The sequence below is a fragment of the Photobacterium sp. genome, assembly GCF_057456235.1.
In genome coordinates this window covers 459,150-516,306 of sequence record NZ_JBVCPH010000001.1, presented here as the reverse complement: position 1 = coordinate 516,306, position 57,157 = coordinate 459,150, and the positions used below count along the sequence as shown (strand labels likewise).

General features: G+C 47.7%; 59 protein-coding genes (2 of these 59 only partly in view). 35 read left to right on the top strand and 24 right to left on the bottom strand.

The window, feature by feature from the left end:
- The 4 genes from AC2204_RS02260 to serS form a co-directional block, all read left to right on the top strand.
- Positions 1–484, top strand: the 3' end of a protein-coding gene (locus AC2204_RS02260; RefSeq protein ID WP_318923790.1) for a DNA translocase FtsK. The gene continues 2,615 nt to the left of window position 1, outside the view; only the last 484 of its 3,099 coding nucleotides appear in the window; its start codon lies beyond the left edge, outside the window; its stop codon occupies positions 482–484.
- Between the two features lie 34 nt (positions 485–518).
- The gene (lolA, locus tag AC2204_RS02255; protein ID WP_486766995.1) at positions 519–1,133 is read left to right on the top strand and encodes an outer membrane lipoprotein periplasmic chaperone LolA; all 615 of its coding nucleotides are present in this window, start codon (positions 519–521) and stop codon (positions 1,131–1,133) included.
- 129 nt (positions 1,134–1,262) lie between these two features.
- Entirely contained in the window at positions 1,263–2,603 is a 1,341-nt protein-coding gene (locus AC2204_RS02250) for a replication-associated recombination protein A (RefSeq protein WP_318923786.1), read from the top strand.
- 126 nt (positions 2,604–2,729) lie between these two features.
- A complete protein-coding gene (gene serS, locus AC2204_RS02245) occupies positions 2,730–4,022 on the top strand; it encodes a serine--tRNA ligase (protein ID WP_318923784.1) in 1,293 nt (430 codons plus the stop codon).
- Between the two features lie 91 nt (positions 4,023–4,113).
- Here serS and AC2204_RS02240 read toward each other — a convergent pair whose 3' ends face one another.
- The 3 genes from AC2204_RS02240 to metG form a co-directional block, all read right to left on the bottom strand.
- Positions 4,114–5,019, bottom strand: coding sequence for a hypothetical protein (locus AC2204_RS02240; protein ID WP_318923782.1), 906 nt, complete (start codon positions 5,017–5,019; stop codon positions 4,114–4,116).
- Between the two features lie 261 nt (positions 5,020–5,280).
- Complete coding sequence (locus AC2204_RS02235) at positions 5,281–6,594, bottom strand: dicarboxylate/amino acid:cation symporter (protein ID WP_318923781.1); 1,314 nt, start codon at positions 6,592–6,594, stop codon at positions 5,281–5,283.
- 546 nt (positions 6,595–7,140) lie between these two features.
- Complete coding sequence (metG, locus tag AC2204_RS02230; protein WP_318923779.1) at positions 7,141–9,186, bottom strand: methionine--tRNA ligase; 2,046 nt, start codon at positions 9,184–9,186, stop codon at positions 7,141–7,143.
- A 432-nt stretch (positions 9,187–9,618) separates the two neighbouring features.
- Between metG and apbC the strand changes: the two genes are divergently transcribed.
- From apbC to AC2204_RS02215, 3 genes are all read left to right on the top strand, one after another.
- The gene (apbC, locus tag AC2204_RS02225) at positions 9,619–10,710 is read left to right on the top strand and encodes an iron-sulfur cluster carrier protein ApbC (protein WP_318923777.1); all 1,092 of its coding nucleotides are present in this window, start codon (positions 9,619–9,621) and stop codon (positions 10,708–10,710) included.
- A 142-nt stretch (positions 10,711–10,852) separates the two neighbouring features.
- Positions 10,853–11,497, top strand: coding sequence for a uridine kinase (gene udk, locus AC2204_RS02220; RefSeq protein ID WP_318923775.1), 645 nt, complete (start codon positions 10,853–10,855; stop codon positions 11,495–11,497).
- 388 nt (positions 11,498–11,885) lie between these two features.
- Positions 11,886–14,036, top strand: a complete 2,151-nt coding sequence (locus tag AC2204_RS02215; RefSeq protein WP_318923773.1) for an AsmA family protein — start codon at positions 11,886–11,888, stop codon at positions 14,034–14,036.
- Positions 14,037–14,136: 100 nt separating this feature from the next.
- Here AC2204_RS02215 and AC2204_RS02210 read toward each other — a convergent pair whose 3' ends face one another.
- Entirely contained in the window at positions 14,137–14,589 is a 453-nt protein-coding gene (locus AC2204_RS02210; RefSeq protein ID WP_318923771.1) for a CBS domain-containing protein, read from the bottom strand.
- Positions 14,590–14,800: 211 nt separating this feature from the next.
- Here AC2204_RS02210 and AC2204_RS02205 point away from each other — a divergent pair, with 211 nt between their 5' ends.
- Positions 14,801–15,841 carry a metal-dependent hydrolase gene (locus AC2204_RS02205; protein WP_318923770.1) on the top strand — a complete coding sequence of 347 codons (1,041 nt, stop codon included), beginning with the start codon at positions 14,801–14,803 and terminating at the stop codon, positions 15,839–15,841.
- 59 nt (positions 15,842–15,900) lie between these two features.
- Here AC2204_RS02205 and AC2204_RS02200 read toward each other — a convergent pair whose 3' ends face one another.
- The 6 genes from AC2204_RS02200 to rne all read right to left on the bottom strand — a co-directional run bounded on the left by AC2204_RS02200 (position 15,901) and on the right by rne (position 24,306).
- The gene (locus AC2204_RS02200; RefSeq protein WP_318923768.1) at positions 15,901–16,335 is read right to left on the bottom strand and encodes a phosphate-starvation-inducible protein PsiE; all 435 of its coding nucleotides are present in this window, start codon (positions 16,333–16,335) and stop codon (positions 15,901–15,903) included.
- Positions 16,336–16,458: 123 nt separating this feature from the next.
- Positions 16,459–17,064: a cob(I)yrinic acid a,c-diamide adenosyltransferase gene (gene cobO, locus AC2204_RS02195; RefSeq protein WP_318923767.1), complete on the bottom strand. Its 606-nt coding sequence runs from the start codon at positions 17,062–17,064 to the stop codon at positions 16,459–16,461.
- 34 nt (positions 17,065–17,098) lie between these two features.
- Complete coding sequence (locus tag AC2204_RS02190; protein WP_318923936.1) at positions 17,099–17,902, bottom strand: adenosylcobinamide-GDP ribazoletransferase; 804 nt, start codon at positions 17,900–17,902, stop codon at positions 17,099–17,101.
- 50 nt (positions 17,903–17,952) lie between these two features.
- Positions 17,953–18,981, bottom strand: coding sequence for a nicotinate-nucleotide--dimethylbenzimidazole phosphoribosyltransferase (gene cobT / locus AC2204_RS02185; protein WP_318923765.1), 1,029 nt, complete (start codon positions 18,979–18,981; stop codon positions 17,953–17,955).
- Positions 18,982–19,223: 242 nt separating this feature from the next.
- Entirely contained in the window at positions 19,224–20,783 is a 1,560-nt protein-coding gene (locus AC2204_RS02180; protein WP_318923763.1) for a SulP family inorganic anion transporter, read from the bottom strand.
- Between the two features lie 292 nt (positions 20,784–21,075).
- Positions 21,076–24,306 carry a ribonuclease E gene (gene rne / locus AC2204_RS02175; protein WP_318923761.1) on the bottom strand — a complete coding sequence of 1,077 codons (3,231 nt, stop codon included), beginning with the start codon at positions 24,304–24,306 and terminating at the stop codon, positions 21,076–21,078.
- Between the two features lie 439 nt (positions 24,307–24,745).
- Here rne and rluC point away from each other — a divergent pair, with 439 nt between their 5' ends.
- The gene (rluC, locus tag AC2204_RS02170) at positions 24,746–25,690 is read left to right on the top strand and encodes a 23S rRNA pseudouridine(955/2504/2580) synthase RluC (protein ID WP_318923760.1); all 945 of its coding nucleotides are present in this window, start codon (positions 24,746–24,748) and stop codon (positions 25,688–25,690) included.
- A 64-nt stretch (positions 25,691–25,754) separates the two neighbouring features.
- On the opposite strand, the gene AC2204_RS02165 is transcribed toward rluC, so the two are convergent.
- Positions 25,755–26,336, bottom strand: a complete 582-nt coding sequence (locus AC2204_RS02165) for a Maf family protein (protein WP_318923758.1) — start codon at positions 26,334–26,336, stop codon at positions 25,755–25,757.
- 422 nt (positions 26,337–26,758) lie between these two features.
- Here AC2204_RS02165 and yceD point away from each other — a divergent pair, with 422 nt between their 5' ends.
- From yceD to ptsG, 14 genes are all read left to right on the top strand, one after another.
- The gene (gene yceD, locus AC2204_RS02160) at positions 26,759–27,271 is read left to right on the top strand and encodes a 23S rRNA accumulation protein YceD (protein WP_318923756.1); all 513 of its coding nucleotides are present in this window, start codon (positions 26,759–26,761) and stop codon (positions 27,269–27,271) included.
- Between the two features lie 24 nt (positions 27,272–27,295).
- A complete protein-coding gene (gene rpmF, locus AC2204_RS02155) occupies positions 27,296–27,466 on the top strand; it encodes a 50S ribosomal protein L32 (RefSeq protein WP_006231206.1) in 171 nt (56 codons plus the stop codon).
- 9 nt (positions 27,467–27,475) lie between these two features.
- Positions 27,476–28,501 (top strand): phosphate acyltransferase PlsX, encoded by a 1,026-nt coding sequence (gene plsX, locus AC2204_RS02150; RefSeq protein ID WP_318923733.1) that lies wholly within the window; start codon positions 27,476–27,478, stop codon positions 28,499–28,501.
- 5 nt (positions 28,502–28,506) lie between these two features.
- Positions 28,507–29,463 carry a beta-ketoacyl-ACP synthase III gene (locus AC2204_RS02145; RefSeq protein ID WP_318923731.1) on the top strand — a complete coding sequence of 319 codons (957 nt, stop codon included), beginning with the start codon at positions 28,507–28,509 and terminating at the stop codon, positions 29,461–29,463.
- A gap of 25 nt (positions 29,464–29,488) precedes the next feature.
- Positions 29,489–30,424, top strand: a complete 936-nt coding sequence (gene fabD, locus AC2204_RS02140) for an ACP S-malonyltransferase (protein ID WP_318923729.1) — start codon at positions 29,489–29,491, stop codon at positions 30,422–30,424.
- Positions 30,425–30,436: 12 nt separating this feature from the next.
- Positions 30,437–31,171: a 3-oxoacyl-ACP reductase FabG gene (gene fabG / locus AC2204_RS02135; RefSeq protein ID WP_318923728.1), complete on the top strand. Its 735-nt coding sequence runs from the start codon at positions 30,437–30,439 to the stop codon at positions 31,169–31,171.
- Positions 31,172–31,330: 159 nt separating this feature from the next.
- The gene (gene acpP / locus AC2204_RS02130; RefSeq protein WP_107253049.1) at positions 31,331–31,567 is read left to right on the top strand and encodes an acyl carrier protein; all 237 of its coding nucleotides are present in this window, start codon (positions 31,331–31,333) and stop codon (positions 31,565–31,567) included.
- Positions 31,568–31,652: 85 nt separating this feature from the next.
- Entirely contained in the window at positions 31,653–32,891 is a 1,239-nt protein-coding gene (gene fabF, locus AC2204_RS02125) for a beta-ketoacyl-ACP synthase II (RefSeq protein WP_318923725.1), read from the top strand.
- Between the two features lie 80 nt (positions 32,892–32,971).
- The gene (gene pabC / locus AC2204_RS02120) at positions 32,972–33,781 is read left to right on the top strand and encodes an aminodeoxychorismate lyase (protein WP_318923723.1); all 810 of its coding nucleotides are present in this window, start codon (positions 32,972–32,974) and stop codon (positions 33,779–33,781) included.
- Complete coding sequence (gene mltG, locus AC2204_RS02115) at positions 33,775–34,785, top strand: endolytic transglycosylase MltG (protein WP_318923721.1); 1,011 nt, start codon at positions 33,775–33,777, stop codon at positions 34,783–34,785. Before pabC ends, mltG begins: the two co-directional genes overlap by 7 nt.
- Positions 34,785–35,414, top strand: coding sequence for a dTMP kinase (gene tmk / locus AC2204_RS02110; protein WP_318923719.1), 630 nt, complete (start codon positions 34,785–34,787; stop codon positions 35,412–35,414). The genes mltG and tmk overlap by 1 nt, the downstream gene beginning before the upstream one ends.
- A gap of 1 nt (position 35,415) precedes the next feature.
- Entirely contained in the window at positions 35,416–36,393 is a 978-nt protein-coding gene (holB, locus tag AC2204_RS02105; RefSeq protein ID WP_318923718.1) for a DNA polymerase III subunit delta', read from the top strand.
- Positions 36,383–37,159: a TatD family hydrolase gene (locus tag AC2204_RS02100; protein ID WP_318923716.1), complete on the top strand. Its 777-nt coding sequence runs from the start codon at positions 36,383–36,385 to the stop codon at positions 37,157–37,159. Before holB ends, AC2204_RS02100 begins: the two co-directional genes overlap by 11 nt.
- Positions 37,160–37,621: 462 nt before the next feature.
- The gene (gene ptsG / locus AC2204_RS02095; protein WP_318923715.1) at positions 37,622–39,052 is read left to right on the top strand and encodes a PTS glucose transporter subunit IIBC; all 1,431 of its coding nucleotides are present in this window, start codon (positions 37,622–37,624) and stop codon (positions 39,050–39,052) included.
- A gap of 129 nt (positions 39,053–39,181) precedes the next feature.
- On the opposite strand, the gene AC2204_RS02090 is transcribed toward ptsG, so the two are convergent.
- The 4 genes from AC2204_RS02090 to flgA form a co-directional block, all read right to left on the bottom strand.
- A complete protein-coding gene (locus AC2204_RS02090) occupies positions 39,182–40,024 on the bottom strand; it encodes a lytic transglycosylase domain-containing protein (RefSeq protein WP_318923713.1) in 843 nt (280 codons plus the stop codon).
- 5 nt (positions 40,025–40,029) lie between these two features.
- Positions 40,030–40,464 (bottom strand): flagellar export chaperone FlgN, encoded by a 435-nt coding sequence (gene flgN, locus AC2204_RS02085; RefSeq protein WP_318923711.1) that lies wholly within the window; start codon positions 40,462–40,464, stop codon positions 40,030–40,032.
- A gap of 8 nt (positions 40,465–40,472) precedes the next feature.
- Positions 40,473–40,754 (bottom strand): flagellar biosynthesis anti-sigma factor FlgM, encoded by a 282-nt coding sequence (gene flgM / locus AC2204_RS02080; protein WP_318923710.1) that lies wholly within the window; start codon positions 40,752–40,754, stop codon positions 40,473–40,475.
- Positions 40,755–40,822: 68 nt separating this feature from the next.
- Entirely contained in the window at positions 40,823–41,473 is a 651-nt protein-coding gene (gene flgA / locus AC2204_RS02075; protein WP_318923708.1) for a flagellar basal body P-ring formation chaperone FlgA, read from the bottom strand.
- Between the two features lie 208 nt (positions 41,474–41,681).
- Here flgA and flgB point away from each other — a divergent pair, with 208 nt between their 5' ends.
- The 12 genes from flgB (at position 41,682) to AC2204_RS02015 (ending at position 51,700) form a co-directional block, all read left to right on the top strand.
- Positions 41,682–42,044: a flagellar basal body rod protein FlgB gene (gene flgB / locus AC2204_RS02070; RefSeq protein ID WP_318923707.1), complete on the top strand. Its 363-nt coding sequence runs from the start codon at positions 41,682–41,684 to the stop codon at positions 42,042–42,044.
- A 4-nt stretch (positions 42,045–42,048) separates the two neighbouring features.
- Complete coding sequence (gene flgC / locus AC2204_RS02065) at positions 42,049–42,483, top strand: flagellar basal body rod protein FlgC (protein WP_318923706.1); 435 nt, start codon at positions 42,049–42,051, stop codon at positions 42,481–42,483.
- The gene (gene flgD / locus AC2204_RS02060; RefSeq protein ID WP_318923705.1) at positions 42,480–43,172 is read left to right on the top strand and encodes a flagellar hook assembly protein FlgD; all 693 of its coding nucleotides are present in this window, start codon (positions 42,480–42,482) and stop codon (positions 43,170–43,172) included. Before flgC ends, flgD begins: the two co-directional genes overlap by 4 nt.
- Positions 43,173–43,198: 26 nt before the next feature.
- Positions 43,199–44,407 (top strand): flagellar hook protein FlgE, encoded by a 1,209-nt coding sequence (flgE, locus tag AC2204_RS02055; RefSeq protein ID WP_318923703.1) that lies wholly within the window; start codon positions 43,199–43,201, stop codon positions 44,405–44,407.
- A gap of 11 nt (positions 44,408–44,418) precedes the next feature.
- Entirely contained in the window at positions 44,419–45,150 is a 732-nt protein-coding gene (gene flgF / locus AC2204_RS02050; RefSeq protein ID WP_318923702.1) for a flagellar basal-body rod protein FlgF, read from the top strand.
- 14 nt (positions 45,151–45,164) lie between these two features.
- Positions 45,165–45,950, top strand: coding sequence for a flagellar basal-body rod protein FlgG (gene flgG / locus AC2204_RS02045; protein WP_318923701.1), 786 nt, complete (start codon positions 45,165–45,167; stop codon positions 45,948–45,950).
- 10 nt (positions 45,951–45,960) lie between these two features.
- Positions 45,961–46,635, top strand: coding sequence for a flagellar basal body L-ring protein FlgH (gene flgH, locus AC2204_RS02040; protein WP_318923699.1), 675 nt, complete (start codon positions 45,961–45,963; stop codon positions 46,633–46,635).
- A 65-nt stretch (positions 46,636–46,700) separates the two neighbouring features.
- Positions 46,701–47,786, top strand: coding sequence for a flagellar basal body P-ring protein FlgI (locus AC2204_RS02035; protein WP_318923934.1), 1,086 nt, complete (start codon positions 46,701–46,703; stop codon positions 47,784–47,786).
- Positions 47,787–47,795: 9 nt separating this feature from the next.
- Complete coding sequence (locus AC2204_RS02030; RefSeq protein WP_318923697.1) at positions 47,796–48,344, top strand: rod-binding protein; 549 nt, start codon at positions 47,796–47,798, stop codon at positions 48,342–48,344.
- A 5-nt stretch (positions 48,345–48,349) separates the two neighbouring features.
- On the top strand, positions 48,350–49,723 hold the full coding sequence (gene flgK / locus AC2204_RS02025; RefSeq protein ID WP_318923696.1) for a flagellar hook-associated protein FlgK: 1,374 nt from the start codon (positions 48,350–48,352) through the stop codon (positions 49,721–49,723).
- Between the two features lie 9 nt (positions 49,724–49,732).
- Complete coding sequence (gene flgL / locus AC2204_RS02020; protein WP_318923694.1) at positions 49,733–50,629, top strand: flagellar hook-associated protein FlgL; 897 nt, start codon at positions 49,733–49,735, stop codon at positions 50,627–50,629.
- Positions 50,630–50,644: 15 nt separating this feature from the next.
- Positions 50,645–51,700, top strand: coding sequence for a flagellin (locus AC2204_RS02015; protein ID WP_318923692.1), 1,056 nt, complete (start codon positions 50,645–50,647; stop codon positions 51,698–51,700).
- A 98-nt stretch (positions 51,701–51,798) separates the two neighbouring features.
- Here AC2204_RS02015 and AC2204_RS02010 read toward each other — a convergent pair whose 3' ends face one another.
- From AC2204_RS02010 to fliD, 9 genes are all read right to left on the bottom strand, one after another.
- The gene (locus AC2204_RS02010; protein WP_318923690.1) at positions 51,799–52,092 is read right to left on the bottom strand and encodes a hypothetical protein; all 294 of its coding nucleotides are present in this window, start codon (positions 52,090–52,092) and stop codon (positions 51,799–51,801) included.
- A gap of 117 nt (positions 52,093–52,209) precedes the next feature.
- On the bottom strand, positions 52,210–53,205 hold the full coding sequence (locus tag AC2204_RS02005; protein WP_318923689.1) for a flagellar motor protein MotB: 996 nt from the start codon (positions 53,203–53,205) through the stop codon (positions 52,210–52,212).
- The gene (gene motA, locus AC2204_RS02000; protein ID WP_318923688.1) at positions 53,205–54,062 is read right to left on the bottom strand and encodes a flagellar motor stator protein MotA; all 858 of its coding nucleotides are present in this window, start codon (positions 54,060–54,062) and stop codon (positions 53,205–53,207) included. The genes AC2204_RS02005 and motA overlap by 1 nt, the downstream gene beginning before the upstream one ends.
- A 9-nt stretch (positions 54,063–54,071) precedes the next feature.
- On the bottom strand, positions 54,072–54,800 hold the full coding sequence (locus AC2204_RS01995) for a FliA/WhiG family RNA polymerase sigma factor (RefSeq protein ID WP_318923687.1): 729 nt from the start codon (positions 54,798–54,800) through the stop codon (positions 54,072–54,074).
- Positions 54,801–54,811: 11 nt separating this feature from the next.
- Positions 54,812–55,294, bottom strand: a complete 483-nt coding sequence (locus AC2204_RS01990) for a flagellar basal body-associated FliL family protein (protein WP_318923686.1) — start codon at positions 55,292–55,294, stop codon at positions 54,812–54,814.
- A gap of 16 nt (positions 55,295–55,310) precedes the next feature.
- Positions 55,311–56,435 (bottom strand): flagellar hook-length control protein FliK, encoded by a 1,125-nt coding sequence (locus AC2204_RS01985; protein WP_318923684.1) that lies wholly within the window; start codon positions 56,433–56,435, stop codon positions 55,311–55,313.
- A gap of 3 nt (positions 56,436–56,438) precedes the next feature.
- Entirely contained in the window at positions 56,439–56,741 is a 303-nt protein-coding gene (locus AC2204_RS01980; protein ID WP_318923683.1) for a hypothetical protein, read from the bottom strand.
- Positions 56,734–57,123, bottom strand: a complete 390-nt coding sequence (gene fliS / locus AC2204_RS01975) for a flagellar export chaperone FliS (protein ID WP_318923681.1) — start codon at positions 57,121–57,123, stop codon at positions 56,734–56,736. The genes AC2204_RS01980 and fliS overlap by 8 nt, the downstream gene beginning before the upstream one ends.
- 11 nt (positions 57,124–57,134) lie before the next feature.
- Positions 57,135–57,157, bottom strand: the 3' end of a protein-coding gene (gene fliD / locus AC2204_RS01970) for a flagellar filament capping protein FliD (RefSeq protein ID WP_318923680.1). Its footprint extends 1,315 nt past the window's final position; only the last 23 of its 1,338 coding nucleotides appear in the window; its start codon lies beyond the right edge, outside the window — the gene reads right to left on this strand; its stop codon occupies positions 57,135–57,137.

The following is a 57,157-nucleotide window of genomic DNA, read 5'->3' as shown; positions in this document are numbered from 1 at the left end:
CCGTATGGCATTTACGGTATCGACCAAAACCGATTCCCGCACCATTCTTGATCAGGGCGGGGCAGAGTCGCTACTGGGAATGGGTGATATGCTGTATTTACCACCAGGTCAGAGCCATACCATACGTGTTCATGGTGCCTTTGCGTCAGATGATGATGTGCATAATGTTGTCAATGACTGGAAAGCCCGCGGACGGCCACAATACATCGACAGTATCTTAAATGCAGAGCAAGGTTCAGAAAGCTTATTACCGGGTGAATCTACATCCGCAGATGACGACCGAGATCAATTATTTGATGAGGTTGCCGCTTTTGTAGCAGAAACACGGCGGGGCTCAGTCTCCGGCGTACAACGCAAATTTAAAATTGGTTATAACCGCGCGGCGCGTATTGTGGAGCAACTGGAAGCACACGGGATTGTGAGCCCTCCGGGGCATAATGGTAACCGTGAAGTATTGGCTCCGCCACCGCCACCAAGGGATTAGCCAGAATGGTTAAAAATATAGGTTGTTGAAAATGATTAAAAAAATAGTAATGAGTTTGCTGGTTGCAGCGCCCATAATCGTTTCCACCGCTGCTTGGGCTGATCCGCAGCAAGAGCTAAGTGAGCGGTTAAATCTAGTGAATGCGTTCAGTGCACAGTTTGATCAACAAGTGCTGAGTCCCGAAGGTGATGTACTGGTGGAAGGTCAGGGCGATGTTGCCATTAAACGTCCGAATCTTTTTCGCTGGAATACCGTCACGCCTGACGAAAACATATTGATCTCAGATGGCAAAACGCTGTGGTACTACAGCCCGTTCATCGAACAGGTCACGGCAATGTGGCTGCAAGATGCCACAGAGCAGACCCCATTTGTGTTGCTGACTCGCAATAGTGACAGTGACTGGGCGCATTACAACGTGGCGCAAACGTCAGATACATTTACCCTGACGCCCAAAGACAACACATCCTCAATGGGCAAGTTTGTTGTTACTGTCGCTAAAAGCGGTGAAGTGCGTAATTTCTCTGTTGTTGAACAAGACGGGCAGCGTAGCAATTTTACCTTCCGCCAGTTCAGTAAGCAGATGCCTGAAGGCGGCATGTTTACCTTTTCGCCACCGAAAGGGGTTGAGCTAGATGATCAGCGCAATTAAGTGTTTCAGCGATGAGATGCGCGTATTCTAGTAGCGAGGATCTGGACCCTCGATCCTCGACCCTATCGCAATTGTTTAAATAGGTGGTACTGAGTACCGCCTTTTTCCGTATTAAAGAGAGTGGTTATTTTGAGTAACTTTAGCCTCGATTTTTCTTCTGACTTTCGCCCGCTCGCAGCGCGTATGCGTCCCCGTACTGTAGAAGAGTACATTGGTCAGCACCACATTCTGGGTGAAGGAAAACCGCTGCGTCGTGCGCTTGAGGCGGGTCATCTGCACTCGATGATCCTCTGGGGGCCGCCAGGTACAGGTAAAACGACGTTAGCAGAAGTTGCGGCAAATTATGCCAACGCCGAGGTCGAACGAGTCTCTGCCGTTACCTCTGGGGTCAAAGACATCCGTGCTGCGATAGATAAAGCCAGAGACAATAAGATGGCCGGTCGCCGTACTATCTTGTTTGTCGACGAGGTGCACCGCTTCAACAAAAGCCAGCAAGATGCTTTTTTGCCGCACATCGAAGACGGCACGGTGACGTTTATCGGCGCGACCACGGAAAATCCCTCTTTCGAGTTGAACAACGCATTGTTGTCACGTGCCCGGGTCTATAAATTGAAATCGCTGGAAACGGAAGAAATTCTGGCGGTCATCGAGCAGGCGTTGGCCGATAAGAGCCGCGGCATCAGCGATACTAATATGCGCTTCGTCGATGATGTAACAGAACGCTTGGCCGAGCTGGTTTGTGGTGATGCCCGTATGGCGCTGAACTATCTTGAGCAGCTCATCGATATGGCGGAAGAAGACGGCAGCGGCATTAAGCAGATCACCTTATCTTTGCTGGCTGAAGTGGCCGGAGAGAAGATTGGTCGTTTCGATAACAAAGGCGATCTGTGGTACGACATGATTTCCGCTCTACATAAATCGATCCGGGGCTCGAATCCTGATGCGGCACTGTATTGGTATGCCCGTATGCTGCAAGCGGGCTGTGATCCGCTGTACGTCGCTCGTCGTTTACTGGCAATTGCTTCGGAAGATGTCGGCAATGCCGATCCGCGCGGTATGCAGATTGCGGTTTCTGCCTGGGATTGCTTTACCCGGGTGGGGGCATATGAAGGTGAGCGGGCGATTGCTCAGGCAATCGTCTATCTGGCATGTGCACCGAAAAGCAATGCGGTCTACGTCGCCTTTGCGAATGCGAAAGAAGATGCCCGTAACCACCCTGATTATGAAGTACCACCTCATTTACGTAATGCACCAACCAAGTTAATGAAAGAATTAGGCTACGGGGCTGAGTATCGTTATGCCCATGACGAGCCTGGTGCCTATGCGGCCGGAGAGAACTATTTTCCACCGGAAATGAAAGAGACACGTTACTATCAGCCGACAAATCGAGGCTTAGAGACCAAAATTGCAGAAAAGTTGGATTATCTTGCTTCTTTAGATGCCAAAAGCTCATTAAAGCGCTACCAATAATAAGGCTTTTTGGGTATCGTTGAACAATTGACGTCAGACTTGCTGGCGTATGGAAAAATAAGATTATTTTGACATGAATTGTCTGAATAACATGCATTTCAGAATATTTAAGAGCACAGGATTAGCATGCTAGATTCTAAATTACTTCGAACTGAGCTGGACGAAACAGCTGAAAAACTCGCGCGTCGTGGTTTTAACCTCGATGTTGAAAAATTACGCAACCTTGAAGAGAAACGTAAGTCCCTTCAGGTAAAGACAGAAGAGCTGCAGGCTCTGCGTAACTCGCGATCGAAGTCGATTGGTCAAGCTAAAGCTAAAGGCGATCATGACGCAGCCGAGAAGATCTTGGCTGAAGTTGCCAATCTTGGTAACGAGCTGGATGACGCGAAAAAAGCCCTTGCTGAACTTCAAATCGAACTTCAGGACATTACGCTATCTGTGCCTAACCTGCCGGATGATTCTGTACCAGCAGGTAAAGATGAAGACGAGAACGTTGAGATCTCTCGCTGGGGTGAGCCAAAAAGTTACGATTTCGACGTAAAAGATCACGTTGATTTGGGTGAAATGGCCGGTGGTCTTGATTTCGCAAGTGCGGTTAAGATTTCTGGTTCACGCTTTATCGTAATGAAAGGCCAATTTGCGCGTCTTCACCGTGCGATTGCACAGTTCATGCTGGACCTTCACACCGAAGAGCACGGCTATACAGAAATGTATGTACCGTACCTGGTGAACAAAGACAGCTTGTTTGGCACAGGCCAGTTACCTAAGTTTGGCGAAGATCTGTTCCACACCCAGCCAGCTACTGAAGAAGGCGTAGGTATGTCACTGATCCCGACTGCCGAGGTACCAGTGACAAACATGGTGCGCGATACCATTACAGACGAAGCTGATCTTCCTCTGAAAATGACTGCTCATACACCGTGTTTCCGTTCTGAAGCGGGCTCATACGGTCGTGATACCCGTGGTCTGATCCGTATGCACCAGTTCGACAAAGTGGAATTGGTACAAATCACCAAGCCTGAAGATTCAATGGCTGCCCTGGAAGAGCTGACGGGTCACGCTGAGAAAGTTCTGCAGTTGTTAGAGCTGCCATACCGTAAAGTGGTTCTATGTACGGGTGACATGGGCTTTGGCGCATGCAAAACCTACGATCTGGAAGTTTGGGTTCCTGCGCAAGAAACTTACCGTGAAATCTCTTCATGTTCTAACATGTGGGATTTCCAGGCACGTCGTATGCAAGCTCGCTTCCGTCGTAAGGGCGAGAAGAAGCCAGAGCTTGTTCACACGCTAAACGGTTCTGGTCTTGCTGTTGGCCGTACGATGGTGGCGATTCTTGAGAACAACCAAGAAGCAGACGGCCGCATCGCTATCCCTCATGCACTGCGTAAGTACATGGGTGAGCAGACTCACATCGGTTAACGGCTCTGATCACCGTATGATCATTACAGCTGTTTACCGCTGGTAGAATACAACCTTGTTAAAACCCGGCTTCGGCTGGGTTTTTTATTGATTATTTAACCCCCGTCACCACTATCCGGCTCTTCTTACTCTTATGTCCAGCTTGCTTGTCTGACTTAATGTCCAGTGGAATAATATTTGCGTCATTGAGATTAATCGCCGGGAAACGGACTGAAATATCATTGGCAATATCCCTTAACATCACATCAAACAGAATAAAAATGGTGTCAGATATTCTTAAGGACAACTGATAGAGTGATTGTTTAGTCATCATCACATCTTCGGAGTCTAGATTGATCTGATCAAAATCGGCCTGCAATTCGTCAAGCATAAAGGCTGGGGGAGTCTGGCGCATGAGCACTGATAATTGCCCTAACCGACGCTGAACCATCTTAATATGGAGTTTGAGTTCTTGTTTTGAACCGGAATTATCAACATTGTAGTTTTCGATGGTGTGGCGAAAGCGACTTAGGCTATCGATAGCATTGAGCGTGATGGGCCAAAACGCCTGATACTGGTTGAACAATTGTTCTTTGCCGGCAGCCAGTAAACTTTGGGTAATAATATCATCAATAAGATACAGAACATGGCGTATAGCTTTGCCATGAATCGCTTGATTACGCCTTACCGAGAAGTGAAACCATTCATTCAGCAGGCTGTTAATACGCTGGCGCAAAATTCGGTGCATCGGCTTATGCGTATGCTCAGCCCGGTTAACTAAGGTTTGTAGCAGGGCTCTAATTGCTTTGGCTTCATTCAGTTCTTTCTGTGCGGGGGAATGGATCTGCGACAGACACTGATGAGATTGCCGGCGGTGAAAGCGTAATAGGTAAATTAGCTGGCGTAATCCAATTACCTGGTCAAATCGTGTCTGTAAGAGATCATTTGTTTGCTTTGACTGCCAGACCAAAAAACTGGTCGCGATCAAAGAAATCGCAAGTAGTAATATTATCCACATAATCCCTCCTGACAGATATTCAAACTTCTGGATATATTGATTCTGCAATATCTGTGCCGAAGAAAAGATAAGAACCGTTTGAATTAGTGCTATTTAAAACAGAGGGTTAACTGTTTATTGTTGAGGGGGAGGTGATGGGGTGTGCGATTTTGGGGAGTATTGACCCAGATTGGTGCAAACGGACTGCTGGATCTGCAGGTATAAAAAAGGCTCCGAAGAGCCTTTTTAAATAGAGTAATCGCTGTCTGCTTGAGTCAGTAATTAACTATGTTTTGTGATTGGATGAAGGTGAAACTCTTCGTCTTTCTCGCCCGCTCTCGGATCGTTGAAGTGTTTGATGTCCATTTCATTTTCAGATTTAGCCACGATACATGTTACCACGCTATCACCCGTGATATTCACGGCGGTACGGATCATATCCAGCAGACGGTCAACACCCATAATCAGCGCAATGCCTTCAATTGGGAGACCCACTTGGTTCAGTACCATTGCAAGCATGATCAGACCAACACCCGGAACACCCGCAGTACCAATCGATGCAAGAGTGGCCGTCATAATCACTGCCAGATAGTCACTCATGGTCAGGTCAATGTTAAAGGCCTGTGCAATAAAGACCGTCGCCACACCTTGCATGATGGCGGTACCATCCATGTTAATCGTTGCACCTAGCGGCACTGTAAATGAAGCAATCTTGTTGCTAACACCTAAGCGCTTGGTCGCTGTCTCCATGGTTACCGGAATGGTCGCATTTGAAGAGGCGGTAGAGAACGCAAACATAATAGCGTCTTCCATTTTCTTCAAAAATATCTTAGGGCTTAGACCTGTGAAGATCTTCAGCATTGAAGTATAAGTAACCAGACCATGGATCAGTAGTGTTGCTGTGAGTACCAGGAAGTATTCAAATAAGTTAAAAATCGCATCCAGGCCTAAGCTGGTGAACAATTTTGCCATCAGGAAGAAGACGCCGAACGGGGCGATGTTCATTAATAGCGCCACCAGCTTCATGATCACTTCATTTAAGTCTGTAAACATGGCAGAGATGCGTTCACCCGGCTTGCCTGCTGCACTGATAGCAATACCGAACAGAATAGCAAAGACAATGATCTGAAGGGTATTACCCTGAGCCATCGCGTTGATTGGGTTTGTCGGGAACATGCCAATGATGACATCACCCAGTGACGGCGCTTCTTTTGAAGCAAAACTGCTTGCTGCGGTTAAGTCAGCACCTGTACCTGGCTGGAAAATTGTACCCATGGCAAGGGCGAGTGTGATAGCAAGCGCGGTCGTTGCCAGGTAAAAAGCCAGCGTTTTACCCCCAAGTCGACCCAGGGTCTTGATATCATTGAGTGAACTGGTACCACATACCAGAGAAACAAAGACGAGTGGCACAACAAGCATTTTCAAGCTTGCAATAAATATTTTACCACCAACGTCGAACAGGCCATTGACAATGTATTCAAAGACAAAAGAGGTTTCAGCAAAAAGGGAACGAATGACAAATCCTGTCAAGATGCCCAACACCATACCGAGAATGACACGGCCGGTAAGCGACATTTTTTTCTTCTGTGTCTTCATGAATAGAACACTCCTTATAATTATTCACTCTGTAAATCATTCATCAGAGAGCGGAGCACATTAGCAGTAGTTTGGGTGTTAAAGCGAAGTAAAAGATGGCTCAAAATGCAAAGGTATGTTTCAGATCACACTTTTTATAGCGGAATAGCGTTCTGAAAACATTAAATTTAACCAAGCTTTAACCTGCGGTTTGATATTTAACCAAATATGATGTTGTTGCGTTGATATTTTAGGATGTTGCTCGCGGAATTTCGAATTACAAGCCATGTTATTGGCTCGATCAAAATTTTCATTAACAACTATAAACAGCAAGTCTTTATTCTACAGCGTGTTTTTCAGCACTAAACGTAATGATTTGGTTAACTATTTCACCAGTCAGGGACGTTTCAGGTAACGCCGCTGCAATTCAGAGTACGGCGCATAGAGGCACTGATATGAATATTTATGCTTAGACTTAAAGTGTGGGAGGGGGCTAAAAGAAACATTAAATAGTGTAAAGAATAAAAAAGGAGCCTCAGCTCCTTTTTCGATTAGTGATGTTAATGATTACATCACACGCATACCAGGCTGGGCGCCTTCGTGTGGCTCAAGGATCCACAGGTCTTTACCACCCGGGCCAGCAGCCAGGATCATGCCTTCAGACATACCAAACTTCATTTTACGAGGTTTAAGGTTCGCTACCATGACAGTATGCTTACCCACTAACTCTTCTGGCGTGTAGGCTGATTTGATACCGGAGAAAACCTGACGCATTTCACCACCGATATCCAATTGGAACTTCAGCAGTTTGTTTGCTTTAGGCACTTCTTCACAAGAAACGATTTTCGCGATACGCATATCCACTTTGGCGAAGTCATCAAACTCGATTTCAGCTTCAATAGGTTCGTCAATAAGAGGGCCGGTCGGTTTTTCTGCGGCTTCTTTTGCTGCTTTTTCTGCTGCCGCATCCTCTTTAGATGCTTCGAGCATGGCTTCTACATGTTTAGGATCGATACGGTTGAATAGCGCCTTGAACTTAGTCACTTCATGATCAGTGAGAGGCTTAGCAATACCCTCCCAAGTTAACGTCTCATTCAGGAATGCTTCAGTACGCTCTGCCAGCAGAGGCATAACCGGTTTCAGGTAAGTCATAAGAACGCGGAACAGGTTAATACCGACAGAGCAGATTTCTTGTAGCTCTTGATCTTTACCTTCTTGTTTCGCAACAACCCATGGGGCTTTCTCATCAACGTACTGGTTGGCTTTATCAGCAAGCGCGGTAATTTCACGGATAGCGCGGCTGTACTCGCGCGATTCGTACAGTTCAGCAATGCGATCAGCCGCTGCAACAAACTCGGCATACAGTTCTGGCTCGGCGAAGCTTTCAGACAGCTTGCCGTCAAAACGCTTAGCAATGAAGCCGGCATTACGAGATGCCAGGTTAACAATCTTGTTGACCACATCGCTGTTTACGCGCTGGGTAAAGTCGTCAAGATTAAGATCCAGATCATCAATACGGCTATTTAGCTTTGCCGCGTAGTAGTAACGAAGACATTCCGGATCCAGATGCTGAAGGTAAGTACCCGCTTTAATAAAGGTACCTTTAGACTTCGACATTTTCGCGCCGTTTACGGTGACATAACCATGCACAAAGACATTGTTTGGTTTACGTAAACCCGCGCCATCAAGCATCGCAGGCCAGAACAGGCTGTGGAAGTAAACAATGTCTTTACCGATGAAGTGATATAGTTCGGTAGAACTGTCTTTGTTCCAGAACTCATCAAAGTCCAGGTCATCGCGTTTGTCGCATAGGTTCTTGAACGAGCCCATGTAGCCGATCGGTGCATCTAGCCATACATAGAAGTATTTGCCGGTTTCACCTGGAATTTCGAAACCGAAGTAAGGTGCATCACGGGAGATATCCCACTGTTGCAGACCAGACTCAAACCACTCTTGCATTTTGTTTGAGGTTTCGGTTTGAAGCGCGCCTGACTTGGTCCACGCTTTCAGCATCCCTTCGAACTGAGGCAGGTCGAAGAAGAAATGTTCCGAATCTTTCATGATCGGCGTTGCGCCAGAAACGGCAGACTTAGGATCAATCAGATCGGTCGGGCTGTAAGTTTCACCACAGTTGTCACAGTTATCGCCGTATTGGTCTTCAGCTTTACATTTCGGGCAAGTGCCTTTTACGAAACGGTCGGGCAGAAACATTTCTTTCTCAGGATCAAACAGCTGAGAAATCGTGCGGCTAGTAATAAAGCCATTATCTTTAAGCTGAGTATATACAAATGATGCCAGCTCACGGTTTTCATCTGAATGGGTGCTGTGGTAGTTATCAAAGCTAATATCAAAGCCAGCAAAGTCCGCTTGGTGTTCTTTGCTCACTTCCGCAATCATCTGCTCAGGTTCCATACCCATCTGCTGGGCCTTAAGCATGATTGGAGTACCGTGTGCATCGTCAGCACAAATGAAATGAACTTCGTTGCCGCGAAGGCGCTGATAGCGCACCCAAATATCCGCTTGTACATGTTCAAGCATGTGACCTAAGTGGATAGAACCGTTAGCGTACGGCAGGGCGCAGGTCACCAGAATTTTTCTTGGATTTGCAGCCATAATTACTTATTTCGCTCATGATGGGTAAAAAGATTTTAAGCTACAAATATTACCTGAAGGGCACGCTATTGCCTAGGGTCTGACAGCGTTATTCGACCTCAATAGCAGCGATATTTAGGGTTTGGTGATACGCTATACCCAAGTTACCTCAAGATGCAGGATTCAGAGTGATGCCAGCCAGTTTACTTCAAGGAAAATGTGCGAAGGAATGGCTGGTCCTTTCGAGTGCATTTGACACAGAAGTAAACTGGCTGGATCACTCCCGAAGGGCGAGTTTTCCAGGTACTAATGTTGCGTTGCTGATTTTTAATGTAGAGCGCTATATCTGCAAATCAGCGCCTGACCTTAGCACCTGGAAATTCTCGCTGAAACGAGCATCTTGAGGTAACTTGGGTATAAACCCGGAATAATAATAACGGAGCGCTATACATTATGGGTAACGACTCAATGATCCGATTTGAAAATGTTGCAGACATCTGCCTATGGCTGAACCATTTTGAGCACCCCTGGCTGCATCACGCATGGGCTGAAACGCCGAATGTGGTGTCGGTTTCGGCCCAGGGATTGGTCACCATTAGTTTGCCTTTTGCGGCCGCAACGGTGGCTGAGCTGTTAGAACACTGGATTATCACCCAGCAACAATTACATCATGTTGCTGCCAATATGGCCTTCACTGTGCAATGTCATGTCGCCCCGCTATCGAGCGGTGATAAAGCCCCGCTGAAAGGGGTAAAGAACATTATCGTTGTCAGCTCAGCCAAGGGGGGGGTCGGTAAATCAACCACTGCTGTTAATCTGGCACTCGGCCTGAAACAGCAAGGCGCAAAAGTCGGGCTGCTCGATGCTGATATTTACGGCCCATCTGTCCCGATGATGTTGGGAACGGTTGATCAAAAACCGCAATCGCCTGACGGCAAGATGATGATGCCGATTGAATCATGCGGTTTGTTTACAAACTCTGTTGGTTATCTGGTTCCCGCGGAGAGTGCGACGATCTGGCGTGGCCCGATGGCTTCAAAAGCACTGACCCAAATTCTGACTGAAACCTGGTGGCCCGATCTCGACTATTTGGTGATTGATATGCCTCCGGGTACCGGCGATATTCAATTGACGCTGGCTCAGCAGATCCCGGTGACCGGTGCGATTGTTATTACGACGCCGCAAGACTTAGCGCTGGCAGATGCGATTAAAGGCATCAGTATGTTTAATAAAGTCGAGGTGCCCGTCATCGGGATAGTGGAGAACATGAGTTACCACATCTGCAGCAACTGCGGCCATCATGAACCTATTTTTGGCACCGGTGGCGCAGAGCGAATGGCGAAGGAATATTCGGTACCGTTATTGGCCCAACTGCCGTTGCATATCAAAATTCGTGAAGATATTGACCGTGGGAAGCCAACCGTTGCAGCCTCGCCTGATTCCGAGCAAGCCGCCGCCTATATTGATCTGGCCGGAGCGGTTGCCAGTCGATTATTTTGGCAAGGTACAGTGGTTGCAGAGCAGATTACTATTCGTACAATGTAACGTTTTGCGTGAAAATCTGTGAAGGATTTCCAATCTAATGTGTCAGGTGTCTCATTTTTGCTGGTATCTGACGCTGTGAATCCCTATAATCAGGCCGTTTAATTTTTCACCTAGCCACGTTGTCTTACAGGTGCTCTTTGATATGTCTGAAAACTCACACCAATGCGTAATTATCGGTATCGCAGGCGCTTCTGCGTCCGGTAAAAGTCTGATTGCCAGTACTGTTTATAAAGAATTAAAAGAAAAAGTAGGCGATCATCAGATCGGTGTAATCACGGAAGATTGTTACTACAACGACCAAAGCCACCTGAGCATGGATGAGCGGGTTAAAACGAATTACGATCACCCGAATGCTCTTGATCACAACCTTCTGTGTGATCATCTGCAACAGCTGATCGAAGGTAAAGCCGTAGAAGTACCTCAGTATAGCTACAGCGAACATACCCGCACGGATGAAACGACCTCAATGACACCGAAGAAGGTGATCATTCTGGAAGGTATTCTGTTGCTGACCGATCCGCGTTTACGTGAAATTATGCACGCAAGTATATTTATGGATACGCCATTAGATATTTGTTTGCTGCGTCGCCTGCAGCGTGATGTTGCTGAACGTGGCCGTACCATGGAATCGGTACTTGTGCAGTATCAAAAGACCGTACGTCCTATGTTTATGCAGTTTATTGAGCCATCGAAACAATATGCTGACATCATTGTTCCACGAGGCGGTAAAAACCGTATCGCGATCGACGTGTTGAAAGCGCATATTGCCAGGCTTCTTAAATCATAAAATTGCTTATTAAGGCTGACGTTGTCAGCCTTTTTTATATCCGTTTTTTAAGCCATCATGAATAAATACGGATAACATGACTATTTAAATGGGCAGCCTATACGGCTGTCTTTTTTTTACTTTACTCATCGCTAACCCCAACCATGTTAATGAATTCTCGCTGAACTCTGCATCTTCGGTGGTTTGGGTATATACTTTCTTTCTTGTCTTTGATGTAAAAGCATTTTTATTTTACGTGCGAATTATGAGCGGTGAGTGTTTGTAGGAAACTAACAATGGTTATCGCTGTCATAAACGGCAATTGGCTAGATTGCCTGACGGATTAATTTACCAGCTTGATATGATTTACCTCATCGAATCAGGAAGAACGGATCACACAGAGGATACAATGAAAAAGCTACTTTATATTTTACTGGCCATCGTACTCATCGTTGTCGTGGGTATTGGTGCTTTACTCGCGCTGGTGGATCCTAACCAGTTCAAGCCCTTGCTAAGCGAACAAGTTAAGAAGGCGACGGGGCGAGATTTGGTTATTACGGGTGACATTAGCTGGCGTTTCTTTCCGAGTATCGGATTTAACCTGGGGGAGACCGAATTTAGAAATCCTGACGGTTTTGCCGAACCGAATTTGGTGAAACTGGGCAATGCAGAGCTATCTGTTTCAGTCATGCCATTATTCTCGCAGCGTCTAGATATTGGCAATATCAGTCTTTATGATGCGCGTGTTTTTATCCAGACACGTGCGGATGGTGTGAGTAACTTAGATGGCTTGGGTGAGCAGCAAGGTGAAGTGAGTGAGCCGGCTACACCGTCCACACCTGCAGAAGCTGAGCCTGAGCCCGTTGGACCTGAAAGCAGTCAGCCGTGGTCAGTCAGCTTAGCGGGTATGGAGCTGGTTAATGCCAGTGCAATCGTTCGGGATGATAAAGCGGGCACCATAACGGAAGTCAGCCGCTTGAACGTCAGTTTGGCTCATTTCGCCCCGGGCGAATGGACCAGTGCTAATTTTGATGTCACCGGTAACAATGGCGAGCTGAGCTTTACGGCCAAAGGTGAAACGGGGCTGCTTATTCTGCCGGGTTTCAAAGATGGCGAGCTGAAAGCATTAACCTTATCTGCAACCGCGAAGGATCCTGTGAATGATATTGAGGTATTTGAGCTAGGCGTTGATAAGTTTAAAGTGGGAGAGTGGTCGACTATTTCCTACAACACCAAAGGGCAGGTGCCAGATCTTGGTTTTGATGCCAATGGTCAGACACGGCTTAAACTCAGCAAAGATTTTAATGTTGCCGAGCTGGAACAACTCACATTGGCGGCCAAACTGAAAGGTAATACGCTTCCCCGTCCGGAGATGACCGTCAAGCTCAATGCAGATGCCAGCTATGATGTGGCCAAAGGTCTGGCAACGCTGAGTCGTTTTGAAACCGCTATCGACGAAATTACGATGAAGGGCAAGGGATCATTCCAGAATGCCGATGTTCCGGCTGTACGATTTGCCGTAAACAGTGACAACATCGATTTGGATGCCTTCCTTGGCCTGAAGCAAGCACCTTCAGGTAAGCCTTCGGCAGAGGATGGCAAGCAGGTTGCACCCTCTCAGCCTGGTTCGCAATCGGATGAAGCGGTCCCGGTATCGGATATCGAGCCGGATCTGTCGGTACTGAAAACACTGGATCTGGCGGGTACGATGAATATTGGCAAATTGAAAGCCGCCAATGCCAGAGTCTCTAACGTGCAGATTGATGTGAAAGTTAAAAAAGGGATACTTACGCTTAACCGCTTTGACGCCAATTTATATGGTGGCTCAGTGAATGCGCAGGCAACGATCGATGCCAATGGCAAGCTACCCAAGTACCAGGTAACCAAGCAGATCAGGGGCGTGCAGGTTCAGCCAATGCTGGTCGACATTGTACAAAACGATACCCTGGCAGGTACCGGGAATATCGATGTTACGTTATCGGGTGCAGGGCTTGCGGAAAAACGGATACGTCAGAATACATCGGGTACGATAGACATTAACTTTGCCGATGGTGCTGTTTACGGAGTCAATATTCCGCAAATGATCCGTGAAGCCAAAGCAACCCTTAAAGGGCGAAAGGCGGAATACGTGAAAGAAGACAAGAAGACCGACTTCTCTGCGTTAACAGCCACCGTTAAGTTAGGCAAGGGGGAGGCCTCAACCAATAACCTGTATCTTGCATCACCGTTGCTTCGGATTGATGGCAAGGGCAAGACCAACCTGATGAGTGAAGCGATTAACTTTACCATTAACACCTCTGTGGTCGCGACCAGCAAAGGTCAGGGCGGGAAAGAGATTGATGAGGTTGCGGATTTAACCGTTCCAATTGATGTTAGAGGTGACTGGAAGCAGCCGACCTTTTCGCTTAACCTGAAACAGTTGCTCAAACAGAACAATGAGTTGGAAGAGAAAGCTAAAAAAGAACTGGATCGTGGTCTGGAGAAGTTGCTTGGCGATAAAGCCAAGGATGACAAAATTAAGGATGCAGCGGATAAATTGCTGAAAGGCTTATTTAACTAATCGCTTTATTTTACCGAACGACGAAACGAAAAGGCTTGCCACAATAGGGCAAGCCTTTCTTTTTTCTGATAAATCTGTATGCCCATTATCCTTATCGGAATTAGGCGGCCGATTTTCGCTTCTTATTGATTTTTTGTGACACCAAAGTGTCCTGGAATGCTAATAACAGATCAACGGCAGATAACATTCCTACCAGCTGCCCGGTTTTATCTAACACCGGAGCCGCCCCAATGTGGTGATTCAGTATCGTGCCGACAGCCTTGGTTAAGGTATCGTAAGTCCGGACATGAATTACATTTTTAATCATCACGTCACCCACATGCAGATCGTCTGTCAGTGCATAGTCATGGCCAATATCAGGTGACTCATCAACCCAGCCCGGTCGGCGTAATTCTCGGTCACTGATAATCCCCCTCAGCTCACCGTCAGCACCGATGACCGGCAGATGGCGAATGGCTTTATCGCGCATCAGAAAGAAAGCCTCACGCAGGCCGGCTTCAGGGGAAATAGTAATTACTTTGCGGGTCATGTATTCCGAGACTTTTGTTGGCATCACATCTTCCTTTGGTGAAAGTGAATGGATGTTGCCTTTCTTACGCTAACCAAATCAAACCGTATGAACTGCGACTCGTTACACATTTTTACTTTCTCTTAACTTTTTTGTCGCTATTATGTGTGGCAGGGTTAAGAAAGCTTATGAATGTTTTACCCTTTGGGATAATTGTGCCGATTGGCCCTATCCAAAGGGGATTAAAGGAGTTGATGTGGATTCGGTTACTCAGGCTGCGCTAGGCGCCACGGTTGCTGCCGTGGTTGCAGGAAAAAAATGTACGCCTAAGGTGTTACTGGCTGGGGCTACTCTCGGCACTTTGCCCGATCTGGATGTCTTTATTGGTTATGGTGATCCGGTCTCTGATATGGTGAAACACCGTGGCTTCAGCCACTCTCTGTTGGTTCTGCTGCCCTTTGCCAGCATACTTGCATGGGGCTGGCAGCGTTATATGGCAACGCGATTGACGTTTCCACGGTTATGGCTGCTTGTCACGGCGTGTCTGCTGACCCATCCCGTACTGGATGGGTTCACGTCCTATGGTACGCAGTTGTTCTGGCCACTGGATGTCAGCGTGGCGATATCGAGTATCTTCATCATCGATCCGCTTTATACCGTGCCGTTACTGGTGATGCTTTCAGCCAGTTTGCTGTGGCGTGAAAAAATGGCAAGGTTATGCGGAATAGGCCTGACCATTTCCACGCTTTATCTGGTTTGGTCAGTCGTTGCTCTCAATCTTGTTGAGTCCAGAATTGCTGCAGACGTCAAAGATACCCCATTGGAAAATAAGCCAATATTTATTGCGCCGACCCCTTTCAATACGGTGTTATGGCGGGTTGTTGTGCTTGATGGTGATACTTATTGGGAAGGACTGACCTCATTGCTGGATGACAACACGGCAATTGATTTTATCTCCAAGGAACGTGGACAGTGGCCGCTAGCAGATAAACCGGATCATCTTGTGATGCTGGAAAAGTTTACCCGGCAGTTTGTGAAGTATCGTCAAATCGATAATACGCTGACGGCAACCGATCTTCGCTTAGGGATGGTAGACTACCTGCCATTTCGTTTTGTCTTTGCTAAGCTGGGGGCAGATCAACAATGGCAAGCACTGGTACCTGAACAACTTGATGCGGCTCGCGTCAGACCAAAGCATTTACCTGCGTTATGGCTGCGCTTATTGGGTAACCAGGACATTAATGCAGACTTATGCCATGTAAAAGAGTGCACGGAAACGATAAATACTCATTCATAGGAGAAGGGAGCGTTCAGCTCCCTTTTTTATGCCTGTTTGTCTGCATTGACTTGGCTGGATTAATCTTCAGGCTGATTTTTGCTCGGATCGGTCACTATCTCGTAAGGCCAGTAATGGTGGCCGATACGGATCAGCAGTGTGGCGGCGGCAAGGATAAACGCGGCCAATGCCAGCCAGACGACCAAAATGCCGTCCAAGTCTTTCATTCCCAGTGTGATATACCGTGCTATCGCCATTATTGCGATATAGATAGGATAGCGAACGGGAATTTTACCGTTAACAACGAATTGCTGCACCATGGCCAATACTTCAAGATAAATAAACATCAGCAAGATATCTGTCAGCTGAATATTACGGTTAACGAGCACATGAATGAATTCATTGATCATGGCAAACAGGGTTGCCAGAGTGATAGCGACTAATAAAATAGCTTCAAGAACATGAAACAATTTCAGAAAACGAGAGCTGAAGGCTTTAGGTAAATGTGATGGCATAAACTCTCCGGGCATAACGCCTGACCGTGTTATTACGGCTTATTGGAATAATTACTTATAACGTAAAGCGAATAGCAAACCCTGCGGCAGTGGGCTTGCACAGCCGCAGGGTGTTGTAAGCACTTACCAGTCGATACCTTTACGGGCTTTAATCCCGCTTTCAAAAGCATGCTTAATGTTTCTGACTTCAGAGACGGTATCTGCCATATCGATTAACGAACGGTGCGCCGCGCGGCCTGTAATAATGACAGACTGCATCTTAGGGCGGTGACTGATTGCTTCAATGACTTCATCCAGCTCAACATAACCATACGTGACCATGTATGTCATTTCATCAAGCAGTACGACATCATAGCTGTCATCGGCCAGCATCTTCTTACATTCGCCCCAGGTCGCCTGTGCTGCGGCTATATCGGTTTCTTTGTTTTGTGTATCCCAGGTGAAACCGGTTGCCATTACCGAGAAATCAACGCCGTGCTGTTCCAGTAATTGACGTTCACCGCAATCCCAGGTGCCTTTTATGAACTGGCCGACGCCACACTTAAGGCCATGGCCAACAGCACGGGCAACGGTGCCGAAACCGGAGGTTGATTTTCCTTTGCCATTACCTGTAATGATCAGAAAAATCCCTTTTTCTATCTGAGCGGCTTCAACACGCGCATCCACTTGATCTTTTACTTTCTGTTGGCGCGCCTTATAGCGTTCGTCTTTAGTGGTTTCGTCAACCATGGGTCTTCCTTTGTTTTTATGTCGAATTTAATTATCAATATGATGATGAAAACAGGGCTAACAAGGCCATATACCCTGATAGTTCGGCAATTTGCTGCGCGGCACCCAGACAATCACCGGTATAGCCGCCCAATTGTTGCTGAAACCATTTACCACACAGATAGCGTATTGCGACCATAACAAGCGTTAAGGTAATCGCTGCGTCAATTGGCAGTAACAGTAACATAACCAGGCCAGTACCGAGTAAAATCCATAGATCCTGCTGGCTTTGCTGATTAGCCAGTGGCTTAACTTTACTTTGCTGATCGGCCCTGACATATGGATATGAAAAAATCAGGCTGGCAGCGCAAATACGGCTTATGCTGTGCATGACGATCAACAGGATTGCCGGCAAGGCTGGATCAATACGTGCCAGTGCAGACAGGCTCACCCATTTACACCCGAGCATCATGACTAACGAAGCAGCCCCATAGGTTCCCAAGCGTGAATCTTTCATGATGTCGAGCTTGCATTCAACCGTCCAGCCACCGCCAAAACCATCAAAAACATCGGCGAGTCCATCCTCATGAAAAGCCCCGGTAGTCAGGATGCTGGTCACCATTGCGAGGGCAAGGGCGAGTTCCGGTGGCCAAATGAGGATGGCGAGTAAGTAAACCGCCGCACTGATCAAACCAATAATAATACCTACAGCACCAAAATAGCGATTGGCCTGATTGAGGTGCTGAGTTGAGTAGGGCGTATCTGCCGGAATCGGGAGCCGGGTAAAAAAGGCCAGCGAAACAAGGAATATCTGCCATTGTCGCTGCCAGCCCGTTGCTTCGTTTCGTGCCGGTGGCATGGCCGTCTGTTCTTGTTCTGATGGCGCGTGCTGTTCAGTGTTTTGCTGGCTCACACCGTGACTCCTGCATCGGTGAAGCTGGCCATTTCGTTATAGAAAGTACAGGCTGATTCGATAATTGGCAGTGCCAGGGCTGCACCGGTTCCCTCGCCCAGGCGTAGCCCCAGGTTTAATAGTGGGGTCGCTTCAAGGTGCTGCAGCATACGCTGGTGGCCAGACTCTTCAGAGCAATGACAGTAAATGAAATAAGCGTTCGCTTCGGGATGCATACTGACAGCAATCATTGCCGCAGCGGTTGAAATAAATCCATCGACGAGTACCACCATTTTATTTTCGGCCGCTTTCAACATACCGCCGACAATTTGAGCAATTTCGAATCCACCGATGCTTGCAAGTATATGCAACGGATCATTAAAGCGGTCTTGGTGCAGGTCGAGAGCCTGAGTGATCAGATCAACTTTACGCTGCAGCTGCTGATTATCGATCCCGGTACCGCGGCCGACGCATTCATCGGCAGGAATACAGAGCAAAGCTGCCATAATTGCCGACGCACTGCTGGTATTGCCGATCCCCATCTCACCAAAGCCAACCAAATTACAGCCTTGCTGATAAAGTGCATCAACGACATCTGCACCGTACTGTATGCCTTGCAGTGCAGTATCGACGGGCATTGCAGGTTGCTGGCTGAAATCAGCGGTACCATGGCCCAGACGGTGTTTGATCAGGTTGTGATGATCTTCGGGTTCAACCTTAATTCCGGCATCAATGACTTTTAATACCATATTATTGGTTCGGCAGAAGCAGTTGATGGCTGCACCTCCGGCAAGAAAGTTAGCGACCATCTGTCCCGTGACTTCGCTTGGCGCGATGCTCAGGCCATGCCGGGCAATTCCATGATCGCCAGCAAAAACCAGCAGGTGAGGCTGGTCGACCGAAATTGTTTCAGTCTGCTGAATGAGCGCTAGCTGCATCGCAACGGTTTCTAACTGCCCTAGAGAACCTAATGGCTTGGTTTTATTGTCAATTTTATCCTGGATCTGTGCTGAAAGCATGGTGTCTGGTCGGGTGATGGTAAACATGGAACCGCTCTCCTTGGGCAGGTATAGGTGGTACTGCGAGAGAAATTTTGCGGGAGAGAAGGGCACAAAGCAATGAAAATATTCGTAATAATCAGCTTGCTAGCAGTTACATTAAAAAAGTGGCAGAAGGGTTAACCGAATGGATACAGGAGGGCTTTAATAACCGATTCTTCCTGAATATAGAAACGCCCGCAATCGCGGGCGTTTCTATGTTGTCAGCTTGAAACCAAACCGGCAGGGTATTAACCGCCTAAGGTATCTGTTGCAACTTTATAGGTTGGATCTTCCAGCATATTCACTTCAACCAGATTACCGGCTTTTTTCAGTAAGCTACGGCACTCTGGGCTTAAATGACGGATATGCAATGTTTTACCCTGGCTGGCATAACGTTCAGCGATGGTATCAATGGCTTCAATCGCGGAATGATCAGCGACGCGCGATTTAGCAAAATCAATGATGACAGCTTTAGGGTCATTTTTCGCGTCGAACAGTTCTTGGAAGTGAGACACCGAACCAAAGAAAATCGGTCCATTTACTTCGTAGATCTTAGTGCCTTTCTCGTCAGTATGCGTAGCCGCGTAAACATGCTTAGCGTGATCCCATGCGAAGACCAGTGCAGAATAGATAACACCCACGATAACCGCAGCGGCAAGGTCGGCGGCAACAGTGACACAAGTTACCAGAATGATCGTGAAGAAGTCATGCTTCGGTACTTTACGGGCCATCTTAAAGCTTGCCCACTCAAAGGTACCGATCACGACCATGAACATAACACCAACCAGTGCTGCCAGCGGGATCATCTCAATCAGCGCCGAACCGAAAAGAATGAAACACAACAAGCCAACCGCACCAGAGATGCCAGACAGACGACCGCGACCACCAGAGTTAATGTTGATCATAGACTGTCCAATCATCGCACAACCACCCATGGCGCCGAAGACTGAACAGGTCACATTGGCAACACCCTGACCGACACATTCACGGTTACCCTTGCCGCGAGTTCCTGTCATTTCATCAATAACGGTCAGAGTCAGTAGCGATTCAATTAAACCCACAGCAGCAAGGATTAATGAATAAGGAAGGATAATACGCAGGGTTTCCATATTGAAACCGACTTCCGGTAATGCAAAGCTTGGCAGTGTGCCAGCCAGGGTGGCATTAACATCACCGCTCATCGCCCGAACGAAGTCGATAACGGTACGGGAATCAAGCCCAAGAACGTTTACAAGCACAGTAACGGTAATAATGGCCACAAGGGAAGAAGGTACTGCTGTGGTGAGCTTTGGCAAAAAATGGATGATGAACATTGTCAGGGCAACAAGCCCTAACATGATGTACAGCTGAGAGCCCTGCATCCACTCGAGTGCACCTGTTGCATCAGGTACTTTGAACTGGCCCAATTGAGCAAGGAATATAACGATGGCAAGACCGTTAACAAAGCCGATCATCACAGGGTGTGGCACCATGCGGATGAATTTACCGAGTTTGAAAACGCCAGCAAGAATTTGAAACAGGCCCGCCAGCATAACGGCGGCAAACAGGTACTGAACACCATGTTCAGCGACGAGGCTGACCATTACAACAGCCATAGCGCCTGTTGCACCAGAAATCATACCTGGGCGACCACCTAAAATAGCTGTGATGATACCGACAATGAAAGCGGCATACAGGCCAACCATTGGGTCAACACCTGCCACAAAGGCAAAGGCAACGGCTTCAGGGATCAGGGCTAACGCAACGGTCAAACCCGAGAGTATGTCATTTTTTATAGAGTGGTGTGAAAATTGAGGAAATTCAAACATTATAATAAGTTTTATATCAGTCGGGTTGATGAGATCAATCACATTAAGTAACTGCGCTGAATGTTCAGTTATTTAATACGGTTGGTATTACTGAGCATTGAAAGACGCGAATCCTACAGAAATATGTGATTTGGTTCAACTTTCATACTAAATTAGTTTACAGAAATGTCAAAATTAGCATCAAAGTTTGATGTGAATTGGATTAAGGGTGAAAAATGATGATTATCAGCGTCGCTGAATTTAAGGGAAAAAAAAGCCATGCATTAAGCATGGCTTTTTCGGTTTATGCTACTTAGTCTTGCGAAGGCTTCGTCATCGGTGCCGTCGCTGTACTCGTGGCCGTTTTACTGCCAGCCTGACGAATTTTAGATCGTACTTCGCGCAGAGGAGCAGAGGCAACAACTGTCGACTCCCCACTTTCTGCAGGTGCCGGCGCTTTAACCATCGGAGATGTGGTATGGCGTCCACGAGGGGCTGTTGATGTTACAGCTGCCTGCGTAGCTTTCACTGTTACAGGTTTTACAACCGGAGCTTCAGCGGCAGGGGCCTTGGTTGCAACAACAGGCTCTGCAGATTCAGCCTCTTTCTCTTCGGCAACAGGCGCCGCAGAGATCGCTGGTTGAACGCTTTCAGCGACCGGCTCTGCGGTTGCTTTAGCTTCCATTGTGTTCGCGTCTGTAACCTGCGTCTTGGCAGCAGGACGAAGCGGGAACGCTTTACCCATTGCCAGCTCAGGCATTGCAACGCCACCTAAAGTTGTATGAACCGTTTCTTTCGTATCAACGATTTCAGCGGTTACAGCTTCAGCAACTGGTGCGGTTTCAACAACCGGTGCCTCAGTAAGAGGTGCTGCTTCAGCAACGTCAGCTGTTGGTTGAACGGCTTCAACAACAGGTTTAGCTGCACGAGACCAAACTTTACCCATTGCCATTTCCGGTGAGGCGACACCTGAAACAGGGCGGGATGATTTTGGCTTTTCAACAATTGAAACAACGTGTTCCAAGTTGTTTAATGTATCTGAAGCTTCTTCAACAGCATGGCCTACAGCATCAGTAACGGCCTGATCAACAAGGTCGGTTTTTTCAACTTTGGTATCACGCATACGACGACGGCGTTGACCGCTGGCACGTAGATGACGCGGAGAACGTCGATTACGGCGCTGACCACCTTCCTGCTCGTTGTTCTGTTCTTGCTGGTCGTTATCAACCTGAACATCTTGAGCTAATGCTTCTTTGGCAACAGCCGTGCCCATTTCTTGCAAAGGAGAAGCGACTGTATTCTCTTCCACAATTTCTGGCTGAGTGGCCGGGGTTTGTACTGGTGCATTGTCGACATCATTTGTGATGCGTACTTTTTTACGCAGCTGACGACGCTGACGGCGTTGTTTCACTGTCGCGACTTTTTCCTGCTCAGTAACACGTGGCTCGTCGAGGACAGGCTTTTCAACTTTAACTTGTTGTTCTTCCTGATGACGCGGCTTCTGAGGTTTTGTTTCGTCTTTACGTGGCTGACGCTTCGCTTCCTCACGCGGAGGACGTTGCTTCGTTGGTTTCTCCGCTTGCGGTTGCTGATCTTGCTTCGGTTTTTCCTGGCGACGACGTTGTTGACGTTGCTCCCCGTCAGCTTCCTGACGGTTACGATTCTTACGTGAATCATCGCCATCACGGCGGCTATCGCGGCGGCTATCACGGCGGTTATCACGGCGGCCATCGCGGCGGCCATCGCGCTGGCCATCGCGGCGGCTACGGTCGTCTTTTTCTTCTGTTGCGTTCTTCTCTGGCTCCGCTTCAGCCTGACCAGAGAAAAGATCAGTTAATGCAGAGAAAAGGCGACTGAACAGGCCTGGTTTCTGCTCTGTTTCAATTTCAACTTTAGCCGGTGCTTGAGGCTTTTTAGCCATTGGCGCAGGTTTTTTGGGAGCAGCAAACCCTTGCAGTACAGGCTCTTCGCGCTTTTTAGCAATACGCTCTTGCTGTGGCGATTCTGCTGCTTCAGCTTCTTTCAGTTCATCGATAATTTTCGGAATGTGGTAAGAAAGTGTATCTTTCTCATCCCCTTCGCGTACACGCATCACTTCAAAGTGAGGTGTTTCCATATCCGAATTAGGTACGATCACAACACGAACTTTGTGATACTTCTCAATATGTTGGACCGATCGACGTTTTTCGTTCAACAGGTATGAAGCAACGGCTACCGGAACAATGGCCAAAACCTGCGCACTGTTGTCTTTCAGCGCCTCTTCTTCGATCAGGCGAAGGATAGACAATGACAGTGATTCGTTATCACGCACAACACCGGTACCGGTACAGCGTGGACACACATGGTGGCTTGCTTCAGCCAGTGACGGGCTTAAACGCTGGCGTGACATTTCAAGCAGACCGAAGCGAGAAATGCGACCAATTTGCACGCGTGCACGGTCCATACGTACTGCTTCACGCAGACGATTCTCAACTTCACGCTGATTACGAACCGGCGTCATATCGATAAAGTCGATAACAACAAGGCCGCCTAAATCACGCAAACGAAGTTGACGCGCAATTTCATCTGCGGCTTCAAGGTTGGTTTGCAGTGCAGTTTCTTCAATATCACTGCCTTTAGTCGCACGCGCTGAGTTGATATCGATAGATGTTAAAGCTTCTGTCGGATCGATAACAATGGAGCCGCCAGATGGCAGATGAACATTACGCTGGAACGCAGATTCAATCTGGCTTTCAATCTGGTAGTGGCTAAATAGCGGTACTTCACCTTCGTACTGTTTTACTCGAGAGAGGAAATCAGGACGAATAAGCTTAATGTGATCACGTGCACGATCGAAGATTTTCGGGCTATCGATAAGAATTTCACCGATATCACGACGTAGGTAATCGCGAATTGCACGAGCAATGACATTACTTTCCTGATGGATCAGGAAAGGTGCAGGGTTTGAGGCTGCGGCTTCTTTAACAGCACTCCAGTGATTAAGCAGAACATTCAGGTCCCACTCAAGCTCTTCACCCGATTTGCCCACACCCGCAGTACGAACGATTAAGCCCATACCATTTGGCAGTTCCAGCGTACTGAGTGCCGCTTTAAGTTGGGTACGCTCTTCACCTTCGATACGACGAGAAATACCGCCTGCACGAGGGTTATTCGGCATCAGAACAAGATAACTTCCGGCCAATGAGATAAACGTAGTGAGAGCCGCGCCCTTATTGCCACGTTCTTCTTTGTCTACCTGAACGATAACTTCCTGACCTTCTTTCAGCACTTCCTTGATGTTAGGACGGCCCTGATAAGAGTAGTTAGCTGGGAAGTAATCGCGAGCAACCTCTTTAAGAGGAAGAAAACCGTGACGTTCAGCACCATAGTCAACAAACGCAGCTTCCAGGCTTGGTTCGATGCGGGTGATACGGCCTTTATAAATATTTGCTTTTTTAGATTCGTGGCCAGGGCTTTCGATATCAAGATCGAAAAGCTTCTGCCCATCAACTAATGCGACGCGCAACTCTTCCTTCTGAGTCGCGTTAATCAACATTCTTTTCATTATATTGTACTCGTTTTATTGTCGTTGTTTTAGCGAGCTAATTAAAAATACTTTATCGGTGGTGCCGGACTCCAAGTCTTATGTACGAGTGCAGCCTCACGGCTGGAAATTCAGGAGTGCTTCTGGCAACACTTATCATCCAACGGTATCGAGATGGTTAGATCTGAAATATATCGCTGGTATCACCGCATCGACGCGGTTGTATCTATCACACCAATAAAAAATCTATAATCTGACACGCTAATAATGGCTCTAGCGACCATAACGTCTTACGCCGTGTGCTGCGTATATCACTAGAGCTGCATAAGAAATAGTCATTCAGGTGGGCTTTTGCTCACCTTGTTATTAAAGTAGGCATATTTCCCTACTCTGTACGCAATGATAGCAGGGTGACTTTTTTGCGGCAATCTGCTTTGCATGCATGATACAATCAAAACCTATGAAAGAAGATAAACCAAAAGTGCAATTCATCGAGATATCCGATGACTTTGCTGGCCAGCGGATCGATAACTTTCTCCGCGCTCGGCTTAAAAACGTTCCAAAAAGTATGATTTATCGCATTGTGCGCAAAGGTGAGGTGCGAGTAAACAAAAAACGCATAAAACCTGAATATAAGTTACAAGACGGTGATCTGGTTCGAGTACCGCCGGTTTTTGTGCCGGAGCCGGAAAATCAAGCACCTGTCAGTACCAAGCTGACCAAAGTGGCTGAACTGGAATCATGTATCATCTATGAAGATGATCATATGCTGATCCTGAACAAACCCTCCGGAACGGCTGTTCATGGTGGTAGCGGGCTAAAGTTCGGTGCCATTGAAGCGCTGCGTGCATTGCGCCCGGATGCTAGGTTCCTGGAACTGGTTCACCGCATCGACCGTGATACCTCTGGCATCTTACTGATCGCCAAAAAACGTTCGGCGTTGCGCAGGCTGCAAGAGCAGTTCCGCAATAAAACGGTGCAGAAGTATTATTTCGCATTGGTGATGGGTGAATGGAAAGCCAGCTGCAAAAAGGTAACCGCACCTTTATTGAAAAATGAAGTGAACAGTATTGTCCGCGTTAATCCTAACGGTAAAGCGTCCGATACTCGGTTTAAAGTATTAGAGCGCTTTGAGCAGGCGACGTTAGTACAGGCTAGCCCGGTCACCGGACGCACGCATCAAATTCGAGTTCATTGCCAGTATGCCGGCCACCCTATAGCCTGGGATGACCGCTATGGTGATCCGCGTTTTGATGCTTATACGAAAAAAGTTGGCCTGGGGCGCCTGTTTCTGCATGCGGCGAATATTAAGTTTACGCACCCGCAGACGGAAGAACTGGTCGATATCAGTGCCCCTATGGATACGACGTTAAATCGAGCCATTGAAAAATTGCGTCAGCAGTAGTTGAGAGACGAGTAACGAGATCTGTAAGCTCATAGATAGGTTACTCGTCTCTCATTACTTGCCGCTATAGGATATCAACGCCTTGTTTGGCAAGCTGTTCACGCAGTGCGATCAATGGTAAGCCGACGAGGGTGTTAGGGTCACGGCCATCGAGCTTGCTAAATAGCGCGATACCTAACCCTTCACTCTTAAAGCTGCCGGCGCAGTTTAATGGCATCTCACGCTCGACATAGTGCCGAATTTCTTGTTCAGACAGCTCTCTGAAGTGAACATGGAAAGGTTCACAAAGTATGTCGCTTTGTTTTGTTTTGGCATTATACAGACATAAACCGGTGTAGAAGGTGACCGTTTGTCCGCTAGCGGCTTTGAGCTGCTGGCATGCGTTTTCAACGGTGTGGGGTTTACCAATAATACGATCGTTGATGACACAGACCTGATCTGAGCCAATAATTAGATGATCGGGAAAATTGTTTTCACAGGCTTTCGCTTTTTGCTCTGCTAATCTTTTAACCAGATCTTCTGCAGATTCTCCGTCAAGCGCACTTTCATCGATCTCCGGGCTGGTGGTTTCGAATGGATACTGGAATTTTTCCAGTAGCGCTTTTCTGAATGGGGAGGTTGATGCAAGTAGCAAAGGTTGAGTCATGGTGGTATCTGATTAGTGGATGGTCACAATAGTCTAACCAGCCCAGATAAGAGATGCGAGTTTTTCACTTTATCCGTGATCTTGTCACGGTCTTTGTGATCAGAGCAGGGCACTCATACGCTGGTATTGCTCCAGAGAGAGAAAGATAGGATCAGGGTTTAGAAAAGCTGTGATGCAACTGGGTACAAATAGCGCTACGGCTACCGTGCCGAGTGATTTTTGAACTGTATTTGTCGGTTATTTATCCGCTTCAGATAAAGGAAGCAAGTGGTTGAGTCACTGGTAAATAACCGTTCAACCGATGGGAAGGTGGATCTTAAACCTCGACGTGTTTAAGGCAGGCAGATGAAATGGCTAAAAGCTGTTAATTCGTACACATTTCCTTTGACTCAAACAAATTAGAAGGCTAATATTCGCGCCCTATGCAAAAGGTAAAATTGCCGCTAACGGTCGATCCGGTCCGCGCTGCTCAGAAAATGCTTGATTTTGATGGCATCATCAAAGCCGAGTTACTGACACGTCTGGCTGAATCCACTCAGAGCGTAGTAAGTGATGCAAACGTCACCTTGTCATTTGACTTTGACCGACGTCACCTCGCATTTCTGCACGGTCGTGCAGATGTTGAAGTGGTGTTGACCTGTCAGCGATGCCAGGAAGGGTTCAATCACACTCTTAGTGTGGAATTCTGTTATAGTCCGCTCCTCAAACCTGAGGAAGAAGACGAGTTTCCGGAAGCTTATGAGCCGGCTGAAGTCGACGAAAATGGTGAGATCAATCTGCTTCAAATCATCGAAGATGAGTTGATTCTAGAGTTGCCTCAAGTCGCTATGCATGATGAAGCTGACTGTAAAGCCAGCGGAAACATGACTTTTGGTGAGATCCCCATTGCTGATGAGCGTCCGAATCCGTTTGCAGTATTGAAAAATCGAAGTTAAGCGTTTATTTAAGGAGTAGGGTTAATGGCCGTACAAAAGAGCAAAAAATCACGTGCAGCACGTGGTATGCGTCGTTCACACGATGCACTAACAACTGCAGCTGTATCGGTAGATTCAGCAAGCGGTGAAACCCACCTACGTCACCATGTGACTGCTGACGGTTTCTACCGTGGCCGCAAGGTTATCAACAAATAAGGTTGAGCCTTGACTGGTCTAACCGTTGCACTTGATGCAATGGGTGGGGATTTCGGTCCTCATGTAATAGTGCCTGCCGCCGTGCAGGCACTGTTACAATACCCGGAGCTAAAAATTATTCTCTATGGTGATCAAAGTGCGATCACATCTCAGCTATCTCTCCTGAATCAACCTGGCAACCCTCGAATCACCGTTATTCATAGCGAAAAGACTATCGCCAATGATACTCGTCCGTCACAAGCATTACGCCGTAGCCAAGGTACTTCCATGCGCATGGCCTTAGACTCAGTAGCAGAAGGCCATGCCGATGCCTGTGTCAGTGCCGGTAATACCGGGGCTTTAATGGCGCTGTCTCGCTATACTCTAAAGCAGTTGCCTGGCGTTGAGCGGCCTGCATTAGTGACAGCTATCCCAACTCAAAGTCAGCACAAGACCTGGTTGCTCGATCTTGGCGCAAATGTCTCCTGCGATGCTGATACTCTGTTTCAATTTGCGGTAATGGGCTCGGTGCTCGCCGAGCAATGTTTACCGTCGAAACCCCGGGTGGCGCTGCTCAATATCGGTGAAGAAGAGATAAAAGGGAATGATCTGGTTAAGCGCTGTGCCGAAATGCTCAGTAGCTCGCCAGATATCCACTATATAGGCTACATTGAAGGTGACCAATTATACGCAGGAAAAGCGGATGTAATTGTCTGTGATGGTTTTGTTGGCAATGTCAGCCTGAAAACCAGTGAAGGCGTTGCTAATTTATTTATCAATAGTTTTAAGCAAGCCGTCACCAGCAACCCAATTAAACGTTTAGTGGCTAAATGGTTGTTTCGTGACCTATTTGTTAGCCTCAAACAGTTGAACCCCGACCAGTACAATGGTGCAAGTCTGTTAGGATTGCGCGGTATTGTGGTCAAAAGCCACGGAAGTGCTGATATTTCCGCTTTCGCAAATGCCATTGGCGAAGCGGTACACGAGATCAAGCGGCAAATACCGACAAAAATTAGTGACCGTTTGGAAGAAGTATTACTCGAGAGGCCATATTAGTCTTCATGTATAGCAAAATTTTAGGTACAGGCAGCTACCTGCCAGCCCAAGTGCGTTCTAACGCCGACTTAGAACAGATGGTCGAGACCAGCGACGAATGGATTGTTGCTCGTACCGGGATTCGTGAACGGCGTATTGCTGCGGCGGATGAAACCGTTGCCGTAATGGGGTATCAAGCTTCTTTAAACGCTATCGAAATGGCGGGTATTGATAAAGAAGAAATTGATCTTATTATTGTCGCGACGACCAGTGCCAGCCATTCTTTCCCGTCTGCTGCCTGTCAGGTTCAGGGCATGTTAGATATCAAGGGCTGCCCTGCATTCGATATTGCGGCCGCGTGTTCTGGTTTTGTTTATGCGTTAAGCATTGCGGATCAGCACATCAAGACCGGGATGGCAAAAAATGTGCTGGTGATCGGTGCTGATGCTCTGTCACATAAATGCGATCCGGAAGATCGTGCAACGATCATACTGTTTGGCGATGCTGCTGGTGCTGTGGTTGTGGGCGCGAGTGAAGAGCCGGGTATTATTTCGACCCACTTGCATGCTGATGGTCATTTTGGTGGCCTGCTAAGCCTGGCAACGCCTGAACACGGGCAGCCCTTTAGTGATGACCAATGGCTCTATATGGCCGGTAATGAAGTGTTTAAAGTCGCCGTTACTCAGCTGTCAAATTTAGTGAAAAATACGTTAGCCGCTAATGATATGGATAAGTCAGAGCTTGATTGGTTAGTCCCTCATCAAGCCAATTTGCGGATTATTTCGGCCACAGCCAAAAAACTGTCTATGTCCATGGATCAGGTGGTTGTCACCCTTGACCGCCATGGTAATACTTCAGCAGCAACGGTACCGACGGCACTTGATGAAGCGGTGCGTGATGGCCGTATTCAGCGTGGCCAGATCTTGTTGCTGGAAGCTTTTGGTGGCGGTTTCACCTGGGGCTCGGCATTAGTTAAGTTTTAACAAAATAAAAATTAAGGATCCTCGAATGTCTAAGTTCGCGATTGTTTTTCCTGGGCAGGGCTCTCAGGCGGTCGGCATGTTGGCTGAGCTGGCAGAGCAATTTGATGTTGTTAAGCAAACTTTTGCTGAAGCATCTGAAGCTCTTGGTTATGACCTGTGGGCATTGGTTCAAAACGGCCCCGCGGAAGATCTGAATCAGACTCACCGTACTCAGCCTGCGCTATTGACTGCTTCTGTTGCTATCTGGCGTGTATGGCAAGAACAAGGCGGTGAGCAGCCAGCAGTACTGGCAGGCCATAGCCTGGGCGAATATTCGGCACTGGTGTGTGCGGGCGTTATCGACTTCAAAGAAGCGGTTAAGCTTGTTGAACTTCGTGGTCAGCTAATGCAGGAAGCCGTACCAGCAGGTGTCGGCGCAATGTCGGCCATTATTGGTCTGGACAATGATGCTATTGCGAAAGCATGTGCAGAAGCCGCGCAAGATCAGGTTGTTTCTCCGGTTAACTTTAACTCTCCGGGCCAAGTGGTTATTGCCGGTAATAAAGAAGCCGTAGAGCGTGCCAATGTATTATGTAAAGAAGCAGGCGCAAAGCGCGCACTTCCTTTACCGGTTTCTGTACCTTCTCATTGTGAGCTGATGAAGCCTGCGGCAGAGAAACTGGCAGTGGCGTTAGAAAGCATTCAATTTAATATGCCGTCTATTCCTGTCATTAACAATGCAGATGTGCAGACCGAGACCGCTCCTGAAGCCATTAAGCTGGCACTGGTTAAGCAGTTATACGGTCCGGTTCGCTGGACTGAATCTGTCGAGCGTATGGCTGGCGAAGGCATAGAACAACTATTTGAAATGGGTCCCGGCAAAGTCTTGACGGGCCTTACAAAACGTATTAATCGCGCACTTAGCGGTGCCGCTGTCAATGATCCGGCTAATTTAGAAGCCGCTAAGTTAAGTATTAGCTAAAGAGGAATAACAATGAGCCTGCAAGGTAAAGTTGCTCTGGTAACGGGTGCTAGCCGCGGTATCGGCCGTGCGATCGCTGAAATTTTGGTTGAGCGAGGCGCTACCGTTATTGGTACCGCAACATCTGAGAGTGGCGCAGAAGCCATCAGCGTATATTTGGGTGATAACGGTAAAGGCCTAGCCCTGAACGTCACGTCACCTGAATCTATTGCTGATACGCTAAAACAGATTAAAGAACAGTTTGGCGATATTGATATTTTGGTTAATAATGCCGGTATTACCCGTGACAATCTGCTTATGCGTATGAAAGATGACGAATGGCAAGATATCATTGATACTAACCTGACATCTGTTTTCCGCCTGTCTAAAGCGGTGCTGCGTGCGATGATGAAAAAGCGTCACGGTCGTATTATCAGCATTGGCTCTGTGGTGGGTACCATGGGCAATGCAGGACAGACGAACTACGCAGCAGCGAAAGCCGGCCTGATTGGTTTCACCAAGTCGATGGCGCGCGAAGTCGCATCGCGTGGTATTACAGTGAATGCGGTTGCGCCTGGTTTTATCGAAACGGATATGACAAAAGCCCTGAATGATGAGCAGCGGGCTGCTACACTAGCTAACGTACCAGCTGGTCGCCTGGGTGATCCGCGTGAAATTGCAGCAGCAGTCGCGTTCTTGGCGTCTGAAGATGCTGCTTATGTAACCGGTGAAACACTGCATGTTAACGGTGGCATGTACATGATTTAATCAAAAAAGTTGCAATACTTGATGACGCAAGTCAAACTCACCATGTTTTAAGGCAAAATCGTGGTTTGACCAGCAATGAGAGTCTTGCAACTTTTGCCGTAATGAATAAACTACAGCAAATCGCATTAGCGAATTCTTGTTTTAAGGAAATATATTAGTATGAGCAACATCGAAGATCGCGTAAGAAAAATCATCATTGAGCAACTAGGCGTAGACGAAGCAGAAGTTAAAAACGAAGCTTCTTTCGTTGACGATCTAGGTGCTGATTCACTAGATACAGTTGAACTAGTAATGGCTCTTGAAGAAGAATTCGATACTGAGATTCCTGACGAAGAAGCTGAGAAAATTACTACAGTTCAAGCTGCAATCGACTACGTAAACAGCGCTTCTGAGTAATAAGAACACCCCCCAGGCGGTCACCATGACCGCCTGATTTTTTTTTAAATCTGTTAACCCCCCTCAATACCCGGAGAAATTAATCGTGTCCAAACGTCGCGTAGTTGTTACTGGCATGGGTATGCTAACTCCTGTTGGCAATTCGGTTGAATCTTCTTGGAAGGCTTTACTATCTGGTACCAGTGGTATCAGTACGATCGAGCACTTTGATGCTAGCTTGTTTGCTACTCAATTTGCCGGAATGGTAAAAGACTTTAATCCTGAAGAATACATGACCAAGAAAGATGCTCGTAAGATGGATTTATTCATCCAATATGGCATTGCTGCTGGCGTGCAAGCATTTAAAGATTCTGGCATTGAAGTGACCGAAGAAAACGCACACCGTATTGGTGTCGCAATCGGTTCAGGCATTGGTGGTCTTGGTCTTATTGAATCAAACCATCGTGCATATTTGGACAAAGGTCCGCGCAAAATTAGCCCGTTCTTTGTTCCATCAACAATCGTAAACATGATTGCGGGCCACATGTCTATCATGCATGGCTTCCGTGGTCCTAACATCGCTATCTCTACAGCTTGTACTACTGGTCTTCATAATATTGGCCATGCGGCACGTATGATTGCATATGGCGATGCAGACGTCATGCTGGCCGGTGGTGCTGAAAAAGCATCGACTGAACTCGGTATGGGCGGCTTTGCTGCTGCTAAAGCGTTGTCGACTCGCAATGACGACCCACAAGCGGCTTCACGTCCTTGGGATAAAGACCGTGACGGCTTTGTTCTGGGCGATGGCGCCGGCATGATGGTCGTAGAAGAATACGAACATGCTAAAGCTCGTGGCGCTAATATCTATGCTGAACTTGTCGGCTTTGGTATGAGTGGCGATGCTTACCATATGACATCACCAACACCTGACGGTTCTGGTGGCGCACTGGCCATGGAAGCGACCCTTCGCGATGCAGGTATCAATGCCGACAAGATCGGTTATATCAATGCACATGGTACGTCAACGCCTGCCGGTGACGTTGCTGAAACGCTTGGTATCAAGCGTGCTATGGGTGCGGCAGTGAATGATGTCCTGGTCTCTTCAACCAAATCAATGACCGGTCACCTGCTGGGTGCCGCGGGTTCTGTTGAAGCGATTATTTCCGTGATGTCTCTTGTTGATCAGGCGGTACCGCCAACAATCAACCTGGATAACCCTGATGAAGGTTGTGATCTTGATTACGTTGCCGGTGAAGCACGCCAGGTAAACCTAGAGTACGCACTGTGTAACTCCTTTGGTTTTGGCGGCACAAACGGTTCGTTACTGTTTAAGAAAATCTGATAATAACCTGATATCATAGAACGGCCCGATACTCATGTACCGGGCCGTTTTTTTATATGCAGTATGGATAAGGCGTCAGGATGGTACTGATCAACGGCAGAGAACAGACAACCGTACCGGTTGCAGATCGTGCGATGCAATATGGTGATGGTTGCTTCACCACTATTTTAGTGGACCAGGGTAAGCCTCAATTATGGCCGCTACATCTGCAGCGATTACAAAAAAATGTTTCGGCGCTTTACATTACAGAACCCGACTGGGCAATCCTGGCCCAACTTGTGCGTCAGCGAGCGGCAAGCTACTCTGACAAAGGCGTGGTTAAGGTACTGATCAGTCGTGGTGTCGGTGGCCGGGGTTACAGTGGCATTGGCTGTGATGATACTCAGGTTGTCGTATCTGATTTTGCCTGGCCGCAGCATTACGCACAGTGGCAGCGAGACGGTATTGAACTGGGTGTCAGCCAGCAACGACTGGGGCTGGTACCGATGTTAGCCGGGCTTAAGCATCTGAACCGTCTTGAACAGGTATTGCTGAAACGAGAGGCAGAAAGCCGCGGTTGGCAAGATGCGGTGGTGTTGGATGTCAATGGGCATGTCACGGAAACCACGGCTTCGAACATTTTCTGGCGTAATGGTAAAACCATTTATACCCCGGAGCTCGATGCCTCAGGTGTGCATGGCGTAATGCGAGCCCATGTCATTGAGCTGATTATAGGTACCGGATATTGTGTAGAGTTTGTCAAAAAGCCGCTTGAGGGATTGCTTCTCGCTGAGGAAGTCTTTATTACTAATGCCCTGATGGCGTTAGTGTCTGTAACAAAAATTAATGATCGAGATTTTCCTGAGCGTACTGCGTTCAGTGTATTGAACAAGAGGTTGTATTCGTGTTGAAGAAGTTGCTTATTGTTGTAGTGGTGCTGGGAGTCATTGCCGCAGGAGCCGTTGGTTGGTCATACCAACAAGTTAAGGCCTCGCTGGAGCAGCCTGTCATTAACAACCAGGAAGTATTTATCACGGTTAAATCTGGGACCAGTTTTCGTGGTTTATTGAATCAGCTAGCCGATGCCGAAGTGATCACGCCTTCGCAGTGGATGCGCTGGATAGGTAGAATCGCGCCTCAGCTGACTCAGATTAAAGCGGGAACCTATCAAGTTTTACCGGCACAGAGCTTACGTGATGCCCTTACGGTGATTGCGTCAGGAAAAGAGCACCAGTTTGTGATCACACTGGTTGAAGGTGACCGCCTGGTCGACTGGCTGGCTCAGCTCAGTCAGGCTCCGGCATTGGAATATAAAACGGCAGGAATGTCAGAAGCTGAGATTGCCAAAGCTATCGGTGCCGATGTCGAAAAACTAGAAGGTTACCTGCTGCCTGAGACCTATCATTACACCAAAGGCACTTCGGATCTTGAACTGTTAACGCGCGCTTATAGGCAAATGACCGCTCTGCTGGCTGATGCCTGGCAGGCGCGTGATAAGAAAATCCCGCTCAAGTCACCTTATGATGCCCTGATCATGGCATCCATTATCGAAAAAGAAACGGCGCTAGACTCAGAGCGTACATTAGTTTCGTCGGTATTTATGAACCGTTTGGTTAAAGGAATGCGGCTGCAAACGGATCCTACCGTGATCTATGGTATGGGCGATAAATATGACGGTAACATCCGTAGAAGGGATTTACGCACTCCAACGCCTTATAATACCTACACTATTTTTGGCTTACCGCCGACACCGATAGCGATGCCGAGCAAGGCTTCTGTGCTGGCGGCGGTCAATCCCGAGACAAGTACATACCTGTATTTTGTGGCTGATGGTAAAGGCGGCCATAAATTTTCGAAATCACTCACAGAGCATAACCGCGCTGTTCGAGCTTATTTAAAGACGTTAAGAAACTAATGACTGGTAAATTTATTGTAATCGAAGGCCTTGAAGGGGCGGGTAAAAGCACGGCTATTAATCAAGTGATTAAAACCCTGGCAGCACACGGCATTGATGATCCAGAATCAACTCGTGAGCCTGGCGGTACGCCACTTGCCGAGCAAATGCGGAGGTTGGTCAAAGAAGGGCATCCTGATGAGCCGTTAACCGATATGGCAGAGCTGCTATTGTTGTATGCCGCACGCATACAGTTAGTTGATAACGTCATTAAGCCAGCCCTGGCCCAAGGTCGTTGGGTTGTCGGTGATCGTCATGATATGTCATCGCAAGCTTATCAGGGGGGCGGCCGAGGCTTCGATAAAGCGCTGATGGAAAACCTGCGTGATATGGTACTGGGTGATTTCCGTCCTGATCTCACTATCTACATGGATATTGATCCCGTGCTTGGCCTTGAGCGTGCGAGAGGACGTGGCGAATTAGACCGGATCGAGCAAATGAACATTGATTTCTTTCACCGTACCCGTGCGCGTTTTCTTGAATTGTCGGAAAATGATCCGACGGTATTGGTCATTGATGCGAGTCAGTCACTTGAAGCTGTCTCCGCGGATATAACGCAGACATTAACTCGATGGTTGGAGCAGCAATAATATGCTTTATCCCTGGCATCAATCTTTGTGGCACAACTGGCAGCAATTGCTGGGGCAGGGGCGTCTGCATCATGCGGTACTGCTGCTTTCTGCTAAAGGGAGTGGACGGGAGGTTTTAGCCAAACAGCTGGCGAAGACGATGTTGTGCCAAAATTGCGATACTGAGCCTTGTGGTATTTGCCATAGCTGCCAGTTGTTTGCGGCTGAGACCCACCCTGATTTTCATATTGTGAAGCCAGAGCAAGAAGGTAAGCAAATTGGGGTTGATGCCGTCCGTCAATGTAATCGGTGGGCGATGGAAACGTCGCAACTGGCTGGTCAGAGGGTGATCATGATTGAACACGCTGATGCGATGGGCGAAGCCGGCGCTAATGCGATATTGAAAACCCTTGAAGAACCGCCCTCGGGCTGTCAGTTTATTTTAACGGCACAGTCGATTGATAGTTTGTTACCGACGATTGTCAGTCGTTGTAACAAATGGCGTTTGACAACACCGGATGAGCAGGATGTGAAGAGGTGGGTTGAAAAGCAGTTAATGCGGTCGATTAAGATAGAGGCGGTCCGTCTTAATAGTGGTGCGCCACTGGCAACTATGCAGTTTGTCGAGCAAGGGCTGGATATCCGTCATGGTAATCTGATCGATGCATTTGCGGCATTTTTACAGCCTCCCTATATCGGCATCTACGATGTGGCTGGTTTATGTTCCAGCGAAGGGATCCCCAGTTTAAAGTGGCTAAGCTATTTTATGGTTGACTGTATTAAACTTCAGCAAGGGGTCAGTGAATATCTGGTTCACGGCGAGTCTCTAGCCAAAGTACAAGCGGTTGCCGGGCTTGTGCCGCCTGCCGTCTTAATAAAGCAGGTAAGAAAGATTAACGAATTACATAGAATGTTAGAAAAACAACGCGGATTAAATACCGATCTGCTCCTTGTTGAGTGGTTAACCGGTTTCTTAGGAGAAAATAACAGTGTTAGTTGATTCACATTGTCACCTGGACAAATTAGATTACGAGCAGCTTCATACAGGGATTGATGATGTGTTAGCTAAGGCCAAGGCACGTGGTGTCGACTACTTCCTTTCGGTTGGTGTTACGCTACAAAGCTTTCCTGCCATGATGGCAATGATTGAACCACATGAAAATGTGTTCGCATCTTGCGGCGTGCACCCACTGGATATTGAAGAAGGTTTTGATTTTGACCAGTTGAAAGTGTTTGCACAGCATGAACGTGTTGTGGCTATTGGCGAAACAGGGTTGGATTATCACTATCAGCCGGAGCTTGCACAGCAACAGCAGGACATTTTCCGTCGGCATGTGCAATTAGCGGTAGAGCTTAATAAGCCATTGATCATTCATACTCGTATGGCGCGGGAAGATACGATGCGTATTTTACGCGAAGAAGGCGCTCAAAAGTGCGGCGGTGTGTTGCATTGCTTTACTGAAAGCCTGGAAATGGCACAAGAAGCGATTGAGTTAGGTTTCTACATCTCAATTTCAGGCATCGTAACGTTCAACAAGGCCAGTGAACTCAAAAATGTTGTGAGTAACTTGCCACTCGAACACTTGCTGGTTGAAACGGATTCCCCTTATCTTGCACCAATTCCGTATCGAGGGAAACAAAACCAACCAGCCTATGTCCGGGAGGTTGCACAGTACATCGCATTATTAAAAGGGGTATCGGTTGAAGAGGTTGAAGCGGTCACGACCAATAACTTCTTTACACTTTTTTCGCGAGCCGAGCGTTAGAATATTGAATGATAAAAAAGGAGCTAAGGCTCCTTTTTTTATTTATTCTGTCCAAAATTGGTCGATGTGTTTTGATTTAGAGACACTTCTTCATTCAATGCATTTATCAACATTTAGTGATTAAATTTTAAATAAATAATATAGAGCAATAATCACTAGAAATTTGCATGGCACCCCAGCAACTGGGTTACTTACCAGTTTTTGTTAGTTTACATTTAAATACAGTGTCTTACGATGGTTTCGGGCGGATTTCAAACCGGGTGTATTGACTTTCATGATTATATTTTGACATTTTATTTACTGTCGTGTGGCGTTTTGGTGGTTGTCAGCTCATATTTAAGGCTATGTTTTATAGTAACAATGACATAAGTGAGAAAAGTAGTGCTAGCATTATGACTGCGAAGGTATATCGCTTGCACGTATATTGATCTCTAAATAAAACATCGCACTCAGGAGCACAATATGTTTAAGAACCTTTTTGCTAACCTGCAGAAAGTCGGTAAGGCACTTATGTTGCCTGTATCGGTTCTGCCGGTAGCCGGTATTCTATTGGGGGTTGGCGCCGCTAACTTTAGCTGGCTGCCAGAAATTGTTTCTCAGATTATGGAACAAGCTGGTGGTTCCGTATTTGGTCAAATGTCACTATTGTTTGCAGTAGGTGTTGCACTTGGTTTTACCCACAACGACGGTGTTGCAGGTCTGGCTGCTATCGTTGGCTACGGTATCATGACGGCAACGCTGGGCGTGATGGCCAGCGTGATGGGGGCAGAGAAAATCGATACCGGGGTGCTCGGTGGTATCCTTGTCGGTGGTTTGGCTGCATGGGCTTTTAACCGGTTTTTCCGTATCCAGCTGCCGGATTACCTCGGTTTCTTTGCGGGTAAACGTTTTGTACCTATCATGACCGGCTTCTGTGCAATTGGTCTTGGTGTTGTTCTTTCTGTGATCTGGCCGCCAATCGGTGGGGCAATTGAGTTATTCTCTCATTGGGCCGCAGATCAGAATCCAACGGTTGCGTTTGGTATCTACGGTATTGTTGAACGTTCTTTGATCCCGTTTGGTCTGCACCACATCTGGAATGTCCCATTCTTCTTTGAAGCCGGTAGCTGTATCAATGCAGCGGGTGAAGCACGTACGGGTGTACTGACCTGCTATCTTGAAGCGAACGAAGCAACTCGTATTACTGGTAACGGCTTCGGTCAGCTTGCGGGTGGTTACATGTTTAAGATGTATGGCCTGCCGGCTGCAGCAATCGCTATCTGGCATTCAGCGAGACCAGAAAACCGGGCGAAAGTGGGCGGGATCATGATCTCTGCGGCCCTGACGTCATTCCTGACCGGAATTACTGAGCCAATCGAATTTTCGTTCTTGTTTGTGGCGCCAATGCTATACGGAATTCACGCGTTGCTGGCGGGGTCTGCATTTGTCGTGACCAACATGCTAGGCATGGTGCACGGTACGTCTTTTTCGCATGGTTTTATTGATTTTGTGGTTCTTTCTGCAAACGCTGAGAAAATTGCGTTATTCCCATTAGTGGGCCTTATTTACGCGGCTATCTACTATAGCGTGTTCCGTACCGTTATCGCCAAGTTTGATCTGAAAACGCCAGGCCGTGAAGAGGAAGAGGAAGATGCTGCAATCGCCTTTACTGGGACTGAAATGGCGAAAGAGCTGGTTATGGCATTTGGTGGTAAAGACAACATCACCGGTCTGGATGCATGTATCACACGTCTGCGTGTTTCAGTTGCAAGCATCGATAACGTTGATCAGGATAAGCTGAAGAAATTAGGCGCAGCAGGGGTCGTTATTGCAGGGGGAGGGGTTCAGGCTATCTTCGGTACTAAGTCAGATAACCTGAAAACGGACATGGATGAGTGGATACGTAATCACTAAGACGGCTCACTGATTTAGTCACCTGCGTATATGCATATAAAGGGAAGCTTCGGCTTCCCTTACCGGTTTGCTAAGGAAAATATCCAGTCAGTAGTCAGGAAGCTTGTTCCGCGGGTGCGTTATGAACTTCTACAGTGGCACCAAAGGCTTAACGGGTTCCATGTTGATGATTTTCCGAGGCTCAAACAGCTCCAGCAGTAAACGCTGTTCTCGCAAAACCAGAGGGATGACTTTGGCATCAAACTCGTGGGCAATACTGCTCTCTGACGCTGGCGGTTTAAGCGCTTTAACATCGACAATATCCAGCAGGGCATAGAATTTGTGCACGTAATTAACCGTTTCTTGCGGTAATTGCAGGGCGGAAAAATGTTTGTCTACTTGCTGTCTGAGGGCTCGCTGAACTCTTCCTTCCCCTGAGTTATAGGCTGCTAAAGTGAGTTTGATATCCTGATCGAACTTATTGTAAAGGAAACTTAGGTATTTAATTGCAGCTTGGGTACTTTTGCTGATATCAAATCGCTCGTCATTCATTTTGTCAACGTTTAACCCGAACCGTTTTGCGGTTGCTGGCATTAGCTGCCACAAACCTGCGGCCTTGGCTGGAGAAACTGCCTCAGGATTAAAGGCTGATTCCAGCATCGGGATTAAGATCAGGCTCTGGGGTAACTGATGTTGTTTTAACTGGAAAAGGATTTTTTGAATGGTTGGCTGATAGCGTTCGAACTGCTTATTGATAAGTACTGTATGTGGTGAAAGTTGATTGTAATGCTGGGCGACTTTTCTATTGAAGACCTTGTTGTTAAAGTTATTGTTGTTGAATCTATTATTATCATTATGGAAATTATCGCGATGGTAGGCACTGTTAGTTACACTGTCAGCCGGGACAGAGAAGAGTAGTATCGCAATGAGTATGGGGGGGAAAACCAGGTTTTGCCATAAACAGCCGAAATAAATGGATCGGATAGTCAGCATAGGGCTTAGCTTTGCATCAGTTGGCCAGCACCATAGCTCTCCTCTTGTTGCAGCTGTTGCAGCACCTCACTGTAGGATGCTGAAATGTGGCCATTAAGCTGATTGAGTTGCTGGCAAGATCTCACCCGAGCTTCCAGTGTGTACCAACACTCGTTCATTTGTTGCTTCAGCTGGCCGGGTAATACATTGAACAGTGTTGTTATACCTTGTTTCGAATTGCTAAGGCCAAGCTGCTGCATGAGCAAACTGCGTTGCTGCGCACTTTTATGCAATTGGTCAATTAAAGGCTGCTGTTGCTCCGTCAGCGCACCGAGCGCTTCGCCATTAAAATCGATGTAGCTGGCCTGCTGCTTCACCATTAAACGATAAAGCAGCTGGTAGTGACGGGTATCATTCTGGATGCCTTGTATCACTAACTTAATTGCTTGGTGTCTGTTCATTGTAGTATTCACTCGTGACCGGTATGGAAGCGCATCACGGCACTAGAAAGTGCACCAATATCCAGGTCGAGTTCACCACGAGCCAGTGCTTGTTTGACCGATTCCACTTTGGCCATATCAACATCTGGCAACGTGTTCATCTCTGCTTGAGCTTGAGATATCAGCGTTGTATCAATACGGGGGTTGGGTTTTACTTTGCCTTTGGACTCGTTTGTTTCCGGTGCTTTTGGCTCAGAGTGGTTAGCCTGAGTCGCCTGAACCTGAGAGCCGAATACTTTATCTATCTTCATTGCCTGATCCTGCTGCATCATCGCGAAAAATATCATTACTTTATTAAAACGACAGGTAAAGAAAAATATTAAAAAATAGTTTCTACTTTTCCGCGGCTGGCGACGATTGTACGAATGATCTTCGATGAACTGCTATTGCGGACATCGATTTGTTCGCCTTTCACCCCGTTATCCTGAGCGATCCCTTTCATACTGGCTTGCATGCCGTTTTTGCTGGCGATAATGACGACTTCATCCCCTTTTTCTACCAGCCACAGTTGCTGTAGCTGTGCGGGATTAATGAGCTGACCAGAACGAATTCTTCGTTTGACCCGTTTGCCAATGACGTCGCTAAATTGTGTAGTGAATGTTTTGGCCTTGGTTAAGTGTAACTCCTGCATTCTTAGCATCGAGGCAGTAATTTTGGTCTTCCTGTTGATCGTGGTTGTTGCCACGACAACAGGTAGCCTAATGGCGGCTCTGATGGTGGCATTCAGCACCCACGTCTGATCTTGGCTATTGCATTCAACCTGTCTTTTCAGGTTGCCGACCGGCATGCTTTGTTGATCACTGGCTGTGATGATCAGAGGTACCTGGCAGAGTGGTAAATACTTAGCCGTTAGCGGTATGGTGATATCAAGGTTAGTACTGAGATCTTGCCAGCGGTGCCGCTCGGCGTAGAGTTGAATTTCTAGCGTAATCTGCTCTTTCAGAAACTGCGTGAGCTTTTTTGTATCCATTTTTGCTTCTGAGGCATAAGCGGAGGTACAGAGAAAAAGCCCAATAGTTACCAGCCATCCCGCCCATTTCCCATGTTTCCGTGTTGCTTCCGACTGGCGGAAGTTCCGCTTCCGTTTTGGTTTGTAAATCATTGAAAAGTAACACCTAAATTTATGGCATGTATTTTGTATATTGTTGTTCATGCAGCCTGATATAAAGGAAGAGTGAATGGCAATCAGTTTTGACAATGCGCTTGGTGTTCATCCTGAAGCGCTTAATTTCAGGGTTCAGCGAACTAAGGTATTAGCCAGTAACTTAGCAAATGTTGATACCCCAGGGTATCTCGCTAAAGATTTGAATTTTCAAACAGTGATGAAAAACACGGGATTAAAAAAAGTTAACCAGTCAGTACCTGAGTTAATGGTCGCGACCAAGTACCGCATACCGTACCAGAACTCGAAGGATGGTAACACTGTGGAGCTAGGAGTTGAACAGGCTAAGTTTGCTCAGAACAACATGGATTTTCAAACCAGCCTGACTTTCATGAAGATGAAATTCAGCGGGCTGGCTAAAGCGATAGAGGGGCGTTAACGATATGTCATTTACTGATATTTATTCGATTGCAGGTTCAGCCATGACCGCACAGACAGTACGTCTGAATACCGTGGCGAGTAACCTGGCCAATGCGGATGCAGTTTCAGCCAATCCGGATGATGCCTATAAGGCACTAAAACCGGTTTTCGCGACGGTTTACAGTAAAACTCAGCTGTCAGCCGATCAGGATGTTTACCCAAATGCTGAAGTGAGGATTGTGGATGTGGTTCAGAGCAGTGGCGATGCCGACAAACGTTTTGAGCCGCACAATCCACTGTCCAATGATGAGGGGTATGTCTACTACCCGAATATTGATGTTGTGGCAGAAATGGCCGACATGATGTCAGCAACCCGAAGTTTTGAAACCAATGTTGAAGTGCTGAGCAATGTCAAAAGCATGCAGCAAGGGTTGTTAAGACTGGGGGAAGGTAGATGAGTCTTGCACAGTTTACCGCGCTAAGTGCGGATAATCTCGTTACGGGCTCATCAGCAACGGCGACGTCGGCGAATCAGGTTCAGTCCAATCCGGCTGACATGAACAGTGGTAGTTCACTGAAAAATGAGTTCATCACGTTGATGGTGGCGCAGATCCAGAATCAGGATCCTCTGAACCCGCTAGACGGCACGGAATATGTCGGTCAGTTAGCTCAGTTTTCTCAGGTAGAAAGCACCGAAAACATGACCAAGCTGATGCAGAACAGCATGGTATTGCTGGATAACATGCAGGTGTTGTCAACTGCCGGGCTGGTGGGACAAACCGTTTATGTCAGTACGAATGAATTTGAACTGTCAGAGCAACCGCTGAAAGGCAAAATTGAATTAGATCATTCTTCCAGTCAGGTCACCGTGCTGATTAAAGATGAGTACGGACAAACTACCCGTATGCCGCTTGGTGCACGCAGTAAGGGCGATGTGGACTTTACGGTGGATCCTGAAGCGCTTGGGCTGAAACCGGGTAATTACACTGTTTCTGTTGAGCTAGAGAAGGGTCAGGCACAGCCAAATATGCAGTTGGCCGGAGAGGTAACACAAGTTCGGGTACCCAGTAATGGTGGTGCAGCACTGGTTAATATCGCCGGTGTAGGCAGTGTTCCGTTTTATCAGATTAGTCAGTTTGGTAGCTAACCAAACGTTATAGCACAGAGGGTTTTATGAGTTTTGATATCGCACTAAGTGGTCTGGATGCCACGAATATTCAGTTAAATACCATCAGTAACAACATTGCAAACGTATCAACATCTGGCTTTAAAGAGTCTCGTACCGAATTCTCGGCGGTGTATAACGGCATGCAGGCGGGCGGGGTGGAAGTTGCTTCCATTTCTCAAAACTTTGACAAGAACGGCTCTATTACCGGTACCGGCCGATCGCTTGATTTAGCAATAAACGGCAGCGGTTTTTTTGTGGCCAAAGATAGCCAGGGGCAGACGCTATACACCCGCTCCGGTGTGTTTGGTACCGACAAGAATAACAATATCGTTAGTAATTCTGGCCTGAAGCTCCAGGGCTATGCGGTTGACGGTAACAACACTCTTCAGACTGGCTCAGTCAGCGACTTGAAAATCAGTACTTCATCGCTGGCCGCTAAAGCGACCGACAGTATTGATTTTGTTGCTAACTTTGATGCGCGTCTCGAGGTACCGACTACAGCAGCATTTGCTGCCGATGATCCAACGTCGTTTAACTCTTCATACACCTCTAAAGTGTATGACTCTTTGGGTAATCCTCATACCGTAACCCAGTATTTTGTCAAAACAGATCCTGTTACTAATCCTAATGAATGGAAAGTACATATAGAGGTTGATGGTAAACCGACGACTCCGACGGCAACAGAGGCCACGGTGAGTTTCAATACCGATGGCACGCTGGCCTCGCCAGCGACACCTGTCAACATTGCATTCAACCCCGCAGGTGCGGACGCGATGAGCGTAGATTTGAGCCTTAATGGTACCACGCAGTTTGGTGCCGATTTTGGTGTCAGCACCAACAGCCCTAATGGCTATTCATCCGGTGAACTGGCTGGCGTGCGTGTTGAAGATAATGGCATGGTGTTCGCGACGTATACCAATGGCCAGTCACAACTTCAGGGGCAGGTTATTCTGGCTGATTTTGCCAATGAGCAGGGGTTGGTAAAAATGAGCAATAGCGCCTGGATGCAGAGCTACAGTTCAGGTGCTCCGATCACCGGCTCTCCGGGTACCGGCACATTGGGTGGATTAACCCCAGGTGCATTGGAAGGTTCGAATGTTGATTTGACCAGTGAGCTGGTTAGCCTGATGACGGCACAGCGTAATTATCAAGCCAATGCCAAAACCATTTCGACCTCTGATCAGTTAACTCAAGCATTATTCAATGCGGTGTAAAGGGCTGAATAATGGATAGTTTGCTTTATACCGCAACCAGTGGCGCCAGCCGAGTGATGATGGCCCAGCATGTGCGTTCCAATAACCTATCAAATGCGGATACCACAGGCTTTCGTGCTGATTTAGAGCGCGTGCAAAGCTACGCTCTGCAAGGTGCCGGTTTTGACGGTCGAACCATGGTCGTTACCAATTCGGCATCGACGCGCTTTGACTCCGGTGACGTGATAAAAACCGGTCGTAGCCTCGATGTTGCCATCAACGGCGAAGGTTTCTTTACCGTACAGACCCCAACCGGTGATGAAGCTTATACCCGCGCCGGTAACTTCAAAGCGGATCAACAGGGCAACCTGACCGTTAATGGTTTTCCGGTGATGGCTGACGGCGAACCGATTGTATTGCCTGATTACCAGAGCCTGGATATTAGTGATAAAGGTTTGATCACCGTTGTACCGCCTGGTGGTGGCGCAGAGATCGAAGTCGGTCAGCTCAAGCTAGTAAAGCCTGATTTAACTGAACTGCAAAAAGAAACTACAGGTTTGCTGCATTCGCGTGATGGTGGTGCATTTGAAGCCGATCCGACCGTTGCCATTGCAGCAGAACACCTTGAAGGCAGTAACGTTTCCGCTATCGATGAGCTGGTTAATGTTATGTCATTGACCCGTAACTTTGAGATGCAGGTACGGATGATGAAAACTGCAGAAACCCTGGCTCAGACGGGTAATCGTCTGCTTCGTGATCGTTAACAAGGAGAAAAACAATGCATTCAGCGTTATGGGTAAGTAAAACGGGCATGGCAGCTCAGGATACCAAGATGACCGCCATTTCGAACAACCTGGCGAATGTGAACACCGTTGGTTTTAAGCGGGATCGGGTTGTCTTTGAAGACCTGTTTTATAGCATCCAGCGTCAGCCTGGCGCGCAGGTCGACCAGGTCAATCAATTACCTAGCGGTGTTCAGCTAGGTAGCGGTGTACGCGTTGTTGGAACCCAGAAAGTTTTTACTCAGGGTAATTCGCAGAATACCAGCCAAGATCTGGATCTGGCAGTCATGGGGGCAGGATTCTTCCAGATTGAAAACTCAGATGGCGAGATCATGTACAGCCGTAATGGCCAGTTTCATGTTAACTCAGAAGGGTTAATGGTCAACACTCAGGGTTTGCCGCTGATACCGCAAATTCAGATCCCGGAAGATGCAACGCATCTGTCGATAGGGGTCGATGGCACGGTTACATCCGTCAGCGCAGGGGATCCGCAACCGCAAGAATTAGGTCAGATCACCCTCGCCAAGTTTATTAATCCGGCGGGCCTGGAAGCCCTCGGCGGAAACTTGTTCCGAGAGACTGAAGCCAGTGGTCAGGCCGACGAGCTAGTGGCAGGATTGGATGGTGCAGGCAGTATTAAGCAAGGCGCTCTGGAAGGTTCGAATGTGCAGGTTGTCGAAGAAATGGTGGATATGATCACCACTCAGCGCGCCTATGAAATGAATGCCAAAGTTGTCTCTGCCGCCGATGATATGCTGAAGTTTGTCGCCCAGTCGCTGTAAGGACGAATCTATGAAGTCGCTAATTCCTTCGTCATTAATTTTGTTATCAGTGCTGTTGTCAGGGTGCTCAATGCGCCCTGAATTTCTCGCGCCAGAACCTAATGATGAAGCCTATGCTCCGCCAGAGCTGGATTATTCGTTGCCAGAAGCAACTGATGGCAGCCTGTACCGCCATCAATACATGATGACGCTGTTTCAGGATCGACGTGCCTACCGAGTGGGTGACGTATTGACCATATTACTGAATGAAGAAACCCAGTCGAGCAAGAAAGCCAATACCAAGTATGGTAAAGAATCATCTCTCAACTTTGGGGCACCGACATTCGGTAACAAGGTTTATGACGATTTAGCGGTGGGTGTTGATGCTGATCGTGGCTTTGACGGTTCTGCTGCAAGTTCTCAGGGTAATAAACTGGAAGGGGCGATTACGGTCACAGTCCATGAAGTGTTACCCAATGGCGTGCTGAGGATCCGCGGCGAGAAATGGATTCGCTTAAATCAGGGCGATGAATTTATTCGCCTGACAGGGATTGTGCGGGTGGATGATGTCGACAGGCGTAATCGAGTGTCATCGCTGCGAATAGGCGATGCTCGCATCACCTATTCTGGCCGGGGAGCCCTGGCTGACAGTAATGCATCTGGCTGGCTTACTCAGTTCTTCAACAGCCCATGGATACCATTCTGATGAAATTGATTAATGTAATGTTATTAATGGTGTTGTCACTTAAAAGAGTGCTGCTTGCAGTCGCGATGGTGGGGGGGGCAACACTGGCATCGACAGCTCAGGCCGAAACTCCGACGGCGATTATGGATCTGGTGGATGTGCAAGGGATCCGTAGTAACCAGCTGGTTGGGTATGGTCTTGTGGTCGGTCTGGACGGTACTGGCGACCGTAATCAGGTCAAATTTACCAGTCAGTCGATCACCAATATGCTGCGTCAGTTTGGTGTTCAAATTGGTGATGGCGCCGATCCTAAGCTAAAGAATGTCGCTTCGGTGAGTGTCACGGCCTATGCGCGCCCGATGGCGGGCACAGGACAAGAACTCAACATTGTCGTTTCCTCTATTGGTGATGCCAAAAGCCTTCGTGGTGGTACGTTGCTGATGACGCCGCTACGCGGTATTGATGGTGAAGTTTATGCTGTCGCCCAGGGTAATGTTGTGGTTGGCGGGGCTAAGGCGGAAGGACGCAGTGGCTCAAAAATTACGATTAACACCCCAACCACAGGGCGAATTCCAAATGGAGCAACGCTGGAACGCGAAATTCCTTCTGACTTCAATGACAAGCCTCAGATCACCCTTAATTTACGTCAGCCTAGCTTCACGACTGCCAAGAATATTGCCCGGGTGATTAACGCTACCTTCGGACCGAATGTGGCGATTGCTATCAATCAGGGACGGGTGAAATTAAGTGCACCAGGAGATACCCAGCAGCGGGTCACCTTCATGTCGATGCTGGAAGATCTTAAAGTGGTTGAAGGTCGTAAACCCGCTCGCGTGGTGTTTAATTCGCGCACAGGCACTGTGGTTGTCGGCAAGAATGTTCAGGTCAGTGAAGCCGCTGTTAGTCACGGAAATCTGACAGTTACTATCCGTGAAAATGACCAAGTCAGCCAGCCAAATGCGTTCAGTGAAGGTGAAACGACGGTGGTAAACAATTCGAGCGTTGATATCAATCAGGAGTCAGCACAAATGTATATCTGGCCCGAAGGAACGGAACTCAACACTATTGTCGATGCGGTGAACAGCCTGGGGGCGACACCGGATGATCTGATGTCGATTTTACAGGCTTTGCATGAGGCCGGCGCCCTGAATGCTGAACTGGTTGTGATTTAAGGAGGTACGATGAAAATTGATAGTAATGGCGGCAACAATACCTTGCTTTATCACGACAATAACGCGCTCTCGAGCATTAAGTTCGATGCCGACAAAGAGCAGGCGCTGGAGACCGTTGCCGGGCAGTTTGAAGCCATGTTTCTGCAAATGGTATTACGCCAAATGCGAAGCAGTAGTGACGTGCTTGCGCCAGAAGACAACCCCTTTTCCAGCAAAGAGCAGGGGGTCTATCGTGATTTTTATGATGGTCAGCTCGCGATGGAACTCGCAAAAAAACAGCGCAGTGGTATCGCAGACATGTTGATCAAACAATTAAGCCCTAATCATGAGGGAGCTGTTGATTCCGAGATTATGGCCGCAAACGAAGCTGCCGCTGAGCCCAAGTTAATACGGCAGAAATCGGGCGTTGAGGCGGATATGGTAAATGCCGTTCGCCCACTTAATGAACCGAGTGATTTGGCCGCCTATGACAAAAGAGAGTCTTTTAAAGACACTTACCAAGAAGCAATGAGTACCGTTGCTTTCCAGCAACCGCTGAACCGTAAGATGGAGCTTTAATACCGATGAGCTTAATTAACATTGCATTAAGTGGCCTCAATGCAAACAAAGCGGCGCTTGATGTAACCGCGCAGAATGTCGCAAATGTTAACACTCCTGGTTACAGTCGCCAGCAGGCGCTAACGTCAGCATTAGGGCCGGGGAGCAACTCGCGCTACAGTGCGGGCAATGGCGTTGAAGTGACCAGTATCCGCCGGATAGCAGATGAATATCTGGTTAAGCAGACCTGGGCAACCAAGAGCCAGGCGGCTTATTCCGCCCGTAACCTGACGAGCATGAGCCAGCTGGAAAACATGTTGGGTGCCGACGGTTTCAGCCTTTCTGCTGGGCTAGATACCTTGTTCGCCGCGCTGAATGATGCGTCAATCAAGCCGGAATCTATTCCGTTGCGCCAGCAGATCATAAATGAATCTGAAGCCTTGTCCCGTCGTTTTAACACCTTGACGGAATCGCTTCATGCCCAGCACAAAGATATCAGTGATCAACGGGTGGCGGCGACAGAACACGCCAACAGCTTGCTGAGCAACATTGCCGATGTAAACCAGAAGATTGCTGAGATGGCAGGTACTGGCGGCAATTCCACCCAGTTACTTGATGCCCGCGATGAACTGATAGGCCAGCTGTCTGAGGTGATTGATATCAAAACCACCAGTCAGCCAGATGGAAGTTTGCAGGTCACGCTGGCATCGGGCCAGCCGTTAGTTCTGGGTAGTGAAGCGGCACAGCTCAAAGTCATCCCCGATGTAAATGACCCCTACCTGGCAGATATTCAGGTGAATATTTCCGGTCAGAGCTTTGCTGCCAGCCGCAATATTGGCGGCACATTGGGTGCGATTAATGATTATCAGGTCACGACTTTAAAACCTTACCAGAATGCATTGAATGACATGGCTGTCGCGCTGGCGGATACCTTCAATAATACTTTAGCGGGGGGGCAAGATCTGAATGCTAACCCGGGTTCTCCGTTATTCAGTTATGATCCCGCCAACCCCGCAGCCAGTCTGACTATCACCGCTCTTACGCCGGAAGAGCTGGCGTTATCGTCAGATGGAAACCCGGGCAACAGTGATGTGCTTAAAGATCTGATTGGTATCAGTAATCAGGCATTCGCGATTACCGGGTTTGGTAATGCGACACTCAATGACACTTTTTCGTCCATGGTCGGGGAAACGGCGATTAAAACCCGTCAGGCGACATCGGACTGGAAAGCCACGGAAAGCCTGAAGCTGCAGGCTGTTGCCACGCGAGATAACCTCAGTGCCGTCAACAGTGATGAAGAAGCGGCTAACCTGATGGTGTTTGCCAATGCCTATCAGGCCAACATGAAAGTGATCAGTACGGCTAATCAGCTGTTCGATACGGTTCTAACATTATTCTAAGGTGATGAGATGAGAGTCAGTGACACCCAATTCAGTCAGATGATGCTGCGCAGCCTGCAAATGAATAATGCCGGGCTGGGGGAAGTATTACAGCAAATGTCGACTGGTGATCGCTTAACTAAGTTATCTGATGATCCGATTGATTCGATCAAATTGCTTAACTTAGAGCGTGAAGGCAGTGCCATTAATCAGTATCAGGCCAATATTCGTAACCTGAAAACAGTATTATCGAGCCAGGAAGCATACTTAGACCGGGCGAATGAAAGCTTGAAAAGTAGCCGTGACCTGGTGTTGTGGGGATCGAACGGTACCCTAAGCGATGATGACCGAACCGGTATTGTCAGCGAGCTGGAGAACCTGAAAGAGTCATTAGTCGCCACCTTTAATGCGCAAGATGAAGAAGGCCATTATCTGTTCTCAGGAACGAAAACGAATGCCCCGGCAGTCACCAAGTCAGGCGCAGATTATGTCGTTGATGGCAACGCTGATAAACGTTCAGTGACAGTTGCAAAAGGGGTCACTATGGAGGCTAATTTCACCGCACAAGAAATATTGGATATTGGTGGTGATAACGTAGTGAACCAGCTCGATAAATTGATTGCTGAGTTTAACAACCCGAGCGCGAACTTCCAGGTTGAAGTCGCAAATACACTGGCCGCGATAGATAAGACATCGGGTAACGTATTAGGGGCGATGACGACAACGGGTGGACGTTATAACAACCTCGATTTACTTGAAAGCAGTCACAGCGAAAACAAGTTGTTTGTCGACAAGGTAACGGGGGATCTGGAAGCATTGGATTACGGTGAAGCTTCTGTTCGCTTAACCAATTACATGAGCGCGCTACAAGCGACTCAGGCAAGCTATGTAAAAATTAATGATTTATCTTTATTTAACCGACTGTAATGGGATGGAAATGCGATGGTTAATTCGACGGTAGAAGTCAGGCCGCAAGGCGTTAGACTGCCTGGTAACGAGAAGGCATCCATTGCGCCCTCATACAGCGCTGAAAAAACGACCAATAATCCGCACTCTGTGTCAGTCAATAATGCCTCCTTACCTAAGGGGGCATATTCTGTTTCGAAGGCCCTGCTGGCAAAAGGACAGCAACAGGTTACTGTGGTTCAGATTGCCCAGCAGGCGATCCATAAAGTAGGCAGTGAGCTGCAGTCGATGAAGCGGGTGCTGACCCAGACTTTACACTCACCGGGTGATCCGTCGTTATCAAATTCAAATCAGGCAAAGCAGTTAATCCAGCAACAGACTAACATCAAAAGCTGGCTGCAAAGCGCAGTATCAGATGGCGTAAGGGTTCTCGATTCCCAACTTCGTATACAGGTAGATCGAGAACCCGAGCGTAGTTTTATGATCCCGGGGTTGGACTTAACGCGTCAGCGCCATCAGGATGAGCAAATTCGGCTCGATTTCCCGAACAGTGGCACTGCTTTAATTACATTAAATAGTCAACGCGACGACCAGCAACTGGCAAGTCAGATTGATCGTTCTCTGGTGCCGTTAGGCATTAGAGCCTCGTTGGGAAGTAACGGTGAATTACTCTTTAAGGCGAAAGAGTCTGATTTTTCTCAGATGAGCCAGCAAGTGATGGTGACTGGCCAAGGCCACCGTTATCCAGCGGGTCAGCCAAATATGATAAAGCTTAAGCCAGAGCCGGAAGGTATAGAGGATTTATCCATCAACCTCAGCAGTCGGGATAATATCCGACGCACGATCAGCAAGGTGACTCAAGGCCTGCGCCAGGTTCAGCAAAGCATTGATGAGATAAAAGTGTATCAAACAGAATTCGCCCGACAGGTGACGCAAATTAAAGCTCAAATCAACGTTGACGATATTGCGGCCATTGAAGGCAAAATCAGTTCACTTACCTCGGCAGTGAACACTAACTTCACCGCCACCTATCAAGCCGTTTCAGCGCAGGCCAACGTGCATCGTCATACGGTGGTGGCACTGCTTAAATGAGTTAAATTGCGACATATATAGAGTAAAGTCTAAGCGCCTCAGTGGCGCTTTTTTAATGTCGGTAAAAGAAGGCTGGGAATGGATGCCTGACTGTAAGTTTATGCCAGCAGAAAGAAGAAATATAAGAAAAAGATAAACGCCAGCAGAGTTGCCGATAAGGTCGGGTAAATGATGTAGTTATCATCGTGTCGCTTAGCGCGTTGAAAGCAAAAATAGGTGAGCAAGCCATTATAGAACACCAGCATAGAGCTGATAGCCGTGCCCGCTTTTAATGTCAGGCTTGATAGCTGTAGCAGGAAAAAAGCCAGCAGGGCGTAATCAACAATGATTAGCCACAAAAAAATCTTTTGTAGGCTATCGGCTTTTCGTGTTCTGACCTGCTGTTTAGACATGTTTGACCTTTCAGTAACATGAAGTCGTTCGACATAGCCTTATGAATAAGAAAGCCTCGTTAAGCAACTTACTGTATTTATCTGTTTATTTCAGGGTGAATTCTGCTTTGAATCTAATTATGAATTTACTGCCGTAGCTTGTACTTTTTGCTTAATTTGTTGTGGCTGACCAGCCACCTCACGCCTCAGTACCGGTTGATTAAACGCGGCTTGTTGTCGAGCTTTATCAAGGGCGTTATCGGCTTTTCCACCAAACAGTGCATCAAGTATCTGAGCGGCAGGTGTTGTGAGTACAAATAGTTCAATGCGGCGGTTTTCGCTGGCGTCAGGCGCCGCTGAATTTAATAGTGCTCGGTTAGACATGCCGGCGACTTGCAATACCCGCTTTTCTGGCATGCCGCCTGCAATCAGAGTTTGGCGGGCAATATTAGCGCGAGAGGCAGAGAGTTCCCAGTTAGACTTATTGCTAAAGCGGCTTTTGTAGGGAATGGAATCAGTATGGCCACTGATTATGAGCTGATTGTGGATCTTGCGAAAAACCGGCGCAATAGCTAACAGCAGATCTTCAAAGAAAGGGGTTAGCTCGTTACCGCCACGTCTGAACATATTCTGTTTATAATTATCTTGCAGAATGATACGTAAGCCTTGCGGCGTGACGTCGACCATCACATTACCATCAGCCGAGACTTGCTTGGCCATTTCTTCAACCACTTTAGCCAGCACCGTCAGTTGCTCCTGAGTTTCGAACGAACCGGGGATCAACGCATCGCTTTCTGCCCCATCGCCATTGCCATCAAAGAAAGAGCTGACGGTCACGGCGGCATTATGCGAACTTAAATCAGACGCATCGCCGCCGAAATCAATAGGGGATAAGCTTTGCGAGGTATCGAAAGGATTGCCTGAGCCTTCATCAAAAATGCTTGAGCTGTTGAGATAAGCGACGATTGCTCGCCGCTCTTTTTGATCGACAACCTCCATTAACCACAGGACGAGGAATAACGCCATCAGAGCAATCATAAAATCAGCAAAAGCGACCTTCCATGCTCCTCCATGGGAACCATGGTCGTGACGCTTCTTTGAACGTTTAAATATGACTTGCTCTTGTTTTTGCATTATCCCTCCTGTTCCGCTAACCATTTCTCCATTTCGTTGAATGAAGGCTTAATGTCTAACTGAATGTGTTTTCTACCGGCATCAATGGCTAGTAATGTTGGTTTTTTGGCGACATAGGCAACCAGTGTGGCGCGTACACATTCAAAGGCTGACATGTCACGTTTAACGCGCTGTGCCATGGCGTTACTTGCCGGATCAAGAATGCAGTAACAGCCGAAAATACCCAAAAATGTTCCTACCAGGGCGGCGGCAACGTGATAGCCAATTAGCGCAATTGAACCATCTATGGATTGCATGGTAATAATGATACCCATTACCGCAGCAAGAATACCGAAACCCGGTAAGGCTTCTGATGTACGTTGCATCGAACGTGAAGGCAACAGAAGGTCTTCTTCAATGGCCATAATTTCTTGTTCAAGCAGCCCCTCTAATTCATAAGGCGACATTTGTCCCATTGCCATTAAACGCAAATTGTCGGTGATGAACGAAACAATGTGGTGATCTTGGATGAGTTGCGGAAATCGATTGAATAATTCGCTGTTTTGGGGGTCTTCAATATGACGATCGAGCGCCTTGAAGCCGCTGCTACGAATAGTTTCTAGCAGGATCTGTAATAATGCCATCAGCTCCATATAATAGACTTGCTCATCATTACGAGTGGAGAGGATCCGGCGGAACTGACCACGCATTTCCTTTAATACGTGGGGCGGGTTGCCGATAATTGTCGAGCCAATTGTAGCCCCGGCAATGATCAACATTTCTGCGGGCTGCCAGATAGCGACCAGATCACCGCCGGCCCAAACGTAACCGCCGAAGACACACAGAATAATAACGATGGCACCAATGAACTTTTGCATCTGTTGCTCCTAGCTTGAAAGATAGTGATTGAGTTGCTTGAGTGCCTGTTTATGAAGTTGGCACACTCTGGGCGGGGTAAGGTTAAGAACCAGAGCAATTTCATGCAGGTTCATTTCATGCTGATAAAATAGAGTGAGCAGCAACTGTTCACGTTTCTTTAATTTTGTGAGAGTGGCTGCCAGTGTTCGCTTAATTTGCTCGTGGTTGATGCTGTCAGCATGGCTGCTCATCACTAAGTCACTGCCGTTCTCAAGTAATTGATCCAGGCTCTGCATTTCACTGGCCATGCTGGCATTAAGCCGTTGGTAATAATCGGCCTGATCGGTCCCTAGTGCGTTAATGATTTCAGCTTCGCTAGGCTGGCGGCCAAGCTTTTTCACCAGATCCCGAGTGATGTCATTCAGTTCATGTGCCTGTTGGCGGGTCTGACGAGAGCGCCAGTCCAGCCGGCGCAGCTCATCAAGAATGGCACCGCGGATCCGACATACCGCAAAAGAAGGAAATTGTGGGTCTTCGACATTCTGATAACGTCGAGCCGCTTCCAGTAATCCGAGCAAACCAATTTGTTGCATATCTTCAATACTACAGTGGTGGTTGGCATGGATGCGCAGCTGGTTCACTACCCGCTTGACCAGTATCAAGTGTTTACGAACCAGTAAATCCTCATTAAATGAGGATTGGACTGGCGTGACTTCCGGTTCAGTGGAATATTGATCCGCGGGATTCATCTCTAGCATAATTACTTACCTCACTGAACCACGTATTTAGTCAGCAATACATCGTCAATCATGTGGGAAAAGTTGGTATTAACGAAGGCTGTAACTAAGGTCTCCCTCACTTCTTCCTGTAACGCATCAATGGTTGGTTGGCTCTGTAGTTGTTCATAGGTTTTATTGCTGAATAACCTAAGCAGCGCATTACGGACTACCGGCATATAGTTGTCGATGTCTTTAATTTTCTCAGGCTGGCGAGTTTTCAGTGCCAGTTCCAGCATGACAAAGTGGGTCTGACGCTCGCCTTTTACACTAAAGACCAATTTATCCAATGAATGGAAACTTGATTGTGCTGACTGTTTCGGCTCTGTAAAAGGAAGCGTGGTGGAAAAGTCTGACATTTCTAGATTGTTGTGATTTTTCATATACCAGACTCCCCCCACGAAGGTTGCACCAGATACAACAATACTGGTTAGGATCACGGCGACACAAATTAAGGCAAGATTACGTTTAGTCATTAACCAGACTCCTTTACTAGGCTTTTGTAGAAAGCCAATGTTCTGAGGTTGTATTGATTGTTGCGTCTGTCAGCACATCGGCAGACAGGATTGCAGGTTGGTATTCGTCGTCAGGTTGAGCTTGGTGCTGTGAAGGCTGTCCTCGCTCACCATCGCCAACGTTGACGTCGACATGGACAAATTGCTGTTGTTGCAATTCAAGTCGCAGACGCTCAGAAACCTGAGCCAACGCATCGCGAATAGCGCCATGAGCAGCGTTAATTTGTACGTTCAGGCGATCACCGTCGACCCGAATAATCAAGTCCAGCTTGCCAAGATCGGGTGGGTCAAGACGGATACGAGCTTCCTGCATATTCTGGCTGGCCTGCAATGTGACCCGGTCTTGTAAAACCTGCAGCATTTGCTCGCCCCATTTACCGGGTGAAGAGTCCATCTGAAGATTGGCCCAAACCGCTCTCGGTTGAGCAGCTTCTGCCGGTGATGATGAGATGGCTGCTTGCAGGGTGGCAGACTGGCCAGCATGAATCTGTCCCTCTACTTGTTGTGGCAGGGGAAGAGTGATTTGGGGCAATGAACCTGTCTCGGTTTTTATCGAGAGCAATTGATTCATTTTACTGCTGAATGGTTCTCCGGCATGACGGGTGTGACTGTTTTCCTGCACCGAGCCTGACGGCAATAATTGCTGTTCAGCAACGTGACTCAAGCTTTGAAGCTCTGGTGATTTTACGTTGCTGCCGAAGCCGTTGATGAACAAGTCGACTTTGGCGTTATTCCCGCTGGCTTCAGTACGGTTTGCTGTGAAGGCAGGGTTGACAGAATTGGTCTGTGGTGAGAATCCCAGGGTACTTGTCGCGGAGTACTGCCCAATCAGTGGCGCTTGCGTACTGGGCTCAGAAGGCAAATTCTCAGCAACAGGGGAGGTTCCGTCAGCTGACAGATCTTCCTGCATCTCGAACGTTGACAGGGCCTTATGAGCTAAGTCTGCGAGGGATGAAAAGCCGGTGCTGGCAGAAAACGAAGCGAGGCCTGAAGACTCTTCTCCATTGGCTTGTTTCACTGCATGAACGAGGCTTTTTGTCGCAGATGAAGTATTATCCACTCCAGGTAAACTACCGGAAGCGGTTAGGGTCACGTTAGTCATCTGTTACTCCATGTCCATGGCCAGTTGATAGGCAAGTATCCGCTCTTTTTGCTCAGAGGCTGAATCAATGCTGCCTTTGGCGTTATTTCGGATATCAGTGACTGCTGCTACCGCTTGCTGGTGACACTTTTTCAGCTGATCTAACTCGTCCCGGATCGCGGGAGTTAAAGGCTGGTTGTGACAGGCGCGAAGCAGCGAGCGCAGCCGGAGATCAAGGCTTTTCAGCTCTTGCCACTGTTCGCTTTGTATTGCAGACAATATCTCTTGTTGCATCTGGCGCAGCGTTGCTGGAGTAACGCTACGCATGCTGACCGAATCCTTCCCAGCCCTCGCGGATATTGGTCATGATGCGTTCTACGTTGCCGATCCGTGCCGTATCATTACTGACACTGGCCTGGTAGAGTTCGATTTGGGAGAATTCATAAAGGTCGTGTAAGTTCATCGCGACTTCGCCACCGCTCGACATATCCAGGGCACTATCCAGGCCGATCAAGATATTCATGCATTTGTTAATCGCCTGGCCCTTTTCGGCCAGGCGCTTTGCTTCAATATGCCCCTTGGTGCGGATCAGTTCATTGAGCAGGCCGTCAATCAGCATGAGCACCAATTGATGCGGAGAAGCGGAAGCTGCCTGGGCATCCAAATCGACGCTTTGATAAGAATCAAAGCCGGAATTTTGCATTAACATGAGAGACTCCTTTACATAAACAGACTGCTGGTCT

Excerpts from the sequence above, each read along its gene's own strand:
- serS (WP_318923784.1), top strand. The coding sequence starts at position 2,730 with ATGCTAGATTCTAAATTACTTCGAACTGAGCTGGACGAAACAGCTGAA.
- AC2204_RS02240 (WP_318923782.1), bottom strand. The coding sequence starts at position 5,019 with ATGTGGATAATATTACTACTTGCGATTTCTTTGATCGCGACCAGTTTT.
- AC2204_RS02235 (WP_318923781.1), bottom strand. The coding sequence starts at position 6,594 with ATGAAGACACAGAAGAAAAAAATGTCGCTTACCGGCCGTGTCATTCTC.
- metG (WP_318923779.1), bottom strand. The coding sequence starts at position 9,186 with ATGGCTGCAAATCCAAGAAAAATTCTGGTGACCTGCGCCCTGCCGTAC.
- apbC (WP_318923777.1), top strand. The coding sequence starts at position 9,619 with ATGGGTAACGACTCAATGATCCGATTTGAAAATGTTGCAGACATCTGC.
- udk (WP_318923775.1), top strand. The coding sequence starts at position 10,853 with ATGTCTGAAAACTCACACCAATGCGTAATTATCGGTATCGCAGGCGCT.
- AC2204_RS02215 (WP_318923773.1), top strand. The coding sequence starts at position 11,886 with ATGAAAAAGCTACTTTATATTTTACTGGCCATCGTACTCATCGTTGTC.
- AC2204_RS02210 (WP_318923771.1), bottom strand. The coding sequence starts at position 14,589 with ATGCCAACAAAAGTCTCGGAATACATGACCCGCAAAGTAATTACTATT.
- AC2204_RS02200 (WP_318923768.1), bottom strand. The coding sequence starts at position 16,335 with ATGCCATCACATTTACCTAAAGCCTTCAGCTCTCGTTTTCTGAAATTG.
- cobO (WP_318923767.1), bottom strand. The coding sequence starts at position 17,064 with ATGGTTGACGAAACCACTAAAGACGAACGCTATAAGGCGCGCCAACAG.
- AC2204_RS02190 (WP_318923936.1), bottom strand. The coding sequence starts at position 17,902 with ATGCCACCGGCACGAAACGAAGCAACGGGCTGGCAGCGACAATGGCAG.
- cobT (WP_318923765.1), bottom strand. The coding sequence starts at position 18,981 with ATGTTTACCATCACCCGACCAGACACCATGCTTTCAGCACAGATCCAG.
- AC2204_RS02180 (WP_318923763.1), bottom strand. The coding sequence starts at position 20,783 with ATGTTTGAATTTCCTCAATTTTCACACCACTCTATAAAAAATGACATA.
- rne (WP_318923761.1), bottom strand. The coding sequence starts at position 24,306 with ATGAAAAGAATGTTGATTAACGCGACTCAGAAGGAAGAGTTGCGCGTC.
- rluC (WP_318923760.1), top strand. The coding sequence starts at position 24,746 with ATGAAAGAAGATAAACCAAAAGTGCAATTCATCGAGATATCCGATGAC.
- AC2204_RS02165 (WP_318923758.1), bottom strand. The coding sequence starts at position 26,336 with ATGACTCAACCTTTGCTACTTGCATCAACCTCCCCATTCAGAAAAGCG.
- yceD (WP_318923756.1), top strand. The coding sequence starts at position 26,759 with ATGCAAAAGGTAAAATTGCCGCTAACGGTCGATCCGGTCCGCGCTGCT.
- rpmF (WP_006231206.1), top strand. The coding sequence starts at position 27,296 with ATGGCCGTACAAAAGAGCAAAAAATCACGTGCAGCACGTGGTATGCGT.
- AC2204_RS02145 (WP_318923731.1), top strand. The coding sequence starts at position 28,507 with ATGTATAGCAAAATTTTAGGTACAGGCAGCTACCTGCCAGCCCAAGTG.
- fabD (WP_318923729.1), top strand. The coding sequence starts at position 29,489 with ATGTCTAAGTTCGCGATTGTTTTTCCTGGGCAGGGCTCTCAGGCGGTC.
- fabG (WP_318923728.1), top strand. The coding sequence starts at position 30,437 with ATGAGCCTGCAAGGTAAAGTTGCTCTGGTAACGGGTGCTAGCCGCGGT.
- acpP (WP_107253049.1), top strand. The coding sequence starts at position 31,331 with ATGAGCAACATCGAAGATCGCGTAAGAAAAATCATCATTGAGCAACTA.
- pabC (WP_318923723.1), top strand. The coding sequence starts at position 32,972 with ATGGTACTGATCAACGGCAGAGAACAGACAACCGTACCGGTTGCAGAT.
- tmk (WP_318923719.1), top strand. The coding sequence starts at position 34,785 with ATGACTGGTAAATTTATTGTAATCGAAGGCCTTGAAGGGGCGGGTAAA.
- holB (WP_318923718.1), top strand. The coding sequence starts at position 35,416 with ATGCTTTATCCCTGGCATCAATCTTTGTGGCACAACTGGCAGCAATTG.
- ptsG (WP_318923715.1), top strand. The coding sequence starts at position 37,622 with ATGTTTAAGAACCTTTTTGCTAACCTGCAGAAAGTCGGTAAGGCACTT.
- AC2204_RS02090 (WP_318923713.1), bottom strand. The coding sequence starts at position 40,024 with ATGCTGACTATCCGATCCATTTATTTCGGCTGTTTATGGCAAAACCTG.
- flgN (WP_318923711.1), bottom strand. The coding sequence starts at position 40,464 with ATGAACAGACACCAAGCAATTAAGTTAGTGATACAAGGCATCCAGAAT.
- flgM (WP_318923710.1), bottom strand. The coding sequence starts at position 40,754 with ATGAAGATAGATAAAGTATTCGGCTCTCAGGTTCAGGCGACTCAGGCT.
- flgA (WP_318923708.1), bottom strand. The coding sequence starts at position 41,473 with ATGGATACAAAAAAGCTCACGCAGTTTCTGAAAGAGCAGATTACGCTA.
- flgB (WP_318923707.1), top strand. The coding sequence starts at position 41,682 with ATGGCAATCAGTTTTGACAATGCGCTTGGTGTTCATCCTGAAGCGCTT.
- flgC (WP_318923706.1), top strand. The coding sequence starts at position 42,049 with ATGTCATTTACTGATATTTATTCGATTGCAGGTTCAGCCATGACCGCA.
- flgD (WP_318923705.1), top strand. The coding sequence starts at position 42,480 with ATGAGTCTTGCACAGTTTACCGCGCTAAGTGCGGATAATCTCGTTACG.
- flgE (WP_318923703.1), top strand. The coding sequence starts at position 43,199 with ATGAGTTTTGATATCGCACTAAGTGGTCTGGATGCCACGAATATTCAG.
- flgF (WP_318923702.1), top strand. The coding sequence starts at position 44,419 with ATGGATAGTTTGCTTTATACCGCAACCAGTGGCGCCAGCCGAGTGATG.
- flgG (WP_318923701.1), top strand. The coding sequence starts at position 45,165 with ATGCATTCAGCGTTATGGGTAAGTAAAACGGGCATGGCAGCTCAGGAT.
- flgH (WP_318923699.1), top strand. The coding sequence starts at position 45,961 with ATGAAGTCGCTAATTCCTTCGTCATTAATTTTGTTATCAGTGCTGTTG.
- AC2204_RS02035 (WP_318923934.1), top strand. The coding sequence starts at position 46,701 with ATGGTGGGGGGGGCAACACTGGCATCGACAGCTCAGGCCGAAACTCCG.
- AC2204_RS02030 (WP_318923697.1), top strand. The coding sequence starts at position 47,796 with ATGAAAATTGATAGTAATGGCGGCAACAATACCTTGCTTTATCACGAC.
- flgK (WP_318923696.1), top strand. The coding sequence starts at position 48,350 with ATGAGCTTAATTAACATTGCATTAAGTGGCCTCAATGCAAACAAAGCG.
- flgL (WP_318923694.1), top strand. The coding sequence starts at position 49,733 with ATGAGAGTCAGTGACACCCAATTCAGTCAGATGATGCTGCGCAGCCTG.
- AC2204_RS02015 (WP_318923692.1), top strand. The coding sequence starts at position 50,645 with ATGGTTAATTCGACGGTAGAAGTCAGGCCGCAAGGCGTTAGACTGCCT.
- AC2204_RS02010 (WP_318923690.1), bottom strand. The coding sequence starts at position 52,092 with ATGTCTAAACAGCAGGTCAGAACACGAAAAGCCGATAGCCTACAAAAG.
- AC2204_RS02005 (WP_318923689.1), bottom strand. The coding sequence starts at position 53,205 with ATGCAAAAACAAGAGCAAGTCATATTTAAACGTTCAAAGAAGCGTCAC.
- motA (WP_318923688.1), bottom strand. The coding sequence starts at position 54,062 with ATGCAAAAGTTCATTGGTGCCATCGTTATTATTCTGTGTGTCTTCGGC.
- AC2204_RS01995 (WP_318923687.1), bottom strand. The coding sequence starts at position 54,800 with ATGCTAGAGATGAATCCCGCGGATCAATATTCCACTGAACCGGAAGTC.
- AC2204_RS01990 (WP_318923686.1), bottom strand. The coding sequence starts at position 55,294 with ATGACTAAACGTAATCTTGCCTTAATTTGTGTCGCCGTGATCCTAACC.
- AC2204_RS01985 (WP_318923684.1), bottom strand. The coding sequence starts at position 56,435 with ATGACTAACGTGACCCTAACCGCTTCCGGTAGTTTACCTGGAGTGGAT.
- AC2204_RS01980 (WP_318923683.1), bottom strand. The coding sequence starts at position 56,741 with ATGCGTAGCGTTACTCCAGCAACGCTGCGCCAGATGCAACAAGAGATA.
- fliS (WP_318923681.1), bottom strand. The coding sequence starts at position 57,123 with ATGTTAATGCAAAATTCCGGCTTTGATTCTTATCAAAGCGTCGATTTG.